The 57,671-nt window shown below is 57.3% G+C and carries 48 protein-coding genes and 1 pseudogene (1 of these 49 only partly in view); 13 read left to right on the top strand and 36 right to left on the bottom strand.

The genetic code is table 11. The features are described 5' to 3' along the window. Positions 1-25: 25 nt before the first annotated feature. Positions 26-1,042, top strand: a complete 1,017-nt coding sequence (locus L0664_RS15205; protein WP_235226747.1) for a LacI family DNA-binding transcriptional regulator — start codon at positions 26-28, stop codon at positions 1,040-1,042. 56 nt (positions 1,043-1,098) lie between these two features. On the opposite strand, the gene aspS is transcribed toward L0664_RS15205, so the two are convergent. Continuing rightward, the gene (aspS, locus tag L0664_RS15200; protein ID WP_235226746.1) at positions 1,099-2,952 is read right to left on the bottom strand and encodes an aspartate--tRNA ligase; all 1,854 of its coding nucleotides are present in this window, start codon (positions 2,950-2,952) and stop codon (positions 1,099-1,101) included. A 99-nt stretch (positions 2,953-3,051) separates the two neighbouring features. Beyond that, entirely contained in the window at positions 3,052-3,666 is a 615-nt protein-coding gene (gene bchJ, locus L0664_RS15195) for a bacteriochlorophyll 4-vinyl reductase (RefSeq protein WP_235226745.1), read from the bottom strand. Between the two features lie 374 nt (positions 3,667-4,040). On the opposite strand from bchJ, the gene carB reads away from it, so the two are divergent. From carB to L0664_RS15180, 3 genes are all read left to right on the top strand, one after another. Beyond that, positions 4,041-7,466 (top strand): carbamoyl-phosphate synthase large subunit, encoded by a 3,426-nt coding sequence (gene carB, locus L0664_RS15190; RefSeq protein WP_235226744.1) that lies wholly within the window; start codon positions 4,041-4,043, stop codon positions 7,464-7,466. A gap of 10 nt (positions 7,467-7,476) precedes the next feature. Beyond that, positions 7,477-7,920: a potassium channel family protein gene (locus tag L0664_RS15185; RefSeq protein WP_235226743.1), complete on the top strand. Its 444-nt coding sequence runs from the start codon at positions 7,477-7,479 to the stop codon at positions 7,918-7,920. A 518-nt stretch (positions 7,921-8,438) separates the two neighbouring features. Then, a complete protein-coding gene (locus L0664_RS15180; RefSeq protein ID WP_235226742.1) occupies positions 8,439-9,557 on the top strand; it encodes a beta-ketoacyl-ACP synthase III in 1,119 nt (372 codons plus the stop codon). A gap of 90 nt (positions 9,558-9,647) precedes the next feature. Here L0664_RS15180 and arsH read toward each other — a convergent pair whose 3' ends face one another. Both arsH and L0664_RS15170 read right to left on the bottom strand, forming a co-directional pair. Further along, a complete protein-coding gene (gene arsH, locus L0664_RS15175) occupies positions 9,648-10,367 on the bottom strand; it encodes an arsenical resistance protein ArsH (RefSeq protein ID WP_418888036.1) in 720 nt (239 codons plus the stop codon). Further along, positions 10,357-10,806 carry a phage regulatory CII family protein gene (locus tag L0664_RS15170; RefSeq protein WP_235226741.1) on the bottom strand — a complete coding sequence of 150 codons (450 nt, stop codon included), beginning with the start codon at positions 10,804-10,806 and terminating at the stop codon, positions 10,357-10,359. The genes arsH and L0664_RS15170 overlap by 11 nt, the downstream gene beginning before the upstream one ends. 317 nt (positions 10,807-11,123) lie before the next feature. On the opposite strand from L0664_RS15170, the gene L0664_RS15165 reads away from it, so the two are divergent. Beyond that, on the top strand, positions 11,124-11,720 hold the full coding sequence (locus tag L0664_RS15165) for a thymidine kinase (protein ID WP_235226740.1): 597 nt from the start codon (positions 11,124-11,126) through the stop codon (positions 11,718-11,720). Further along, positions 11,704-12,126 carry a hypothetical protein gene (locus L0664_RS15160; protein ID WP_235226739.1) on the top strand — a complete coding sequence of 141 codons (423 nt, stop codon included), beginning with the start codon at positions 11,704-11,706 and terminating at the stop codon, positions 12,124-12,126. The genes L0664_RS15165 and L0664_RS15160 overlap by 17 nt, the downstream gene beginning before the upstream one ends. On the opposite strand, the gene L0664_RS15155 is transcribed toward L0664_RS15160, so the two are convergent. The 5 genes from L0664_RS15155 to L0664_RS15135 all read right to left on the bottom strand — a co-directional run bounded on the left by L0664_RS15155 (position 12,123) and on the right by L0664_RS15135 (position 15,603). Next, positions 12,123-13,070: a 2-hydroxyacid dehydrogenase gene (locus L0664_RS15155; RefSeq protein ID WP_235226738.1), complete on the bottom strand. Its 948-nt coding sequence runs from the start codon at positions 13,068-13,070 to the stop codon at positions 12,123-12,125. The genes L0664_RS15160 and L0664_RS15155 overlap by 4 nt on opposite strands. Next, the gene (locus L0664_RS15150) at positions 13,064-13,399 is read right to left on the bottom strand and encodes a tRNA-binding protein (protein WP_235226737.1); all 336 of its coding nucleotides are present in this window, start codon (positions 13,397-13,399) and stop codon (positions 13,064-13,066) included. The genes L0664_RS15155 and L0664_RS15150 overlap by 7 nt, the downstream gene beginning before the upstream one ends. Further along, on the bottom strand, positions 13,396-14,208 hold the full coding sequence (gene proC / locus L0664_RS15145) for a pyrroline-5-carboxylate reductase (protein ID WP_235226736.1): 813 nt from the start codon (positions 14,206-14,208) through the stop codon (positions 13,396-13,398). Before proC ends, L0664_RS15150 begins: the two co-directional genes overlap by 4 nt. 72 nt (positions 14,209-14,280) lie before the next feature. After that, positions 14,281-14,784, bottom strand: a complete 504-nt coding sequence (locus tag L0664_RS15140) for a type III secretion system chaperone family protein (RefSeq protein WP_235226735.1) — start codon at positions 14,782-14,784, stop codon at positions 14,281-14,283. Positions 14,785-15,090: 306 nt separating this feature from the next. Next, the gene (locus L0664_RS15135) at positions 15,091-15,603 is read right to left on the bottom strand and encodes a hypothetical protein (protein ID WP_235226734.1); all 513 of its coding nucleotides are present in this window, start codon (positions 15,601-15,603) and stop codon (positions 15,091-15,093) included. Positions 15,604-15,965: 362 nt separating this feature from the next. Here L0664_RS15135 and L0664_RS15130 point away from each other — a divergent pair. Continuing rightward, positions 15,966-16,100: pseudogene (locus tag L0664_RS15130) on the top strand (M42 family peptidase); the annotation flags it as partial. A gap of 27 nt (positions 16,101-16,127) precedes the next feature. Here L0664_RS15130 and L0664_RS15125 read toward each other — a convergent pair. Further along, a complete protein-coding gene (locus L0664_RS15125) occupies positions 16,128-17,150 on the bottom strand; it encodes a YcjF family protein (RefSeq protein WP_235226733.1) in 1,023 nt (340 codons plus the stop codon). Next, the gene (locus L0664_RS15120) at positions 17,147-18,562 is read right to left on the bottom strand and encodes a YcjX family GTP-binding protein (RefSeq protein ID WP_235226732.1); all 1,416 of its coding nucleotides are present in this window, start codon (positions 18,560-18,562) and stop codon (positions 17,147-17,149) included. Before L0664_RS15120 ends, L0664_RS15125 begins: the two co-directional genes overlap by 4 nt. Before the next feature lie 99 nt (positions 18,563-18,661). Between L0664_RS15120 and truA the strand changes: the two genes are divergently transcribed. Beyond that, entirely contained in the window at positions 18,662-19,432 is a 771-nt protein-coding gene (gene truA / locus L0664_RS15115) for a tRNA pseudouridine(38-40) synthase TruA (protein WP_235226731.1), read from the top strand. Here truA and L0664_RS15110 read toward each other — a convergent pair. The 3 genes from L0664_RS15110 to L0664_RS15100 all read right to left on the bottom strand — a co-directional run bounded on the left by L0664_RS15110 (position 19,429) and on the right by L0664_RS15100 (position 22,673). Further along, the gene (locus L0664_RS15110) at positions 19,429-19,923 is read right to left on the bottom strand and encodes a DUF3726 domain-containing protein (protein ID WP_235226730.1); all 495 of its coding nucleotides are present in this window, start codon (positions 19,921-19,923) and stop codon (positions 19,429-19,431) included. The genes truA and L0664_RS15110 overlap by 4 nt on opposite strands. Next, entirely contained in the window at positions 19,920-21,566 is a 1,647-nt protein-coding gene (locus L0664_RS15105) for a hypothetical protein (protein ID WP_235226729.1), read from the bottom strand. The genes L0664_RS15110 and L0664_RS15105 overlap by 4 nt, the downstream gene beginning before the upstream one ends. A gap of 129 nt (positions 21,567-21,695) precedes the next feature. Next, on the bottom strand, positions 21,696-22,673 hold the full coding sequence (locus tag L0664_RS15100) for a membrane dipeptidase (protein WP_235226728.1): 978 nt from the start codon (positions 22,671-22,673) through the stop codon (positions 21,696-21,698). Positions 22,674-22,820: 147 nt separating this feature from the next. On the opposite strand from L0664_RS15100, the gene L0664_RS15095 reads away from it, so the two are divergent. Together L0664_RS15095 and L0664_RS15090 are read left to right on the top strand one after the other, a co-directional pair. Next, on the top strand, positions 22,821-24,602 hold the full coding sequence (locus L0664_RS15095; protein ID WP_235226727.1) for an autotransporter assembly complex protein TamA: 1,782 nt from the start codon (positions 22,821-22,823) through the stop codon (positions 24,600-24,602). After that, positions 24,602-28,354 carry a translocation/assembly module TamB domain-containing protein gene (locus L0664_RS15090; protein ID WP_235226726.1) on the top strand — a complete coding sequence of 1,251 codons (3,753 nt, stop codon included), beginning with the start codon at positions 24,602-24,604 and terminating at the stop codon, positions 28,352-28,354. The genes L0664_RS15095 and L0664_RS15090 overlap by 1 nt, the downstream gene beginning before the upstream one ends. On the opposite strand, the gene L0664_RS15085 is transcribed toward L0664_RS15090, so the two are convergent. The 13 genes from L0664_RS15085 to L0664_RS15025 form a co-directional block, all read right to left on the bottom strand. After that, a complete protein-coding gene (locus tag L0664_RS15085; protein WP_235226725.1) occupies positions 28,351-29,334 on the bottom strand; it encodes an oligopeptide/dipeptide ABC transporter ATP-binding protein in 984 nt (327 codons plus the stop codon). The genes L0664_RS15090 and L0664_RS15085 overlap by 4 nt on opposite strands. Next, positions 29,327-30,295 (bottom strand): oligopeptide/dipeptide ABC transporter ATP-binding protein, encoded by a 969-nt coding sequence (locus L0664_RS15080; protein ID WP_235226724.1) that lies wholly within the window; start codon positions 30,293-30,295, stop codon positions 29,327-29,329. Before L0664_RS15080 ends, L0664_RS15085 begins: the two co-directional genes overlap by 8 nt. Continuing rightward, entirely contained in the window at positions 30,295-31,218 is a 924-nt protein-coding gene (locus L0664_RS15075; RefSeq protein ID WP_235226723.1) for an ABC transporter permease subunit, read from the bottom strand. Before L0664_RS15075 ends, L0664_RS15080 begins: the two co-directional genes overlap by 1 nt. 9 nt (positions 31,219-31,227) lie before the next feature. Next, positions 31,228-32,151 (bottom strand): oligopeptide ABC transporter permease OppB, encoded by a 924-nt coding sequence (gene oppB, locus L0664_RS15070; RefSeq protein WP_235226722.1) that lies wholly within the window; start codon positions 32,149-32,151, stop codon positions 31,228-31,230. 63 nt (positions 32,152-32,214) lie between these two features. Continuing rightward, positions 32,215-33,855: a peptide ABC transporter substrate-binding protein gene (locus L0664_RS15065; RefSeq protein WP_235226721.1), complete on the bottom strand. Its 1,641-nt coding sequence runs from the start codon at positions 33,853-33,855 to the stop codon at positions 32,215-32,217. 190 nt (positions 33,856-34,045) lie between these two features. Continuing rightward, positions 34,046-34,654, bottom strand: a complete 609-nt coding sequence (gene ureG, locus L0664_RS15060; RefSeq protein ID WP_235226720.1) for an urease accessory protein UreG — start codon at positions 34,652-34,654, stop codon at positions 34,046-34,048. Further along, positions 34,651-35,289: an urease accessory protein UreF gene (locus L0664_RS15055; RefSeq protein ID WP_336247111.1), complete on the bottom strand. Its 639-nt coding sequence runs from the start codon at positions 35,287-35,289 to the stop codon at positions 34,651-34,653. Before L0664_RS15055 ends, ureG begins: the two co-directional genes overlap by 4 nt. Next, the gene (locus L0664_RS15050) at positions 35,273-35,719 is read right to left on the bottom strand and encodes an urease accessory protein UreE (RefSeq protein ID WP_235226719.1); all 447 of its coding nucleotides are present in this window, start codon (positions 35,717-35,719) and stop codon (positions 35,273-35,275) included. The genes L0664_RS15055 and L0664_RS15050 overlap by 17 nt, the downstream gene beginning before the upstream one ends. Beyond that, a complete protein-coding gene (gene ureC / locus L0664_RS15045; RefSeq protein ID WP_235226718.1) occupies positions 35,719-37,428 on the bottom strand; it encodes an urease subunit alpha in 1,710 nt (569 codons plus the stop codon). Before ureC ends, L0664_RS15050 begins: the two co-directional genes overlap by 1 nt. Before the next feature lie 11 nt (positions 37,429-37,439). Further along, positions 37,440-37,889 carry an SRPBCC family protein gene (locus L0664_RS15040; RefSeq protein WP_235226717.1) on the bottom strand — a complete coding sequence of 150 codons (450 nt, stop codon included), beginning with the start codon at positions 37,887-37,889 and terminating at the stop codon, positions 37,440-37,442. After that, positions 37,890-38,195, bottom strand: a complete 306-nt coding sequence (locus L0664_RS15035; RefSeq protein WP_235226716.1) for an urease subunit beta — start codon at positions 38,193-38,195, stop codon at positions 37,890-37,892. A gap of 9 nt (positions 38,196-38,204) precedes the next feature. After that, positions 38,205-38,507 carry an urease subunit gamma gene (locus L0664_RS15030; protein WP_235226715.1) on the bottom strand — a complete coding sequence of 101 codons (303 nt, stop codon included), beginning with the start codon at positions 38,505-38,507 and terminating at the stop codon, positions 38,205-38,207. Position 38,508: 1 nt separating this feature from the next. Continuing rightward, positions 38,509-39,306 carry an urease accessory protein UreD gene (locus L0664_RS15025; RefSeq protein ID WP_235226714.1) on the bottom strand — a complete coding sequence of 266 codons (798 nt, stop codon included), beginning with the start codon at positions 39,304-39,306 and terminating at the stop codon, positions 38,509-38,511. Between the two features lie 313 nt (positions 39,307-39,619). Between L0664_RS15025 and L0664_RS15020 the strand changes: the two genes are divergently transcribed. From L0664_RS15020 to L0664_RS15010, 3 genes are all read left to right on the top strand, one after another. Beyond that, positions 39,620-40,309, top strand: a complete 690-nt coding sequence (locus tag L0664_RS15020; protein WP_235226713.1) for an ImuA family protein — start codon at positions 39,620-39,622, stop codon at positions 40,307-40,309. After that, positions 40,278-41,744, top strand: a complete 1,467-nt coding sequence (locus L0664_RS15015; protein ID WP_235226954.1) for a DNA polymerase Y family protein — start codon at positions 40,278-40,280, stop codon at positions 41,742-41,744. The genes L0664_RS15020 and L0664_RS15015 overlap by 32 nt, the downstream gene beginning before the upstream one ends. A gap of 75 nt (positions 41,745-41,819) precedes the next feature. Then, positions 41,820-45,122 carry an error-prone DNA polymerase gene (locus L0664_RS15010; RefSeq protein WP_235226712.1) on the top strand — a complete coding sequence of 1,101 codons (3,303 nt, stop codon included), beginning with the start codon at positions 41,820-41,822 and terminating at the stop codon, positions 45,120-45,122. Here L0664_RS15010 and L0664_RS15005 read toward each other — a convergent pair. From L0664_RS15005 to L0664_RS14965, 9 genes are all read right to left on the bottom strand, one after another. Beyond that, positions 45,119-46,117 (bottom strand): LacI family DNA-binding transcriptional regulator, encoded by a 999-nt coding sequence (locus L0664_RS15005; RefSeq protein WP_235226711.1) that lies wholly within the window; start codon positions 46,115-46,117, stop codon positions 45,119-45,121. The genes L0664_RS15010 and L0664_RS15005 overlap by 4 nt on opposite strands. Before the next feature lie 21 nt (positions 46,118-46,138). Further along, a complete protein-coding gene (locus L0664_RS15000) occupies positions 46,139-46,357 on the bottom strand; it encodes a hypothetical protein (RefSeq protein WP_235226710.1) in 219 nt (72 codons plus the stop codon). After that, a complete protein-coding gene (locus L0664_RS14995) occupies positions 46,358-47,131 on the bottom strand; it encodes an ATP-binding cassette domain-containing protein (protein WP_235226709.1) in 774 nt (257 codons plus the stop codon). A gap of 3 nt (positions 47,132-47,134) precedes the next feature. After that, complete coding sequence (locus tag L0664_RS14990; RefSeq protein ID WP_235226708.1) at positions 47,135-48,208, bottom strand: ABC transporter permease; 1,074 nt, start codon at positions 48,206-48,208, stop codon at positions 47,135-47,137. A 78-nt stretch (positions 48,209-48,286) separates the two neighbouring features. Further along, positions 48,287-49,228, bottom strand: a complete 942-nt coding sequence (locus L0664_RS14985; protein ID WP_235226707.1) for a substrate-binding domain-containing protein — start codon at positions 49,226-49,228, stop codon at positions 48,287-48,289. A gap of 85 nt (positions 49,229-49,313) precedes the next feature. After that, positions 49,314-50,105 (bottom strand): TIM barrel protein, encoded by a 792-nt coding sequence (locus L0664_RS14980; protein WP_235226706.1) that lies wholly within the window; start codon positions 50,103-50,105, stop codon positions 49,314-49,316. A 334-nt stretch (positions 50,106-50,439) separates the two neighbouring features. After that, positions 50,440-51,756, bottom strand: coding sequence for an HlyD family type I secretion periplasmic adaptor subunit (locus L0664_RS14975; protein ID WP_235226705.1), 1,317 nt, complete (start codon positions 51,754-51,756; stop codon positions 50,440-50,442). Next, positions 51,749-53,464 carry a type I secretion system permease/ATPase gene (locus L0664_RS14970; RefSeq protein WP_235226704.1) on the bottom strand — a complete coding sequence of 572 codons (1,716 nt, stop codon included), beginning with the start codon at positions 53,462-53,464 and terminating at the stop codon, positions 51,749-51,751. The genes L0664_RS14975 and L0664_RS14970 overlap by 8 nt, the downstream gene beginning before the upstream one ends. Before the next feature lie 67 nt (positions 53,465-53,531). After that, positions 53,532-57,671: the final stretch of a tandem-95 repeat protein gene (locus tag L0664_RS14965; RefSeq protein ID WP_235226703.1), read on the bottom strand. 21,570 nt of this gene lie beyond the right edge of the window; the window shows 4,140 of its 25,710 coding nt (coding positions 21,571-25,710); its start codon lies off the right edge, out of view — the gene reads right to left on this strand; it ends in the stop codon at positions 53,532-53,534.

Below are 57,671 nucleotides of genomic sequence, written 5' to 3'. Positions count from 1 at the left end.
AGCTTTACCAAGGTGCCGCCAATCCATGACCACGTCCTTTTCGATCCCCACGCTTGATGACGTTGCCCGCGCCGCAGGTGTGTCGACGGCCACGGTTTCGCGGTGTTTGAACGCGGAACAGAAGGTGTCAAAAGACACGCGCGACAGGGTTATGGAAGCGGTTGATGCACTGGGTTACACCCCGAATTTCAACGCCCGCGCCATGGCCGCCAAACGCACCTACACCATCGGCGCCATCATCCCGACGATGGAAAACGCGATCTTTGCACGCGGGCTTCAGGCGTTTCAGGAAACCCTGCACGGGCTGGGCTATAACTTGTTGGTGTCCAGCAGCGCCTACCGCCCCGAACTAGAGGCAGAACAGATCCGCGGCCTTGTTGCGCGCGGGGCCGACGGGTTGTTGCTGATCGGGTATGAACGCGAACAATCCGTCTACGATTATCTAGGAAAACGCGGCATTCCGACAATGCTGGCGTGGTCCTATTTGCCCGACAGACCCCATGCCTCTGTGGGGTTTGATAACCGCGCATCAATGCGGGTGCTGGCGGATCGGGTGATTTCAATGGGGCACCGCCGCGTCGCCGTGATCTCGGGGATTGTCGATGGCAATGACCGCGCCGAAGGGCGGCTGAACGGCATCAAAGACAGCTGGGTTGCCAACGGGTTCGATCTGGCCGACCTGCCCGTTATCGAAACCCCCTATGAAATTGAAAACGGCGCGACGGCGTTCGAAACCCTGATGAACGGCACGCAAAAGCCCAGCGTCATCATGTGCGGAAACGACGTTCTGGCCGCGGGCGCCATGACGCGCGCCAAAGAACTCGGCTACGACATTCCAAACGATGTATCCGTGACGGGGTTCGACGACATCGAACTGGCCAAACATCTGCACCCATCCCTGACGACGGTGCATGTCCCGCATCGCGAAATGGGCCGAACAGCGGCGCGTGAATTGGTCAACCTGATCGACGGAAGCTCAACCACCGTTCACCGCCAGCTCAACGTGTCGATCATCATGCGCAATTCTCTGGCGCAGGTCTGAACCGAAAACGGGCGAGGAATTACCCCCGCCCGCATCCACAACTTTATACGCCGGACTTAGTCCTCGGGCGGCAACGCGCGCAGGTGCAATTCGCGCATCTGTTCGTTTTGCGGCAGCGACGGCGCGCCCATCATGACGTCTTCGGCGCGCTGGTTCATCGGGAACATGATCACGTCGCGCAGGTTGTCCGCATCCGCCAGCAGCATAACAATCCGGTCCACACCGGCGGCACAGCCACCGTGGGGCGGCGCGCCGTATTGGAACGCGTTGACCATCCCGCCGAACCGCTTTTCGACTTCGTCTTTGCCATAACCTGCAATCTCGAACGCCTTGAACATGATTTCAGGGCGGTGATTACGGATCGCGCCGGACACCAGCTCATACCCGTTGCACGCTAGGTCATATTGATAGCCCAGCACGTCCTCCGGGTCGCCGTCCAATGCGGCCATCCCACCCTGTGGCATGGAAAACGGGTTGTGCTCAAAATCGATCTTGCCGGTTTCTTCGTCGCGCTCATAGATCGGGAAATCCACGATCCAGGCGAACGCGAACCGGTTCAGATCCGTCAGGCCAAGCTCTTTGCCGATCACATCACGCGCCTTGCCCGCCACGCTTTCAAACGCCTTTGGCTTACCGCCAAGGAAAAACGCCGCATCGCCGACCTCAAGGCCAAGTTGGACGCGGATCGCCTCGGTGCGCTCGGGTCCGATGTTTTTCGCCAAGGGGCCAGCGGCCTCATTGCCCAGCGTGATTTCACCGGATTTGATCAGCGCGTTGACCTCTTTGACGGTGATGCCACGTTCCTGCGCAATAGAATCCGCCGACTGCTTGCGCCAGAAGATATAGCCCATGCCGGGCAGCCCTTCTTTTTGCGCAAAGGCATTCATACGGTCGCAGAATTTACGCGACCCGCCAGATGGCGCAGGAATGGCGCGCACTTCTGTGCCCGCAGTTTCCAACAGCTTGGCAAAGATCGCAAAGCCGGACCCTGCGAAATGGTCAGACACGACCTGCATTTTGATCGGGTTGCGCAGGTCTGGCTTGTCGCTGCCATACCAAAGCGCTGCATCACGGTAGCTGATCTGTTCCCACGTCTGGTCCACGGCACGGCCTTTGCCGAATTCCTCAAAGATACCCGTGATCACCGGCTGGATCGTGTCGAACACGTCCTGCTGCTCAACAAACGACATCTCAAGGTCGAGCTGGTAAAAATCGGTGGGGGATCGGTCCGCGCGCGGGTCTTCGTCGCGAAAACACGGGGCGATCTGGAAATATTTGTCATAGCCCGACACCATGATCAGCTGTTTGAACTGCTGGGGCGCCTGCGGCAGCGCGTAAAACTTACCGGGGTGCAAACGCGACGGCACCAAAAAGTCGCGCGCGCCTTCGGGGCTGGATGCCGTAATAATTGGCGTCTGGAATTCACGGAACCCCTTGTCCCACATCCGTTTGCGCATAGAGGCCACAACATCGCTGCGCAGTTTCATGTTGTCTTGCATCTTTTCGCGGCGCAGATCGAGGTAGCGGTACTTCAGGCGCGTGTCTTCGGGGTATTCCTGATCGCCAAACACAGGCAGCGGCAGTTCCGCCGCAGAGCCGAGAACCTCGATATCGCGAATAAACACCTCAACCTCGCCCGTGGGCAGGTTCGGGTTCACAAGGCTTTCGTCGCGCGCCAACACATTGCCATCAATGCGGATACACCATTCAGACCGCACCTTTTCCAGCTCTGCGAAAACAGGGCTGTCACTGTCTGCAATCACCTGCGTCACGCCGTAATGGTCGCGCAAATCAATGAACAGCACGCCGCCGTGGTCACGGACGCGATGAACCCAGCCCGACAGACGGACATTTTCGCCAACATTGGCTGAGGTCAAATCGGCGCAAGTGTGGCTGCGATAGGCGTGCATGGTATCGTCCTTTGAAACGGTGTCCTTGGTCGCGCCGATACACCGTGCCAGCCCTCGAAAGTCAAGCGATTAAGGCCAAGGGATCACGCGCCGCGCTCCCTAGTGCGGGGCCATCACGAATTCAAACGTACAGGCATCCGCCCCGCTGGCCTGACAGGCGACTTCTTTGCACACCAGACGCGGATGGATCAGCGTGCGGAACATCTCTTCGAACAGGCTCGCGTGGAACTGGCACACCGCGCCGTTGGCAACTTCACCAAACACGACAGGATTGCTGTGCAGCACAAAGCGGGATTCGCTTTCAACGATGAAATCGCCGCCGCCTGCAAAGGTCCAGGCGTTTTGCCGTGCGGTTTTCGCCAACAGCCAAGCCCCGGTCGCACGCGGCATTTTGGCCAGCATCGCCTGGGCGCGCACCGTGATCTGGGTTTCAATGATCCGCTGCGCGGCAGCTTTGCCCGCGATCTCACTGATTTCTGCCGCATCTTCAGGCCACAGTTTGCGCACCGTCTGGTGCAACCGCGCCGCTTTGTCTTCGCGCACAGGTTCGGTCACGCTGGGCATTCTGAACAACTGCGCCTCTTTCAACGCCAGTTCAAGATTGTCCACCCCCATCACGTCGTTCACCGCGTTCGCCATTTCCAACACCACTGCCGGTGCCATAAACCCCGGTTTATTGGGGCGGCGCAGCGCGATTTTTGAATGTGCAACCATGGACGTCGCCTTGTGAAAAGGGCCGGCGCCATCAAAGGGCCGACATACCGATGGGGCGAAAATACAGGTTCGGGGTGCAACACTGCAAACTTAAAGCGACAAATATTGTGTCAACTAAAGTTTACACTTTAGCATTTTACGCCAATAAACTAGGCAAAACTGTCAACATTTTGTGAGACTGCCGCCGGACCCGCATAGAAATGCGCCATCGCAGCGGCGCCGATTTCGCCTGTCCGCGCCATCATGTCAATGCAAACTTGCCCTGCCCGGTTTTGAAAAATCGAAAATCGCCCCGTTCGGGCGACGTTCCCCCCTTGCACCTGTCCACGCCATCCCTATAACGCAGGACAATTTGCACATAGGGGGGCACTGCCATGCCAAAGCGTACCGACATCCAGTCGATTATGATCATCGGCGCGGGCCCTATTGTGATCGGGCAAGCCTGCGAATTTGACTACTCGGGTGCCCAAGCCTGTAAGGCCTTGCGCGAAGAAGGCTACCGCGTCGTGCTGGTCAATTCGAACCCCGCCACGATCATGACCGACCCCAACATGGCGGACGCGACCTATATCGAACCCATTACCCCCGCCGTGGTCGCCAAAATCATCCTCAAGGAACGCCCCGATGCGCTGCTGCCCACAATGGGCGGGCAGACCGGCCTGAACACCGCGCTGTCGGTGGATGAAATGACGATTTCCCAGCTGTTCACAGGCGCGGACCTTGATGCGGTACTCGCCGAATTTGGCGCAGATGCCGCCGACAAATCCATCCTCGAGGTCGCGAACGTCGAAATGATCGGCGCCAAACGCGAAGCCATCGAAATGGCCGAAGACCGTCAGCTGTTCCGCGAAGCCATGGATCGCCTTGGCATCGAAAACCCCAAAGCGACAATCGTCACAGCGCCCACCAAAGACAAAGACGCCCCCCGCGTCACCGACAAATTCGACATTCCCGCAGGCCTCGCCATCGCGTTCGACGCGCTCGAGGAAATCGGCCTGCCCGCCATCATCCGCCCCGCCTTTACCATGGGCGGCACAGGCGGCGGCGTGGCGTACAACCGCGCCGAATACGAACATTTCTGCCGCACCGGCATGGAAGCATCCCCCGTTGCGCAAATCCTCGTCGACCAGTCGCTCCTCGGGTGGAAAGAATACGAGATGGAGGTCGTGCGCGACACCGCCGACAACGCCATCATCGTCTGTTCCATCGAAAACGTGGACCCCATGGGCGTGCACACGGGCGATTCAATCACCGTCGCTCCTGCCCTGACGTTGACCGACAAAGAATACCAACTGATGCGCACCCATTCTATCAATGTGCTGCGTGAAATCGGCGTCGAAACAGGTGGGTCCAATGTGCAGTGGGCGGTGAACCCCGCCGATGGGCGCATGGTCGTGATCGAAATGAACCCGCGTGTGTCGCGTTCCTCCGCGCTGGCATCCAAGGCGACGGGTTTCCCGATTGCCAAGATCGCCGCGAAACTCGCCGTGGGCTTTACGCTGGATGAACTCGACAACGACATCACAGGCGTCACGCCCGCATCGTTCGAACCCAGCATCGACTACGTCGTCACCAAAATCCCGCGCTTCGCGTTTGAAAAATTCCCCGGCAGCGAACCCTACCTGACAACGGCGATGAAATCCGTCGGCGAAGCCATGGCCATCGGCCGCACCTTCCATGAATCCATGCAAAAAGCGCTCGCGTCGATGGAAACGGGCCTGACGGGTTTTGACGACATCATAATCGAAGGCGCGCCAGACGTGGCCGCCATCACCAAAGCCTTGGCCAAACAAACGCCGGATCGCATCAGGGTGATCGCCCAGGCCATGCGCCACGGGTTGTCCAATGATGACATTCAGGCCGTCACGTCGTTCGATCCTTGGTTCCTCGCCCGTATCCGCGAAATCATCGATGCAGAGGCCGTCGTCAAAAAGGACGGCCTGCCGATGGATGAACACGGCCTGCGCGACCTCAAGATGCTCGGCTTTTCGGATGCGCGCCTTGCGATCCTGACAGGGCGCGACGAAGACGCAATTCGCCGCGCACGTATCAACCTCGGCGTCACCGCGTCCTTCAAACGGATCGACACCTGCGCCGCAGAATTCGAAGCCCAGACACCGTATATGTATTCCACCTACGAAGCCCCGATGATGGGCGACGTAGAATGCGAAGCCCGCCCTTCGGATCGCAAAAAGGTCGTGATCCTTGGCGGTGGCCCAAACCGCATCGGCCAAGGTATCGAATTTGATTACTGCTGCTGCCATGCCTGCTACGCGCTAACCGATCAGGGCTATGAAACGATCATGGTTAACTGCAATCCTGAAACAGTTTCAACGGATTACGACACCTCGGATCGTTTGTATTTCGAACCGCTGACGTTTGAATCCGTCATGGAAATCCTGCGCGTTGAACAGGAAAACGGCACCCTGCACGGTGTGATTGTCCAGTTCGGCGGCCAGACCCCGCTGAAAATCGCACAGGCGCTGGCCGACGAAGGCATCCCGATCCTCGGCACGTCGCCCGACAGCATTGACTGGGCCGAAGACCGCGAACGCTTTCAGGCCCTCGTCAATGACCTTGGCCTGCTTCAGCCAAAAAACGGCATCGCAAGCACCGACGAAGAGGCCATGAACATCGCCGCAGACATCGGCTTCCCCCTCGTGATCCGCCCGTCTTACGTGCTGGGTGGCCGCGCCATGGAAATCGTGCGCGATATGGGCCAGCTGGAACGCTATATCTCCACCGCCGTGGTGGTCTCGGGTGACAGCCCCGTCCTGCTCGACAGCTACCTGTCCGGCGCGATTGAGGTCGATGTCGATTGCCTTTCTGATGGCACGCAAACCCACGTCGCGGGCATCATGCAGCACATCGAAGAAGCGGGCGTTCACTCCGGCGACAGCGCCTGTTCCCTGCCGCCCCACACCCTGTCCGATGACATCATCGAAGAAATCAAACGCCAGACCCACGCGCTTGCCATTGCTCTCAAGGTGATCGGCCTGATGAACATCCAGTTCGCGGTCAAAGACGGCGACGTTTACCTGATTGAGGTCAATCCCCGCGCCAGCCGCACCGTGCCGTTTGTTGCCAAAGCCACCGACTCAGCTGTCGCCTCCATCGCTGCGCGCCTCATGGCCGGTGAACCTCTGTCAAACTTCCCGCACCGCGCACCCTATGCCGCCGCAGAAGATCCGATGGACGTCATGCCGCTGGGCGATGCGTTTACCTTGGCAGATCCGAAAACACCGTGGTTCTCTGTGAAAGAGGCCGTGCTGCCGTTCAACCGCTTCCCCGGCGTGGACACGATCCTCGGCCCTGAAATGCGCTCAACCGGCGAAGTCATGGGCTGGGCCCGTTCGTTCGATCGCGCCTTCCTGAAGGCACAGATGGGCGCAGGCGTTGATCTGCCCACATCGGGCCGCGTGTTCATGTCCATCAAAGACAGCGACAAAGGCCCGCAACTGGTTGAGGCCGCACAGATCATCATCGACCTCGGCATGACCATCTGCGCCACCCGTGGCACCGGCAGCTGGCTCGCCGACAAAGGCATCGCGACCGAAATCGTGAATAAGGTTTACGAGGGCGGACGCACCGTCGCCGACCTTCTCAAGGATGGTGAAATTGCACTGGTGTTTAACAGCACCGAAGGCACCGCCGCCGTCGAAGACAGCCGTTCCATCCGCGCCATCGCCCTAGCCGACCGCATCCCGTATTACACGACGCTGTCAGGCTCCCACGCGGCAGCGCTGGCGATGAAGGCAAAGGTCGAAGGCGACGTGAAGGTGCGGGCGTTGCAGGGGTAGGACCGGACTGATGCTGAATGTTGAGGCCAAGTTTTCAGTTGCGATGAATCTGGCGCTTCTTGCCGTCACCTATTTCTATGTGAACGAGCTTGATGGTCTCGCCGGTGCGGTAATTGTGCTCGCCTCGTTCGCCGCCTCAATGAGCGTTTTCCTCGAACACCTTCAGGGTCGCAGTTCCACCCGAACAGCATCGCAGCTGATTTTAGCAAACGCAGCTATCTACGTGCTCATTGCGTCGCTTGTGAACCTCACAATCGGTATCGATGACGACGGATCAAAGGTTCAAACGCTGGGCGACAGCGCATATTTCACGTTGGTGACGTTCACGACATTGGGATACGGAGACTTGCAACCAACCGAACCGCTGCGTCTGGTCTCAGCCATTCAAGCGTTGCTGGGTTATATTTATTTGGGTTTGTTTGTCGTTCTCACACAGCGCTGGATGCAGGGCTGACACAAGATTAGACGATCGCCCTCACAAAGAGGGCGATTGCGACGATCCCTGGCGCGGCAGCCAAGAGAGACGTAAAAGGATGGGAACGGACGTGCCTCATAACTTTGGTCATTCTAAATTCTCCCTTCAGATTACCTAAAACTAACCATTTTAGTCAGAAAAGTCAAGAAATACTGGACTTTTACTATCGCGCGACGCCGTTACGTTCAAGTTAAGCCATCACGGTTTCTTACCGATTGAAACATTCAATTCCGCTCTGAAACAGAACACTTAGGAACACCGATCATAGCGATTTCCAGAGGCCACGGCCACCGCTGTGCAACCCACCGCCTGGTACTGGTCCACCACAACACCATCCCGGGCGCGACACCCCCAAATCCGAACCGCGCCGCCCCTGCGATGTGGCCCATTTTACCATACCAGACCCATACCAAACCCATACCCGACCCATACGCCCCGTCACTCTTGCAATTCAGTGCGCTTTGCGTCCCAATACCCGCCAAAACTGGGGGACTAAAATGTACAGCGCAGCCATCACCGGAACGGGGGTTTTTACGCCCGAACATGTCATCACAAACGACGAACTGGTGGCCGCGTTCAACGCCCATGCGGATCTGTTCAATGCACAAAACGCCGATGCCATCGCCGCTGGCACAATAGACGCAAAACCACAGTCCAGCAGTGATTTCATCCTTGCCGCGTCGGGGATTGAACGCCGCTATGTTCTTGATAAATCAGGCGTTCTGGACCCGACCCGCATGTATCCATCCCTGCCAGCGCGCGGCGATGATGAACCGAGCTTTATGGCGGAAATGGCCGTTGATGCCGCATTGCAGGCCATGACGCAGGCCGGGCGGTCGTCGGCCGATATCGACGCCGTCATCTGTGCTGCGTCAAACCACGAACGCGCCTATCCGGCCATCGCCGTGGAAATCCAGAATCTGTTAGATATCAACGGGTTCGCCTTTGATATGAACGTCGCGTGTTCCAGCGCGACCTTCGGCATCCAGACCGCCACGGACATGATCAAATCCGGCAGCATCACCAGCGCCCTCGTGGTGTGCCCGGAAATCTGCTCGGCCCACCTCGAATGGCGCGACCGCGATTGTCATTTCATCTTTGGCGACGTCGCAACTGCCGTGCTGATCGAACGGGATGAAGGCCTGACAGGGCCCCATTTCAAAATCAAATCCACCCGTCTGGCAACGCAGTTTTCCAACAATATCCGCAACAATAACGGGTACTTGCGCCGCACCAAAGACCAGATGGAAGACCGGCGCGACATGCAATTCATGCAAAACGGCCGCAAGGTGTTCAAAGAAGTCTTGCCCTTGGTGTCCAAACACATCGCGGCCCACATGGGCGACGAAGGCGTGCACTCGGATGACCTCAAACGCCTCTGGCTGCATCAGGCAAACAAGACCATGAACGACTATATCGGCAAAAAGGTTCTGGGCCACGAACCGGACGCGGGCGAACAGCCAAACATCCTGCAAGACTACGCAAACACGTCATCAGCGGGATCAATCATCGCGTTTTCGAAATATTCAGATGATCTTAATCCAGGTGATGTAGGATTGATCTGTTCGTTCGGGGCGGGCTATTCCGTCGGCTCTGTTATTTTGGAACGGGCATAAGGCATTGAAATGAAAGCACTATTAGCACTTACAACATTCACCATCCTGACGGCCTGCGGAATCCCGTTTATTCCGTTTGTTTAGAATGACTTAGCGGTTCACTCGCTTGTGGACGTCTTCAAGCGTTTCGACCCGTTCGGAATAGCGATCGACAAGCATATCTTTACGCCCGCGGGTCATCACTGTGAAACGGGCCAGCTCTTCCATCACGTCCACGATCCGGTTATACAGCGATGATGGTTTCATCCGCCCGTCGTCAAACTCTTTCCACGCCATGGGAACGGACGACTGATTGGGGATCGTCACCATCCGCATCCAGCGCCCAAGAATACGCATCTGGTTGACGGCATTGAACGACTGCGACCCGCCAGACACCTGCATCACGGCCAGCGTTTTGCCTTGTGTCGGACGTACCCCGCCGATGGGCGACAAGGGTATCCAATCGATCTGGGTTTTCATAATGCCCGTCATGGCACCGTGGCGTTCGGGGCTGGACCAGACCATGCCTTCGGACCACATCACAAGGTCACGCAGCTCGGCAACTTTGGGGTGATCGGCGGGCGCATCATCGGGCAACGGCAAACCGCTCGGGTCGAAAAACTTTGTCTCACAGCCCAAGGCACGCAACACCCGCGCGCCTTCCTCAGCCGTCGCGCGCGAATAACTGGTGTCGCGCAACGATCCATACAACAGCAAAATGCGCGGCGGATGATCCGGCTCATCCGGCCCGACCAGCGCAGAAAAATCAAGCGGTTTCAACGCCCCACCGACAAGGTGGGGCATATCGGATGTGTCTATATCAGGCTTCATCTTCAAGGTGCAGCTTCATGTCGATCAGAACCTTTTGCAGCTCAACGGTTTCACGCAACAGCCGCTTGGCCTCATTGTTGGTGATCACGCCGTCCTCGATGGATTGCTGATACTCGCCCATCAACATCGCGAACCGCTGACTAAGGGCGATCACATCGGAGTTGATTCCACCGTCCGAATTCTTCGGCGTGCTCGTCTGATCAAGAGTGCTTCCGTGTAGTTCCGCCAAGGCCGACGTCACATGCGGATAGCTCGCCGCGGCCTCAAGCTGTGCGACAGCATCAACCGGCATGAAGCGATCCGAATGTTCTTCGGAGTCAGAATAATAACGCCCCAGCGTCGCCTTGGATTTGCCCGTAAGTTCGCACGCGGGTTCAATCCCCACGTCCTTCACAAGCGCCTCAGTGTGTTTCTTCAAATAGCTGCCGATGCCCGCCATATCTTCGTCCCCTAAAGTGGTGGTGAGGGGAATGACCCCAATCTTTTCCCATGAACCACCCCATCCATACCTGACAGTTATAGCGAGAGCGTGAGGTTTGAAAGACCATATCACGAAAGACATCGGCGTCCCCAACGCCGTAGGGTCAAGGGGAACGGACCCCATCCAAGGTCAGATGGTCCGCTGTCTGAATTCCTGCCCCCTTGGCCCGCTGTTTCGGAAGGGCATTGTTTGCGTCCGCCACTCACGGCCGAAACGTCAAAATGCCGCCGCTGAGGTCTTGCAACACCCTCGGCGGCGGTTCATTTTGCACACATATGGCAAAGCTTTATTTCAACTATTCCACGATGAACGCCGGCAAATCGACGGTGCTGTTGCAGGCGGCGCACAACTACGCCGAACGCGGCATGGCGACCTATTTGTTGACCGCGCAATTTGACAACCGCGCAGGCGAAGGCCGCATCGCAAGCCGCATCGGAATTGGCGAAGCCGCTGACACGTTTTCCTTAAACGACGATCTATTCCGCAAGATCAAGGCGCGCTTGGCCACGGGCCCCTGTGCGTGTGTGTTCATCGACGAGGCACAGTTCCTAAGCTCTGATCAAGTGTGGCAATTGGCCCGTGCGGTCGATGACCTTGGCGTGCCTGTGATGGCCTATGGATTGCGCGTTGATTTCAGGGGGGAGCTGTTCCCCGGGTCGGCAACATTACTCGCGCTCGCAGATGAAATGCGCGAGGTCCGCACGATTTGTCATTGCGGCAAAAAGGCCACCATGGTCGTGCGCCAAGACGCTGAAGGCCGCGCGCTGACAGGTGGTAATCAAGTCCAAATCGGCGGCAATGAAACCTACGTCAGCCTATGCCGCCGTCATTGGCGCGCCGCGATGGAAGACGGCGATGCCACGCTGGTCTAAGGTTTTACTGGCCCTTGTGGCCGTTCCGACAGCCGCCTTTTTGGGCTTCCTCGCCCTAATCCACTGGGGTTTTATCGACATTGGCCTGAATTTTTCAAACGTCAGTTCAGATGCCCATTGGGAGGCGCGTGCCGAATTCCTGCAAAGCCTTGAGGGCACCGAATGCTTGACCGCTGATACAATCCGCGCAGCCGCACAGGTGCGCGACTTTGTGACATGGGATTTGGAGCGCGACCTGTCGTGGTGCCACCGCCCCACAGGCCTGACAGATTGGATCGGCGTCAAAATCATGCCCGGCCAATTCATGTCGACCGTTGATGAGAACGCCGAATATTTCGGGTTCGATCGCCGCGGGTGCGCCGTGCCGTGGGAGTCTGCCAGCGGAACAGGAACAACCTGCCCTTAGTTCACCTTTTGCGGCGGCACATCCCCGTTTGCCCAAGCGATGATATTATCAAGCGCCATTTGCCCCATCGCCTGACGGGTTTCCGCCGTGGCAGACCCAAGGTGGGGCAGTAAAACGCAGTTGTCCAACCCAATCAGGCGCTGCGGCACGTGGGGTTCATTTTCATAAACGTCCAAACCGGCACCTGCGATCTGACCCGCCTCAAGCGCATCGATCAAGGCGGTTTCATCCACGACCTCACCGCGTGAAATGTTGATGAAAATGCCTGAAGGCTTCATCGCCGCTAATGCAGCCGTATCAATCAATTTGGTGGTCCCTGCCCCGCCCGGTGTGGCCACAATGACAAAATCAGCGGCGGCCATGACCTCGTGCAATCCTGCCAGTTGCGTGGCGGGCACCTGCGTGACTTTGGGGGATCGATTGTGGAACAGGACGTCCATGCCAAACCCGTAATGGCACCGCGCGGCAATCGCCTGCCCTATGCGGCCCATGCCGACCACCCCCAAGGTTTTGCCTGTCACATGGGTGCCAAGCAGCCCTTTGACATCAAAACCGCCCCACGCGCCAGACCGCACCATGCGTTCCCCCTCGCCTGCGCGCCGCGCTGTGGCCAACAGCAACGTCAGGGCAATATCTGCCGTCGCGTCGGTCAGAACATCCGGCGTGTTTGATACCGCGACACCCGCCTTGGCCGCGGCGTCTACGTCGATGTGGTTATAGCCCACGCCAAAATTTCCGATCATCTTACAACGGATGTCACCAATGAACGCCGCAGCGCCAAAAGCATCGCCAAGCGTGGGCAAGATCGCGTCATATGTCGCAAGTGCGGCAGCGGCCTCGGTCACCGACATCTCTTCGCCCTCATGCAGGGTGACGTCAAAGGCGGCGCGCGCCTGATCCAGAACAGGGGCTGCAATGGGGCGGGTGATCAGTAGTTTCAACATAAACGTTCTCCGAGGGGGACTTCTTTGTCTGGGGCGATCAGCACAACACCTGTCGCATCATAGGCACCAAGCACCAGCACCTCGGACATGAATTTGCCGATCTGGCGGGGCGGAAAATTGACCACTCCCATGATCTGCCGCCCGATCAGCGCGTCCGGCGTGTAGTGATCCGTGATCTGGGCGGATGTTTTCCTCTCGCCGATCTCGGGCCCGAAATCGACCCACATCTTGATCGCGGGCTTGCGCGCCTCCGGGTAGGGTTCAGCGCGGATGACACGACCAACACGAATGTCGACTTTCATGAAATCATCAAAGGTAATGTCGCTCATTTTCCCAACTCTCGTGATCTGTCGGCGGCGGCTTTTACAGCGCGTTTCAGGAGCGCCGGAAATCCATCGCCCTCATTCATCAACACCTCAAGCGCGGCTTGCGTTGTTCCGTTTGGCGACGTCACGTTGATGCGCAATTGCGCGGGGTCTTCGGGCGCGTCTTCGGCCAATTGCCCGGCGCCGCCCACCGTGGCCTTGGCCAATTTCATTGCCAAATCGGCGGGTAATCCTTCGGCCACGCCTGCTGCCGCAAGCGTTTCAATCAAATGGAACACATAGGCGGGGCCAGACCCAGATACGGCAGTGACCGCATCCATTTGGCCTTCGTCATCAAGGCGAACGACCTGCCCCACGGCCTTAAGCAAGGTCTGCGCCATGTCCAGATGTGCGTGCGTTGCATGGGCATTACCGACAATCGCCGTGATCCCGCGTCCGATGGCGGCGGGCGTATTTGGCATCGCGCGAATGACCGGGCTTTGCGCGCCCAACGCGGTTTCAAATGACGTGATAGGCGTGCCTGCGGCGACAGACAAAAACACGGTATCGCCATTGCCCAGCGCCTTCATGCTTGGCAATGCGTCCCCCATCATTTGGGGTTTCACCGCAACCAAAGCGACCGCAGGCGCATCGGGCAAGCCCGCGTTCACATGTACGCCCGTAGACAGCAACCAGTCGGATGGGTGCGGATCAAGAACCCAGATGGTCGCCGCAGGCAATCCGCCGTCCAGCCAACCGGCAAGCATCGCCGACCCCATTTTACCGCAGCCCAGCAAGACCATGCCGCGTGCCTCGATTTCTGTCATAGACATGAAAAACCCTCGATCTTTGCGCCAACGTTAGGGCGCAAGGATCAAGGGTTCAAGCCGTAGTCGCAGTGTGGATCAGGCGCGCCCGTAGGCTTCCGTGATCGCGACCTGCAAGGCGTCTTCTGGCGTGCGTTCGGCCCATGTGACCAGCTGAAATGCGGGATAAAAACGTTCCGCGCTTAACACTGCGGCGTTGATCATTGTGTCAATCTGTTCGGGGCTAGCGACCTGTTCACCGGCCAAAACCAGACCGTAGCGATAGACCATCAGCTTTTGTTCGGCCCAATATGTGAACGCACCAGCCCAGCACATATCGTTCGTGCGGTTCAGGCATTCATATAGGGCGGCCATGCGATCTTCGGGCGGTTCCATTTCAAATGTGCAGATCAAACGCAGGGTTTGATCGTACGCAGACCACGCAAGCGTAATCGCGTAGGTGCGCCACTGCCCTTCGATCTGGAAGGCAATCTGATCATCGTGGATACGATCAAAGGCCCAGTCGTGGTGTTCTGCGATATGTTCGACGAGGTCGATCGGATGTAGATCGTCGCCGGAGTCAAAGTGTTCGGTGAGTGCCATGGGCGTGAACCCTCCTGTCCAATCAGCGTCGCCGTGGCAGAGGCGAAATCTGGTGTCCTGCTCAAGGGAGCGGGTACATTGCCGCGCTCCTTACTAGATATGGTGGGGGTTTGACCCCCTCTGTGTAAAGCACTTTCTTGGGGATAAGGGGTTTGCAGGGGCAAAAAGCGGGGGATAACCGCAAAATTTCAGTCCGTTGTTAACCTTTGGTCAGCCTGCATGCCTAAGTCGGGGGGCTAATCGACAAGTAAGCACAACGATGAATGTCCCGTTAATTACATCGGCATAACATCTACGAAATTTAATCTACCGATAAGGCGTAGAAGCGAGCTGAGTTAATACAGCCCGAAATGCAGAATCCCATCCGCCATCTCCAACATCCACAACTTGGCCTATCAACATAACAAATAAACTGAAGCCTGCCATCACGAATGAACACTTCATCCGATAGTTCGATGACTTTCGTTTCTTTCCATTTAGTTTGATGTGTTGATCATTGTATTTCGACAATTCGATTAATATCTCATCCTCAGATTTATCTTCTTCAATATCTTCCTCCAAGATAGAAGATGAGCCACCAGGTGCGTGGAATAGTTGAGGAAGAGCGGACATTACCGCCAAGCACGCGGCACAAGCCAAACCAGCAGCAGCCAGAAAAAACATTCCTTTTGTGTCCCCTTCATTCGGGACGGCCAATAATAAAGCGGCAACAGCAACATACATTCCAGCAAGCCTCATGGCTCTCTGATCAGCGGCGATAGCCGCAGTAAATTGCCAATGAAGCGAAAGCTCTGACAAACGATATGCTTCCTTAATCAATCTGCTACGATTTTGTGACATCGAATCTCTCTCTTTTTTTTGAGGATATAGTTATGGTAAAGAGACCCCAACCAATTCGTCGTGGAGATGCTGAGATGCCATCCGAGACGGAAAAACCTAAGCCAAGTAAGTGAGTAACCTACCAAATGGCCCGACGCCCAGAACCCATAGAAAAAGACATAAATGATGCGCCGCGACCAATTCCGTCGCCGCAGCCACCAAAACCGAGCAGTAGTTGATGGCACGCCCACCAGACCCAATCGACAGGCGACCGGGGCCGATAACTGAGAGTCCAAAGCCTAGACCAGCACCAAACCCTTGGCCGAAACCAACCAAGCCGCCGCGTTAACCGCACGATTCTGGCGGCCGCGGGTGCGCGGGCCGTCGGGATCGTTGTCGGCACGCGCTATATTCACACGGTGACTGAGATGATCCACAAAACCGATCTGCAGGCCGCATTGGACATTCTGGTCACGTATCTGGCGGATCAGACGTAAGCCTATCGGACGCCACCGACGCTTTGATCAGCCCTGCGAGGATTTGCCCCCCAGCCCGCCGAACAACCCTGTCAGGCTTCGTTTGACAAGCGATGTGACGGACGGTTTGCTTTCAACGGTGAAAGGCAGCGGGCGGCAAACCTCCATTGCGGCAACACCAACGCGCGCGGTGAGTGCACCGTTGATGATGCCTTCGCCAAAGCGGCGCGATACTTTGGACAGCACCCCACCACCCGCAACCGACCCGATCAGATCATCGCCCACAGCAACCGCGCCCGTCGCCACAAGATGCGACAAAACCTGCCGCGTCAGCCGCCAAGACCCGAGAGTGCCAGACCGCCCACCGTAAATTTCAGCTATGCGGCGGATCATCCGCATGTTCGCGGTCAACGCCGTAAACACATCCGCAAGGGCCAGTGGCACGATGGCCGTCACAGTGGCGACCTGACGGGCTGCGGCCTCAACCTCGAGCCGTGCGCGGGCGTCTAGCGGGGTGAGCATTGTGGTTTCTGCCAGTCCTAGCAAAGCATCGGCATCAAGAACGTCACCTTGGCGGTCGCTAAATTCGCGACGTCCCCAGCTGGTATCATCGCGGTTGCGATAAAGTGCGCTGATTTGGGAGGTGACGGCGCGCGCGGCCCTAAGATTTCCGTCCGCCAAGGCATCCGCGGCGCCAGACTGGATGCGATCAACACGGCGCAAACGGCCAAACGCGGCGAGTTCTCGCAGAGTGATCAACATCAAAACCGCGCAAAACAGCCCCGTCAGACCAACGGCGACCCAGCCAAGGATCGGGGCGCGTTCAAGCAGGCCCATTACGAAATCCCACGCCGCCACACCAACGAAAAAGCTGACAAGCGACACCAAAAGCCCCCAGAACCAGCGGGCCAGCCGGTTGGGGCGCGCCGCCGCAAGGGTCGCGACCCGTTGCATTGCCGCAGGTGTGGGCACAGGGCCAAGTTCTGGCACAGGGGGCGCGTTTGCGGGCGTCAGATCATCAGCGCCGTCAAGATCAAACATCACAGGGCCGGTTTTGGGTGGCTTGGTCATAACTTGTCCCCCAACAAAAACTGCGCGACTTTATCAAGCCGTATGTGCGGCGGTCCGTCGCCGGGTTTCAGCGTTAACGGTGCGGGCGCAAAGCTCATGATTTCGTAATCTGCATCCAGCCAGTTCTCCGCACCAGTCCGCGCGGGCCCCAACAAATGCGCTGGGTCAGTTGGCAGTGCACCGGGATAGAACGCGGCCTGTTTATCTGTGCCCAAAAGCTGCCCCCGCACAACGCCCAAAGCCGCGCCATTGTGATTACGTGTGTCTTCGACCGTCGTGCGCAACGCGGCTATCGACATGGCCTGCGTTGTAGCACCAGAAAATTCTGCGCGGTCTTTGGCATCGCGCAGCAGACTTTGTGTGATCGCTGTCAGTTGCGGGTGTTGTTCATGATGCAAATGGTCCGCCTTCGTGGCCGCAAACAACACTTTATCGATACGTCGCCCTTGGAACAGACGGCTTAGGAATGCGTTGCGACCGGGGCGGAATGCCCCAAGAATATCGGCCATGGCACGGCGCATGTCCTCAACCGCGCGCGGTCCCGAATGGATCGCGCCAAGGACATCGACCAGCACAATCTGGCGATCGATCTTTGAAAAATGGTCGCGAAAGAACGGGCGCACGACATTGCGTTTATAGCTTTCAAAGCGGCGTTCAAATTCGCGCCATAGCGATTTGCGGGCGGGCCGATCCACAAGCGGCAAAGGCGAAAAGGACAGCACGGGCGATCCTTCCAGATCACCGGGCAACAGGAACCGCCCTGGCGTGCAGTCGGAAAATCCGGCCTCGCGGGCGGCGTTGAGATGGATGGTAAACGCGGCAGCCAAGGCTTGGGCTTGTGGTTCTTCAAATTCGGCAGACGGATCACATTCGGCCAAGGCCTGCGCAAACTCAGCCGCCTTCGGGCGGGCATCCATACGTGCCAGAACTTGCGCCGACCATGTCGCAAAGTCGGTATCAAGCAGCGACAAATCCAACAACCATTCACCCGGATAATCGACAATATCCACATGTACTGTGCGCGGGCCTTGAAACGATCCCAACAGGCCGGACGGTTGCACCTTGAGCGACAGGCGGAGTTCTGAAATGCGCTGTGTGCCTTGGGGCCAATGGGGCGATTTGTCCGTCAGCGCGCCAAGGTGGTCTTCAAACGCGAAACGCGGGACGGTGTCATCGGGTTGGGGTTGCAGATACGCAGTCTGGATTGCGCCCGACGCGGCGGCGCGAAATTGCGGCATGCGACCACGGTCCAGCAGGTTGGCAACAAGCGACGTGATGAACACCGTCTTGCCCGCACGGCTGAGCCCCGTCACACCGAGCCGGATCACAGGATCAGAAAACGGCGCGGTAATCGTATCTGTGACGGCTTCGACCCCGCGCGTGATCCCGTCTGCAAGGGTTGTGATCACCACGGCCCAATACCTTTCATTCTTATATTCCATCAAGATAGGGACGCGACGCGGTGATGTGTAGGGATTGATTTTGCCGATCCAGCCGCCTAAGCCGCTGATATGCCCCGCTATGCCCTCAAAATTGAATACGACGGTAAACCGTTCAGCGGCTGGCAGCGCCAGAAAGACGTACCGTCCGTGCAAGCCGCGATTGAGGCCGCTTTAGCAAAACTTGAACGGCGCGACCATTCTATTGCTGCCGCAGGGCGCACCGACGCCGGTGTGCACGGTTTGGGGCAAGTGGCCCATTGCGACATGGACAAAACGTGGAATCCGTTCCGCCTGTCTGAGGCGTTGAATTTTCACCTTAAACCTGCACCGGTGGCGGTGGTGGCCTGTGCGCAAGTCGCTGACGACTGGCACGCGCGGTTTTCAGCGCTTGAACGCCGCTATCTGTTTCGATTGGTGGTACGCCGTGCGCCTCTGGTTCTTGAGGCTGGAAAAGTATGGCAAATCAGCCAGATGCTGGACGGTGATGCGATGCAGGCAGGCGCGGACAGATTGTTAGGGCGGCATGATTTCACGACATTCCGATCATCCATCTGTCAGGCTGATAGCCCGTTGCGGACATTGGATGAACTGCGCGTTGAGACCGTTGATCGGGCCGATGGCGCGCAAGAATTCCGGTTTCACGTCCGCGCGCGATCCTTTCTGCACAACCAAGTGCGCAGTTTTGTCGGCACGTTAGAACGGGTCGGCGCAGGCGCATGGTCACCCGACGACGTGACAACAGCGCTTGAGGCCAGGGACCGTGCAGCGTGTGGGCCCGTGTGCCCGCCGCAAGGTTTGTATTTGGCACATGTCGGGTATCCGACCGATCCGTTTGCCTAATCGTTATCGGTAAGCCCCGCCCCTGCCCCCGCCGCACGGGACGCATCAGTTTCCGGCACGAGGAGTTTTGCAGCCATTTCGGAAAGGTGTTTCGCGAGGTCCGGCTGCACGCTGCGGCGGCCTTGTTTCATGCTCATGTCCGGCGAACTGTCTTCGAATTTCTCAAAAACCGCGCCCGTTGCAGTGGCATTCCAGATCAGCCGTTTTTGCCAACATCTTTGCGCAGCGGCGACGTAAGCTTGGATCAAACCTGCGTCGGCCCCTACGGTTTGGGGGGCGTCACCAGCCATGACGAAATCGAGTGCCGTCTGGATTGCAATTGCATCTGGCCGCGCACCCGAACACGGGCAACGCGTAAGGCTTTCGAGATCCAAGTACTGCGTTGCGGTGGCCAAATCCTCGGCATAGCCGAGCGGCAAACCACCGCCGCGGGCAGCTTTGAAGACAAGGGTTTCAACCTCGTTTGATGACATGGTTTTGGGATCGTTCATGCCGCAAAGGTGGGCAGCCACCAATCATCTGCATTGTCCAATTCATCACGCAACGGCGCACCCTGACACAGGGTGATGCGCGTCCAGCGGTCTGATTTGGGGTCAAACTTCGCCGCCCCGAAGAACGAAAGCTTACACCGCAGCATATCAATCGGCAGACAGTCCTGACCAATCAAGTTGTCCCGAATTTCGGAATATGGCGCTGCGATCAGGGATTGAACACGGCGCACGGCTGCGCGGTGATGCGGGTTGGCTGCAAGAAATGCCGCAACGGTGCCGGTTTTTGGCAAATCCGCCGCCAAATCTGCAACGCGGCGGGCGATATCAAGGGGGCTTTCAAGCTCCGCACCCGGTTCGGCATGGCGCAACCCAAGGCGCGGTTCGGCCTTGGCTTCGGACACATACCAAAATTGATGGCAGGCCTTGGGATCGGCGTAGTCACACAACGCCCATGCCCAATCCCGCGCCAAAGCGTCCCCAAGCTCCACGCATGTCATGGCGGGGTTCAGGGTAGCGGTTTGATCTGTCGCCATTGCGTCAGCCAGATCATCAACAAGTGCGCCAAAGGGTTCGATCATCAAGGCCGCAAGGCATTCTTGCGTATCAATCCCGCAGGTTTCTGCAGCCGACCAAAGCTGATCCAACGGATAGCCACCTGACATTAATTCAGGGGTCATGATCGCGGTAAGCCCGGGCCATTCTTGCCGGATCTGGTCGATCCGGCCTTGCCCGATTTTATCCGGCACATTCCATTCCGCGATATGTTGCGCCGCGCGCGACATCAGATTGTACAGGTGTTCGATCTGATCCACCCTTAGAAACTCGACCGCCCGTACCCGCGCAAGGGCCGTTTCGCGGGCCGTGATCCACGCGTTCAGCAACAAAGGGTGGGACACCAGAAACGGGGCCATTCCCAGACCCGTCGAATTTCCAATTCCAAGGTGGCGTTTGAGGTGCGGATCAAGGAGTGCTTGGCCGACGTGTTCAACAAGGTCGTGGGTAAATCCGCGGATCAACCAAACGGTCAGCATTTCAGCCATAAACGGCCCGCCGAGGCCAGGGCGATCTGCAAAAACATCACGATCCGCGATCCCGAACTTTCCGTTACCGTAGACCGCCGTGGTGCGCATCAGATATCCGGTTTGCTGCACCAGATCGGCGTCCGGTTGGCGGCCCGCCCGCAGCGCATCCACGGCATGTGCAAACAAGCGCACGGATTTGTTGGCACGGCTGAGAACAAGATCACTCTCTGTGTATCGCGATGCTTCCTGGTGGGGTGCGGTGGCCACAATTCGTGCAATTTCTTGCGTATCGGGCACCCCGTCGTAAAGAACATAGGCACTGTCCCAGGCGGTCGCGATCACTCGGTCTGTGCGTTGATCAGGGGGCAAATCTGTCGACACCGCGACAAGGGAATAAACATGCCCCCCCAAGGTGATCGAATAGACCGCATGCCCAAATCCGTTTTCACACATGTTCCAAACAGGCCGCGTGACCTGCGAATTTTCGCCCGCCAATCTGCGAAGCAACACGCGCAAGAACGACAAACGCGTGGGAAACGACGCCCCCATGCGCCGCAATCGCATCACGTCTGACGGCGCGCGCAGGGGCATCATTGCCGGAGCTGATTGATCATCCAACATGGTGCCACCTTGCCAGAGACCATCACACCCGCAAAGTATAAAACCACCAAACAAGGGCCCAAAACCGACGGTTCAAACAGGTGCCCGCTAAAATATCGCGGGTGGCGCAGCCACGCCTTTGGGTTACGTTTAAACAGGTCCAAAATTTTCCGAATAAAAGCGGTGCCAGTTGTCGCCCATAATCCCGTCGACTTCGGTTGCGGACAAACCCACGGCAGACAATCCTTCACGAATATTACCAAAATCGCGGTTGTCATTGAACCAGCTTGGCATGTCAGGAAAACCCGGCGCATCGGCGGACCCTTCGCCGTAATCAATGGCCTTTGACCAACGCCCAACGCGCATCCATTCGACGACACTGTCGGGTTGATCTTGGCACAGGTCTGTCCCAATCCCGAGGTTCTCTGCGCCGTACCGCGATGCTGCCTCTGCCACCATTTCGCAGAAATCTGCCAATGTGCACTGAGTGCCGTCCTTCAGATGGTGCGGATACACCGAAAAACCCATCATCCCGCCCCGCGCGGCCAGTGCTGACAGCACATCATGCCCGAAATTGCGCCGTGCCGGATGCCACCAACTTGGGTTGGCATGGGTGATCGCGATGGGCCGCGCTGACGCATCTATGGCCTCGAGCGTGGATCGATCGCCCGAATGGCTCATATCGACAACCAGCCCCACGCGGTTCATTTCAGCGACCGCCTGCTTGCCAAATCGCGTCAGGCCGGTGTCGTCGTCCTCATAACACCCCGTCGCAAGCAAGGATTGGTTGTTATAGGTCAATTGCATGAACCGCACGCCAAGTTGATGCACGATTTCAATCAATCCGATGTCGTCTTCGATTGGGCTAGGGTTCTGAAACCCAAAGAAAATCGCGGTGCGCCCCGTGGCGCGTGCCGTTTCAACATCCGCAGCCGTTGTCCCCCGCATGATCAAGTCCGGGAACTGTTCGAACCGGCGGTTCCACGCCTCAAGTTCAAGCACCATTTCGCGAAAGTTTTCGTGATAGGTGATCGTCACATGGACGGCGTCCACGCCACCAGCGCGCATCTGGCGAAAGATGGTTTCAGACCAGTTGGCGTACTGCAAATTATCGATCAAATATGTCATAGCGGCACCCTGCCCGTCTGCGTGCGAAAACGCCAGCGTCGGTGTGCGAAAAAGTGATCGGCAACAGAGCGCTGATGGCCCCTTTCGCGTTTCGCCCGCGCCGTCACTGCGATAGAGTGGGCGAAACACAAATCAGGTACGAGTGACATGCGCAGATTGGGAACGGCACTGGCGCTGAGCGCATTGATTTTTCCGCTCGGGTTGACGGCACAAAACGTGCAGTTGAACGCGCCTGATGCCTCCGAAAGTTTACGCACGGCCCTGACGGCAGCATCACTTACATTATCTTTGGCCGAAGACGGGGCAGATGCGCCGCAAGACTACGTTGCCGCCGCACGTGCAGATTACAGTCGCTTGCTGACGGGGCTATATTCCGAGGGCTTTTACGGCGGTACGATTTCAATATTGGTGGACGGCGTAGAAGCATCGCGCCTGGACCCATTGGTGCCGCGCGGGTCGGTCAATTCTGTCGTTCTATCGGTCACACCGGGCCCAAGGTTCACCTTTGGGCGCGCCGAAATCGAACCGTTGGCCCGTGGCACGGCCCTGCCCGAGGCATTTGCGACAGGGCAAACGGCGCGCTCTGGTGTGGTTGGGGATGCAAGTGCTGCTGCGGTGGATGCATGGCGCAACGAAGGCCGCCCCTTGGCCGCACCTGCTGGTCAATCCATCACCGCGCGTCATCCCGACGAAGCGCTGGATGTGTCCGTGATTATCGATCCGGGCCCTGAGCTGAAATTCGGCACAGTGTCCGTTGAGGGCAATGAAGCCGTGCGCACGAACCGTGTTCTCGCCATCGCGGGAATTCCCAGTGGCCAATTTGACCCCGCAATGATTGATCGCGCCGAGGACAATTTGCGACGCACTGGGGCGTTCACGTCTGCCACTGTGATTGAGGGCGATGCGGCAGACGGTGACACACTGCCAGTTACCTTGTCGGTGGTTGAACAAACGCCCCGCCGCGTCGGCATTGGCGCTGAATTTTCATCCGTGTCCGGCCTGACGTTGTCGGGCTTTTGGATGCACCGCAATCTTTTGGGTGGCGCAGAGCGGTTGCGCGTTGAAGGCGAAGTAACAGGCCTGTCGGGCGGCACAGGCGGAATTGACTACACCCTCGGCGTGTCGTTTTTGCGCCCCGCAACCTTTCGACAGGACGTCGATTTTTATACCGAAGCCACGATTTCGCAGCTTGATGAACCGTCTTTCTTTGAACGCGATGTCAGTGTTGAGGTTGGCATCATCCGGCGCCTGCGCGACGATGTGATCCTTGAATACGGCGTTGGCTTTGCAACAGGTGAGGCGACGGACGCGCTCGGAACGCGGACGTACAGCCTGTTCAGCCTACCCATTGCGGGCACAATTGATCGGCGTGACGATGCGTTCGATGCAACCAGTGGGTACTACGCTAACCTTTCCATCGCACCATTTGTCGGGCTTAGCGATACAGGCAGTGGTGCGCGGGTCGTCGGTGACGCCCGTGTCTATCGCAGCTTTGGTGAGGACGACCGCGTGACGTTGGCGGCGCGCGGGCAAATAGGGTCGGTTATCGGGGCGGATGCGTCTGAGGTTCCGTCGAGCTACTTGTTCTTTTCCGGCGGCGGCGGAACCGTTCGCGGACAAGCCTATCAATCGCTGGCCGTGGATTTGGGCGGTGGCAATGAAATTGGCGGCACGGCGTTCTTTGCCACCCAACTAGAGGCGCGCGTGGACATCAACGATACATTCGGCGTCGTTGGTTTCTATGATGCCGGTTTTGTCGGATCTGACAGCGTGCCGTTTTCTGACGGCGAATGGCATTCCGGTGCCGGCATCGGTGTGCGCTACAACACAGGCATCGGGCCGATCCGCCTTGACCTTGCGACCCCCGTGAGCGGCGATGACGCTGGTCAATCGCTCGAGGTTTACATCGGCATTGGTCAGGCATTCTGATGCGCTGGTTTTTCACCATTCTTTGCGTGATCTGGGCTGGGACGGCTGTTGCCCAATCAACAGAAGACGACCGCGATTTTATCACCGGCTTGATCGAGGATTCGATCTCGAATGAGGATATGGTCGTTCGTCTGATCAATTTTCAGGGCGCGCTGAGTTCAGAGGCCACGGCGGATGCCATTACAATTGCCGACAGTGACGGCATCTGGTTGCAACTGGATGGGCTTACCATCCAATGGAACCGATCCGCGCTGTTGTCAGGCCGCGTCGAGGTTGATGCCCTGACGGCTGACAGGATTGAACTGATCCGCCTGCCAACGCCCGCCAACGATCCGGCCCTGCCCAGCGCCGAGGCGACGCCATTCACTCTGCCAGAACTGCCGGTCTCCGTTGAAATCAAGGATGTCTCAGCGGATGAAATCGTGTTGACCGAGGCCTTGCTGGGTGAACCGATCACAGCGCGATTTGAAGGGGCGGTTTCGCTGATCGACGGGGCGGCGAACACCAATATCCTTCTTGAACGGACGGATCAGAAACAGGGACGGTTCGACATTGATGCGTCCTACACAGAAGTGTCGCGGCAACTGGCGTTGTTCCTGTTGGCCGAAGAAGGCCAAAATGGAATCGCCGCGCGTCTTCTGAACCTGCCAGATCGTCCCGCCGTGCGGTTAGAGGTGTCTGGCGACGCACCACTGGACGATTTCATGGGTGATATCGCGTTGGCAACGGATGACATTGATCGGATCACAGGCACCGTTCGGTTGTCGCGGCCATCGGGCACCATCGATCAGGCTTTCGCGCTTGATCTAACGGGTGATCTGCGCCCCATGCTGGCGTCACAATATGATACGTTTTTTGGTGAAAACACTGTCCTCAAGGTAGAAGGCACGTCTTTTGGTCTCGGTGGGCTGCGTTTGTCCAACCTGATCGTTGGCGCTGATCAATTGGTGTTGCGCGGGTCTGCCGCGTTTGACGCACAAGGCTGGCCCGAGGCGATTGATCTGCGCGGGCAGCTTGGATCCGGTGGCGCAAACCGTGTGCTGCTGCCCATCGGCGGCACCCCGACCGAAGTCAGCGGGATGTCACTGAATGTCCAATATGATGCGGCGGACGGGGATGCGTGGACAGGGGCATTTGACGTAACATCGCTTGGCCGCGACGGTCTGTCGATGGACGCCGTCGCAATTTCGGGGGGCGGTATCATCGTTCCCGGCGCTGGCGGGTCGCAGGGCCGCTTTTCCGCTGATCTGAATTACGCCGCACGGGGTTTGGGGTTGGATGATCCGGCGCTGTCACAGGCCATCGGGCGCAACATCGAAGGGACAATCGGGTTCGGGCGCGTCGAAGAAGAACCTTTTATCGTTCGCGACTTTACGCTCAATGGTGCTGGCCTGATGGCCCAGGGCAATGCGGTTATTCAAGGGCCTGATGGCCGTTTTCAAACCACCGCCGAACTGACCATTGATGCAGAGGACTTCACGCGGTTTGCTGCGTTGACGGGGCTTGATCTGACGGGATCGGGCCTTGTGCGGATGCGCGGAGAGCTACAGCCGTTCGATGGTATTTTTGATGTCTTCTTGGCCGCCCGCACAACTGACCTCGCGCTTGGCATCGCTCAGATTGATCCTGTTTTGGCGGGCGACGCCGTGGTGTCCCTGCGCGTTGATCGCGATACAACGGGAACACGGCTTCGGCGGGTGCGGCTTGCCAGCGGTGCAGTGATCGCAGAAGGCAGCGGACAAATCGTCGGCCAAACCGCGCAGGCCACATTCAACGCAGAGCTCAATAACCTCAACATTCTGGCGCCGTCATTGTCTGGCCCCGCTATTCTGAATGCTGATGTCGAAACCGACCCGCAAGGCAACGTAACGCTCACCACCGAGCTCAGCGCTCCGAATGCCACAGCAACCGTGCAGGGTGTCGCATCCCCGCTGGAGGGCGGATACGTTTTGCGCGGGGACGGCGCGATCAACATCGATGAATTGCGCGCCTACAGCGATTTGGTCGGGCAGCAGATTGGCGGTGGCGTGTCGGTCGATCTGGACGGCACGTTCACGACGACAACCGGTGTGATGGATGCCGATGTCACAGCCCGCACCCGCGATTTGCAGGCAGGGGGCGTTGCGATCAATCGTATTCTGGCAGGTCTGGGCCGCATGAGCGCCAACGTCAGCCTTTCGCAAGCAGGCCGCCTGCGCCTTGATGCACTGGATGTCGTGTTTCCAAATCTGACGGCATCCGGCGCGGTGGCAACATCCGGCAATGACACAACCGCAAACCTGTCGGTGCGTTTGCGCGATGTGGCGCTCCTCGTTTCTGATTTTTCGGGGCCGTTGGTTGCAGATGTTTCAGCACGTCAGGACGCCGCGGGTTGGCAGGTCTCGGGCGAGGCTAACGGCCCTGTTCAGACCGTCGCGCGCGCCACAGGCCGCGTGTCCAATTCGGGGGAACTGGACATGTCGGTCACAGGCTCTGTTCCCCTTGCGCTTGCAAATCTTTACATCGCGCCGCGCCAGGTGCGCGGGCTGGCAAACTTCGATTTATCCGTTCAAGGGCCACCGGCACTGAACTCGATACGGGGACCGATCCGTATCAGCGATGCGCGTTTGTCCGCGCCGACACTTCAACAATCGCTTGAGGATATAAGCGGCACCATCACAATGGCAGGTGGTACCGCACGGATTGATGTCGCGGCGGCCAGTACGGCAGGTGGCAATCTGACCCTGTCGGGGCCCGTGGATTTAAATCCGCCCTTTCGCGGTGATCTGACTGTGGCGATCAACGATATCGTGCTGCGCGATCCTACGTTGTATCGCGCGGCGGCACGGGGGCAGGTCGTCGTGTCCGGTCCTCTTGCGGGTGGGGCGTCCATCACTGGAAACATTGATCTGCGGGACGTCGAAGTGCAGGTGCCATCTACGGGCGTCAGCGCTTTGGGCAGCCTGCCTGCCGTCACCCATCTTGGCATTCCGACCCGTGTGGCTGAAACACTTGCACGGGCAGACGTGGGTATATCACCAAGTGCATCGGGTGAAGCAGCGGCCGCGGGGCCCGCCTACCCGATTGATTTAAATGTGCGCGCACCGTCGCGTATTTTCGTACGTGGCCGCGGCCTTGATGCTGAACTTGGCGGGCAACTGCGCCTGACGGGAACCACAAACGACATTGTCCCGATCGGGCGATTTGACCTTGTGCGCGGCCGCCTGAGCATTCTTGGACAACGCTTTGATCTGGACGAAGGATATGCCCAGCTTCAGGGTGATTTCATTCCGTTCTTGCGCCTTGTCGCAACATCCGAAACCCGCACTGGGACGGTTGTCAGCATCATTGTCGAAGGCCCTGCCGATGATATTGAAGTCCGTTTTGAATCCTCACCCGAATTGCCACAAGACGAGGTCCTTGCGCAGCTTTTGTTCGGGCGCGATCTGTCATCCATCAGCCCCTTGCAGGCCGTTCAATTGGCGTCCGCTGTCGCGACGCTTGCGGGGTCCGGCGATGGTGGGGTGGTGAACCGGCTGCGCGAAGGCCTTGATCTGGATGATCTGGATTTTGTAACGGATGACGACGGAAATGCCGCCGTGCGCGCGGGCAAGTACATTTCAGACAGGGTCTACACCGACATTACCGTCGGCACGAGCGGCACGTCAGAAATCAACCTTAACATTGATATTGATCGCAACTTTACCGCCCGTGGGTCGGTGGCGTCAGACGGTGAAACCAGCGTCGGTATTTTCTTTGAGCGCGACTACTAGCCATGAAACGGACAGGCGGCCATCTGTTCGGACGCGCTGATTTCCATTGCCGGACGGTTGCCCGCGCACACGTCTTGTACTTTTGGGCAGCGCGTACGGAACACACAACCTGACGGCGGGGCCAACGGGCTTGGCAAATCCCCATCCAGAACGGGGCGCGTGCGGGCGCGTTCGGCCTTGGGATCAGGGATTGGTACAGACGCAATCAGCGCTTGGGTGTAGGGATGGGTTGGCATGGCGGTAACGGCCTTGGCTGGGCCAATTTCCATTGGGCGGCCCAAATACATCACGACGATCCGGTCAGAGATATGTTTGACCACCGACAGATCATGCGCGATGAAAATCATCGACAGCCCCATGTCCTTTTGGATGTCTTTCAGCAGGTTCACCACTTGGGCCTGCACCGACACGTCCAGCGCAGAAACAGGTTCATCGCAGATCATCAATTTTGGTTTCAGGATCAAGGCGCGGGCAATGCCGATACGCTGACACTGGCCACCGGAAAATTCATGCGGGTAACGGTTGATCAGGTTGGGCAGCAACCCGACCCGTTCCATCAATTCCCCAACGCGGGCTTTCACCTGTTTGCGCGGGGTGTGTGGTTCATGGGTCACCAGTGGTTCGGCGATGATATCGCCCACCGTCATGCGCGGGTTCAGCGCGGCGAGAGGATCTTGAAACACCATTTGAACGTCGCGGCGGTGTTTGCGGCGTTCTTGCGCACCCATTTTCATCAGGCTTTGGCCCTTATACAGGATATCGCCGGACGTCACTGGAATGGTCCCGATGATCGCGCGGGCCAGCGTGGATTTGCCAGATCCAGATTCCCCGACAAGGCCCAGCGTTTCGCCCGGTTGCAAATCAAAACTGAGCTTTGACACCGCGTGTAATTTCAACGGGGGCGTCCACGGCCATGCGTTTTGTAGTTTCACATCAAAGACAACAGACAGGTCGCGCACGGACAGGATGGGGTCAGACATTGGCCACCTCCGCACGGTCAGCGTGGCAGGCGCGTTTGCGACCCCCGTCAAATTGCAATGCCGGTTTCACGACAGCGCATTGATCTTTTACGATGTCGCACCGCGGCATGAACGGGCACCCTTTGGGCAGGTTTGACATATCGGGCGGCTCACCTGCGATGGTCAGTAATTCATCATCATCGCGGTCAATGCGTGGAACGGCGCGCAACAAACCTTTGGTGTAGGGGTGGCTGGGGTGTTCGAACAGGCCTTCGGTGTCGCCCTGTTCCATAATCTGGCCGCCGTACATGACCAAGGTTTTGTCACACGATCCCGCGACAATACCAAGGTCGTGGGTGATCAGGATCATAGCTGTGCCGAATTCATCGCGGATAGCGGCCAGAAGTTCCATAATTTGCGCCTGAACAGTGACATCAAGCGCGGTGGTCGGTTCGTCCGCAATCAAAAGACGCGGGCGGCAGAGCAGCGCCATGGCTATCATGATCCGCTGGCGCATACCGCCGGAAAATTCGTGCGGATACATGGTGATACGCGCCTTGGCGTCGGGAATACGTACGGCGTCCAACATATGCGCCGCCTCGGCCACGGCGGCCCTTTTGGACATGCCTTTGTGCAGTTGCAACACCTCGGCCATTTGATCCGACACCCGTAGGTAGGGATTCAGCGACGTCATCGGATCCTGAAAAATCATGGCAATCTGCTGCGCGCGCATCTTGTTGAGCTGTTTGGGCGAAAGCCCCAGCATGTCAGTGCCATCAAAGGCCACTTTCCCGGTTGAGGCCCCGTTCTTGGCCAACAGTCCCATGATCGCAAACGCCGTCTGGCTTTTGCCTGACCCGCTTTCGCCAACGATCGCCAGCGTTTCCTTTTCGTCCACACTGAACGACATGCCATTTACTGCGTTCACAGGGCCATCATTGGTGCGAAACGTCACCGTAAGATCAGATACATCCAGCAGCATTATCGGTCCTTTGGATCAAGCGAATCGCGCAGCCCGTCCCCCACAAAAAAGAACGCAAACAGCGTCACGAGGAAAAAAGCGAGCGGGTAAAGCAACATCCAAAGCGTGCCGTTTGACATCTGGTTTGCGCCAGCATTGATCAGTGCACCAAGGGATGTGTTGGGTTCCTGAACGCCTAGGCCAAGGTAGCTGATGAAGCTTTCAAAGATGATCATTTGAGGCACCAGAAGGGTTGCGTAAACAATGACAATCCCAAGCAGATTAGGAATGATGTGACGCAGAACGATGGTGAATGGCGACACGCCGGTCGCCACCGCGGCCTCAACGAATTCCTTGTTCTTGATGGTCAGCGTTTGGCCCCGCGCAATGCGTGACATATCCAACCACGAAATCAGGCCGATACCGATAAACAGCATCAGAATAGACCGCCCGAAAATGACCAACATCAGGATCAGCACGAACATGAACGGGATCGACATCAAGATATCGACAATGCGCATCATGGTCCCGTCCGTGCGCCCCCCGACATAGCCGGCGGTCGCCCCGTACAGCGTACCAACAATCACGGCGACCAGCGAACCCACGATGCCAACCAGCAACGAAATTCCTGTGCCTTGCACGGTGCGCGCAAACAGATCGCGCCCGTCGATGTCGGTGCCGAAATAGTGACCGGAGGAGAAGGACGGAACCCCCTGATACGCGTTCGCCCCCATGAGGGAAAAATCGACGAAATCCGCTTCGTATTTGGCGAAGTAGCTGCCGAACACCGCAAATAATGTAATAGCGATCAGCACAAACAAACCCGCAACTGCGGCCTTGTTGCGAAAAAACCTGCGGCGCGCGTCTTCCCAAAGGGATCGGCCACGCACGTCGGCCAGCGCAGCCGTGTCGTTCAGCAGTTTGGCATCAGATTGTGAAATCATGGCAGCCCCCTAGTATCTGATCTTCGGGTCGACCCATGCGTAGAGAACGTCGACCAGAAGATTGAAGAGAATGGTCAGCGCACCGACCAGAATAGTGATGCCCATGATGACAGCGTAGTCACGGTTGAAGGCTGAGTTCACAAAGAACTGTCCGATACCGCCCGTTGAAAACGCAACGTCGATCACAACCGAACCGGTGATCATTCCTACGACCGCTGGCCCAAGGTAGGATATCACGGGCAACAACGCGGGTTTCAGCGCATGGCGCATCACAACACGGCGCATGGGCAGTCCCTTGGCCAGTGCCGTGCGAATGAAATTGGAATTCATCACCTCAAGCATGGAAGACCGCATGATGCGGGCAATTGACGCCATATAGGACGTCGACAGCGCGATAACGGGCAGGATGACGTGATTCCATTGACCGCCATTCCAACCGCCCCCCGGCAACCATCCGAGCCACAGGGTGAAGATCAAGACAAGCACAGGCGCCATCACAAAATTCGGCAAAGCCTGCGCGCCGATGGTGATGCCAACGGCAAGGTAGTCGAGCCATGTGTTCTGGCGCAGCGCAGCAACAATGCCCAGCGACACCCCCACCACCAAGGCGACCAGTGCAGACCACGCCCCATAGGTCAGCGTTACTGGAAACCCTTGGGCGATCACATCGTTGACCGTGCGGTCACGGTATTGAAACGACGGGCCAAAATCGAACCTAAAGACCACGTTGTAGACGTAGTCATACATCTGTTTCCAATAAGGTTGATCAAGCCCGTAGCGCGCATTGATGTTGTCCATCACCGCCGCAGGAAGCGGGCGTTCGTTCGTGAAAGGGCCACCCGGGGCGGCGAACATCAAAACGAACGAGAAAATAATAAGGATGAGCAAGGTCGGCACGGCGACCGCCAAGCGTTTTGCAATAAAGGTATACATCAGATTGTCCTAATAAAGGCCCTGCGCCACACGGACATGGCGCAGGGTTTACGTCGCGTGCGGTTACTCGGACGCGCTGATGTAGAGGTCTTTTGAATACCAGTTCTGCAACAGGTTTTCTGTCGGCCAATTTTCAAGATTTGGCGCTTTCATCCGCACAGACGCGTAGTGATAAATGGGGAGGAAATAGGCGTTGTCAGATGCGATCTGCTCCGCCTGTTGATAAAGCGGCATTGGGTCGTCAGCCGTCTTGGCCCCTTGCAACAGCGCATCAATCTCTGCGTCAGAGAAACGGCCATCGTTATATGGCGACTGTGTCGTCATCAGGTCGGTATAGGTGGATGGTTCATTGTAATCCGCACACCAAGCCGAACGCGCCACTTCGTAGTTCTGCTCACCTCGGGTGTTCAGGAAGGTTGCCCATTCTTGGTTGGCCAGCGTGGATTCGACGCCTAACGTCTGCTTCCACATCTGGCCGATTGCCACGGCCACGGATTGGTGGCTGTCGGATGTGTTGTACATGATTTCAAGGCTCAGCGGGTTGTCCGGCCCGTAGCCTGCCTCTGTCATCAGCTCAACCGCCATAGCGTTGCGTTCTGCCTGGGTCATGGAGGCTGCTTCAATTTCGGGCTGTTCCCAGCCGCTGATCGCCCAGTGCGTAAATGTCCAAGCCGCCTTTTGGCCACCCGCCATGACATTGGCTACGATCACATCGCGGTTGACCGCAAGGCTAAGCGCGCGACGCACGTTCGCGTCTTTCAGCGCCTCAGGGCCGCTGTCGGATTGGTTGAATTGGTAGTAATAGGAACACGAGTTCGGAAAGCTCAACGCTTCGCCGGGGTATTCTGCGTTCAGGCGCGGGAACTGGCCCGCCGGAACATCCATCACAAAGTCGATTTCACCCGCAAGGTAGCGCGTCAGCGCCGCGTTGCTGTCATTGATGATCAGCGCTGTGACTTCTTCCATGATGGTACTGTCGTTGTCCCAATACATCGCGTTACGTGCCCGCACGAGCTTTTCTTGAGGAACATATTCGGTCAGCACATAGGCGCCATTGGACACGATGTTTTCAGGTTTCGTCCACTCGGAACCGTGTTCTTCGATCGTGGCTGCATGCAACGGGAACGTCGTTGGGAAGGTCGTCATTTGTGGAAAATAGGGACGCGGCGCATCTATCGTGTACACGACAGTCATATCATCCGGCGCTGAAATGCCCAGCGCATCGACAGGCATATCGCCAGCAATGACAGCGGCCGCATTCGCAACGCCCATGACTTCAATATACCATGAATATTCAGACGCGGTTTCGGGGTTTGCAGCACGTTGAAGCCCGTAAACGAAATCAGCGGCAACAACCGGATCACCGTTGGACCACTTGGCATTATCGCGCAGCGTGAACGTATAGGTCAGCCCGTCATCGGACACTTCATACCCAGTCGCAACGCCCGGTTCGACTTCGCCAGATGCGTTTTCGATCATCAGGCCTTCGAACAGGTCACGGGCCACGGATGCGCCCTCAACGTCTTCGACCAAAGACGGGTCAATTGACGGAAAATCATCAAGAATCGAGTAGGTGAACGACTGATCTGTCGCCAAAGTTACGCCTGTTTCAGGGTGTGTTGCATGGGCGTCAGCCATCACCATACCGCCAGTCGCAATCAGCAAAGCGGCTGCCGAGGTAAGAAGTTTTGTTCTATATGTCATGTATTTACTCCCAATGTTGGACGACCCGGCATCCAAGCAACAGGTCGTCATTTCCAGGATCAAGTGAGTAGTCACAAGAATACGTCGATCCTTGAGGGAGTCACTTTAGAACGCAAGGGTTGTGTCCACCTGACCCGACGACAACAGTCCGGCACCCGGTCACACGGCACGTTTTGGGGCGGAATGCCGCCTATAGACCGCCGATCTGACCGGCAAGGGCCGCGACCTCGGCCGTGCCTTCCCCGTTTCGCAGTGAACAAAAAACAAAAGGGCGGCCCGCGCGCATTTTTGTGGCGTCACGATCCATGACCGAAAGGTCTGCACCAACATGCGGGGCAAGATCAGTTTTGTTGATCACCAGCACATCGGACTTGGTGATCGCGGGGCCGCCTTTGCGCGGTATTTCCTCGCCTGCGGCCACGTCGATCACATAAAGGGTTATGTCGGCCAGCTCTGGCGAAAATGTCGCCGAAAGGTTGTCGCCGCCGGATTCAATCAAAACAACGTCCAGATCAGGATGGCGGCTTTGCATTTCTGCGACGGCCGCGAGATTGATAGACGCATCTTCGCGAATGGCAGTGTGTGGGCAGCCGCCTGTTTCAACACCGATAATGCGATCTGACGGTAAAACTTGCATCCGCACCAACGCTTCTGCGTCTTCTTGGGTGTAGATATCATTAGTAATGACACCAACAGACATGGTTTGTGACCATAGCTTTGCCAGTTCAGCTGTCAGGGTCGTTTTGCCCGCGCCCACAGGGCCGCCGATGCCAATGCGAAGGGGTCCGTTATTGCTCATGTGCGAAAGACTCGTGTTGTTAGGGTTTCATGGCGCATGGCCGCAATATCGCTGAGGAATGCTGTGCTGGTCAGGGTCGCCAGATCACCCGCCTTTGCGATTTCGGCAATCTGTGAACACAAAGGGGCGAACGTCGCAATTATCTGGTGCCCTTCTGTTTGCCCGATCGGGATTAAACGAACGCCGACGGATACAAGACTGCTGACAAGCGCCTGTAAATACATAGAAATCGTCAGGTGGAGTGGTAGGTCAGCCAAACATGCAGCACGCCCGACGGCCACAGGATAGGTTAACCCACGCAGGTCATAGCCGGTCAGGGACGTGGTGATTTTGCAAAACGCATCCCCTTGCAAATCGGCCTCCATGACGCGCTCTTTTGAGGCCATAAAGGCACGGGCGTAGGCGTCAATCTGCACCGCATCACCGTGGTATGCCGCCGCAAGAAACACCGCATCGTTGTGACCCGATCCTTGGCGCAGGACAGTTTCGATCCAGTCAGACAATGTTGCCGCATCTACGATCCGCCCGTCTGCAATCGCTTGTTCCAGACCGTGGGAATAGGCAAACGCACCGATGGGGAAACTGGGTGAAAACCACTGCGCGAGGGTCAGAACCGGATCAGTGCGCATGGCCATGTGTCCGCCCGTGCCCATAGGCGCCGCCCTCGGGGGTGAAGGGCCAATGAACCTCTTCGATGCCCGCGCCAAGCTTTTCCAGCATGCCTTTCATGACGTGGTTGCGTTGGATCAAAACGTGATCCGGTGCCATCTGGCAAGGCGTGTGGCGGTTACCGATATGCCAGACCAAACGCACCAGATCGCCCGTGATTTTATAAAGGTCTTCGTCTGCCGCAATACATTCAATCACCCGCCCATCGGTCAGTTCAAACGCATCGCCGTTTTCGACAGATGTGGTGTGTTCCAGATCAACCAACAGCGTTTCGCCGTGGGCTGTTTTGATCACTTTGCGGCGCAAAAACCGTTCATCATAGGTCAGCACGCACAAATCAAAATTGCCCGACCAATGGCCCGCACGCCGAATGTTATGACAGGAATAATCCACCATCAGAACATGAAGTACCGCTGCGCCATGGGCAGGGTTTCCGCGGGTTGGCAGGTTAGCAATTCACCGTCTGCGCGGACCTCATAGGTTTCTGGATTCACGTCAACAGAAGGGAGCGCATTGTTAAGGATCAGGTCTGCCTTGGAAATGTTTCGTGTGTTGCTGACGGCGATTGTCTTCTTGGCAAGGCCAAGGGTTGCGCGCAATCCCGCATCCTGTGCGGCCCCGGATACAAAACTGACCGAGGTCTGCGCCAATGCCCCACCCAGCGCGCCAAACATAGGTCGCGTGTAAACAGGTTGGGGCGTCGGGATAGATGCATTCGGATCCCCCATTTGCGCCACAACAATCGTGCCGGCCATCAACACCATTTCGGGTTTTACGCCAAAGAACGCGGTGTCCCAAAGCACCAGATCGGCACGTTTGCCTTCTTCGATTGATCCGATGTGCTGGCTGATGCCGTGCGCAATCGCCGGATTGATCGTGTATTTCGCAATATAGCGCCGCACGCGAAAGTTATCGTTCTCGCCGGTTTCTTCAGCGAGCCGTCCGCGTTGTTTTTTCATCTTGTCAGCGGTCTGCCATGTGCGGATCAGGACCTCTCCGATGCGGCCCATCGCTTGGGAATCTGACGCGATGATCGAAAACGCGCCCATGTCGTGCAGGATGTCTTCGGCGGCGATGGTTTCGCGGCGGATGCGGGATTCAGCGAACGCCACGTCTTCTGGGATCGATTTGTCGAGGTGGTGACACACCATCAACATATCCAGATGTTCTTCGAGAGTGTTGACCGTGAACGGCCGCGTCGGGTTCGTCGAACTGGGCAAGACATTGGCATCGCCACAGATCTTGATGATGTCGGGTGCGTGACCACCCCCCGCGCCTTCGGTGTGGAACGCGTGGATCGTGCGCCCTTTGATCGCGGCAACGGTATTTTCGACAAAGCCACTTTCGTTCAGCGTATCCGTGTGGATCATCACCTGCACGTCCATATCATCGGCCACGGACAGGCAGCAATCGATGGCGCCCGGTGTGGTGCCCCAATCCTCGTGCAATTTCAGGCTACACGCCCCCGCGTTCACCATTTCAACCAAGGCGGCTGGTTGGGACGCATTGCCCTTGCCCGACAAACCGATGTTCATTGGAATACCGTCAAACGATTGCAGCATTCGCCCAATATGCCATGGCCCCGGTGTGCAGGTCGTCGCCAAGGTGCCGTGCGCGGGGCCAGTACCACCACCAAAACAGGTGGTGACGCCAGAATGGAGGGAGTCCTCCATCTGTTGTGGGCAAATGAAATGGATGTGGCTGTCCATGCCACCTGCTGTCAGGATGCGCCCCTCGCCGGCGATGGCCTCGGTGCCCGGACCAATGATGATATCAACGCCGCTTTGCGTATCGGGGTTGCCGGCTTTGCCGATCTTGTGGATCAGCCCGTCCTTCAGGCCCACATCGGCCTTATAGATGCCCGTGTGATCAACGATCAGCGCGTTGGTGATGACGGTATCCACCGCACCTTGCGCACGCGTGGCTTGGGATTGCCCCATGCCGTCGCGGATGACCTTACCACCACCGAATTTTACTTCTTCGCCGTAGGTCGTCAGATCGCGTTCGACCTCGATAATCAGGTCAGTGTCGGCAAGGCGCACCTTATCGCCCGTGGTCGGGCCGAACATGGCGGCATAGTCGCTGCGTGAGATTTTGGTAGCCATGAAACCCTCGCTTAGGTGGCGTCGCTCAGGCCCAGAAGGGCGAGGCGCGGTTTGTGTCGTTTGGAGTAAACAAATTTCGCCCACAGGCGATAAAGCGGGGTCAGGACCCCCGCATCTATTTCGATATGATCGTGTAGTTGCGCGCCATTGCCATGGGGCTGAACCGTCAATCGATGGTCCCAGCGTTTAATCCCTGCCCCGCGTTCACGGCTTTGGAAAACACGGGCGGTATCATCGCAGAACTCAACCTCCATGTGATAATCTTGCGGTGGTAGTTTCCCGAACAAGCGGACCTGAACGTCAAACACCTGTCCTGTTTCGCAGCGCCCCTCGGTCGGCATACCTGTGAAGGTCACAATGCCATCCATCACATCGGCAAAGGCGGCAAAATCTGTTGCCACGTCCCAGACCGCATCAGGGCTGGCGTCGTATTGGTGATAAAGATCAACCGTTGCAGTCACTTACAATTCTCCCATCACGGCTTGGTTGAAGCCGAACACACGGCGCGCGCCACCATAAGGGATCAGGTTCACTTCGCGCCGCTGGCCCGGTTCGAACCGCACAGCGGTTCCCGCAGCAATATCCAACCGCATACCGCGCACGGCATCACGATCAAAATCAAGCGCGCTGTTGGCCTCAGCGAAGTGGTAGTGCGATCCGATTTGCACAGGTCTATCGCCCGTGTTCGCAACAATAATTGTAACGGCCTCGACGTACGCATTCAGGGTCACGGTGCCGGGTGCGGTTATGATTTCTCCGGGGATCATGGCGGCTCCTTAACGAATGGGGTTATGAACGGTGACAAGTTTTGTGCCGTCCGGAAAGGTCGCCTCGACCTGCACATCGTGGATCATTTCGGCAATGCCATCCATGCATTGATCACGTGTGATGACCTGCGCGCCGGCCTCCATCATATCGGCGACGGAGCGACCATCGCGCGCGCCTTCCACAACGGCATCCGTGATCAGCGCGATGGCTTCGGGGTGGTTTAGTTTCACCCCGCGTGCCAGCCGTTTACGGGCCACTTCGGCGGCCATCGAAATCAGGAGTTTGTCTTTTTCACGGGGGGTCAGTTGCATGTCAGATCATCCAAGCCTTGGGAAGGGAAGCCGCGCTGAGGGTTTCGAGCACGGGGATAAGAACGGCGCGCAGCAAAAAACTATCGACTGCGAGGCAGCGAATATGAAGCACATCATCGCCAATCAGGCTGGCACCGGCAGTGTCAGGCAGTGCGGCGCGCACGGGTTCAAGATGGGCCGCAGCATCCGGTGCAATGTAGATAATCGATGCCATCGCCAAAGCACCATTCGCCGCCGCAGATTTGGCCAATTGGGCGACCACATCGCCGGACAACGTCATTGCATCACAAAACAGCGGGACACCGTCGCGGTAGATTTCAACGCGGTCACTGAATTGGACATCGTGCAAGGCTTCGCCCATCGCCGCACGCCCGAACACCACGGGTTCGACAAACAAGAGCCGGGCGTCAGCCGCAAGATCAGCCCGCAAAGTGCGGCGATATCGGCTGCGATCAAATAAGATCGTTTCTTGCGGCAACCAGTTGAGGCGCGCTTGCGCACCTACCGTTAATGTTGTCGTTAAATGCCCCGTTTCAGTGGCTTGCGCACCGTAGGCTCTTTCGGCGGCTTGGGTTGTAACGGTCAACTTTGTGTCTGCGCTGGCTTCGAACGTCAGATTAAACTGATCGCCCCCTGTAATGCCGCCCGCCGTGTTGACCAGAACCGCATGCAGCCCGTCGTCACCACTGCGCGGAAACACCAGCTTGGCCGATCCCGCCTGATGCAGATCACGGATCACAGAACCACGCGGACCGATCTTGGTTGCCAAACGCGCAACACCACGCGCGCGCGGTTGCACGGCGGTGTTGGTTTTCTCGGCAATATCAGTCAGCAGGGTGATGGCAGGCTCCGCGATAAAATCAGCACCACGTTAGCCACCCTTGCAGCACGGCCACCAGAGTTTGCCCACCAAGTTGCTTCGAAAAAATGCCTTCTGCCCAATAAATGGGCAAAGCACCGATAATCCGTTGATGAGCGGTGTGACGTGGCCCGTCCCGATTTCATAACAGGATCAACGCGGCGACTGCCCATCCCACATACAGACTGTTTGACCAAGCCGCCATCCCAATGTAGAACAAAGTGTGAACATTTTGGGAATCGGTGCGTCGTGTATGCGGTCATTACGTCTTCAGGAAAGTCCGGCAGGGCAAGCGGATGGTCGGGCAAACCAGCCCGATGTGGCGATACCTACGTTGTCGGAAATTTTCCCCGAAAGCGTGCAGGATGCAGCCGCTGTGGGCTATATGTTGTCACGCTTGCCCAAGACCGATGCGCCTGTTTTGTGGGTGCAGGACCGTCTATCGCGCCGCGAATCCGGCAGGCCGTATCTCGCGGGGATCGGCACACAACGGCCCATCATTATGGTCGATCTATCCCGCGCAACAGACGTTTTATGGGCGATGGAAGACGGATTGCGCTGCCGCGCCTTGGGTGCTGTCATTGGCGAAATCTGGGGCGATCCGCCTGTGTTGGATTTCACGGCGACAAAACGTCTTGCGATGCGATCCGAAGCAGCGTCAGTCCCTTGCTGGCTGATCAGGCGCGCGGCGGCCACAAATTTAAGTGCGGCACGCGATCGATGGCGCGCAGCCTCGCGCCCCTCAGCAACCAATCCACACGACGCGCAAGCACCCGGATTGCCACGCTGGGGCCTCGATCTGTTCCGCTCGCGTCGTCTGAAACCGGGATCATGGGTGGCCGAATATGACCGCGCGTCGGATCGTCTCTATCACGCTGCCACAACTGAGCATGGAACGCTGGACGTCGGTGATGAACCGTCACGGATCGGCGCCGCCGGATGACGTGCCACTGGTTCTAGCCCGCGAAGGCCATCATGGCCCTGTCGTGCACGCCACCAACCGCACCGCGCGCGCCATGGGCATCAACAAGGGTGCGCGGATCGTGGATATGCGCGCAATCTGCCCGGAACTGCGGGTGGAATACGCCGATATTGCGGGGGACCGGCGCGCGCTCGACAACCTCGTGCTTTGGGCACGGCGCTGGTGCCCATGGACAGTGCGTGACGGCGAAGACGGGTTGATCCTTGATACCACCGGATCGGATCATCTGATGGGCGGTGAAGCCGCGATGCTGATCGAGATGGAAACGCAATTGTCGCTGCTCGGGCTGACTTCTCGTCTTGCAGTGGGGCCCACGTGGGGCGCGGCGTGGGCCTTGGCACGATTTGGACCCGTGCGCTCAATTTGCGGCGGCGATGAAGCGTCATGGAAACTCGGTGCGCTGCCTGTGGATGCGTTGCGCCTGAACGGGGAAACCTTGTTGTTGCTACGCCGGTTGGGGCTGAAAACCATCGGTGCCGTGATGGACGTGCCGCGCCTGTCGCTGACGCGCCGTTTCGTCAAAGCCGCGCTCGACGCAAACCCGCTGATGCGGCTGGATCAGGCCCTTGGAAAAACGCCCGAACCTGTGGCCAGCGTCAACGCCGCGCCGCGGATTCACGTGCAAGCAAAGCTGGCTGAACCGATCTTTGACCCCACATCCTACCTGCCTGACCTCTGTGAAGACCTGTGTGAAAAGCTGGCGCACACGGGGCAAGGGTGCCGACAGCTGCACCTGATAGTGTACAAAACCGATGGCGAAGTCAGCAGCATTACAGTTGCAACCTCCGCCACCACCCGCGACCCGAACCACCTGCACGGGTTGTTTCGCGACAAGGTCGAAAAGATCAATCCTGGCTATGGATTTGATCTGATCACACTGGCCGCGGGCGGAGTTGAGCCGTTGCGGTTGGTGCAAAACAGCCTTGATGGTGGGTCCGATGATGACTTGCATCTGTCACGCTTGGTTGATCGCCTGAGCGCGCGGTTCGGACCACGCGCCGTCACGCGCCCCATCCTGCATCAAAGCCATATTCCCGAACGTGCCGAAGGCCAGATTGCGGCACTGGCGACCATGGACCGCCCCCAAATCGCAACGCCCAAAGAACGCCCCATCCGCCTGTTTGACCACCCCGAAGAAGTCCGCGTTCTGTATGCCGTACCCGAAGGCCCGCCCGCGCAATTCATCTGGCGCAGGCAAACCTACCGCGTGGCGCGCTACGCAGGCCCCGAACGTATTGCGCCCGAATGGTGGAAAGACCGCCCCGGCACGCGCCTGCGCGATTATTTCAAGGTTGAAGACGCGACAGGGCGGCGCATCTGGCTCTACCGTGAAGGGCTGTTTGAGGACGGGCGCGGCGGCGATCCGCGCTGGTTCGTGCACGGGTGTTTCGCGTGAATGTTAAGGGTATCGCGTGGGCAGACACAGGAGCCTCCGGCGGGAGTTTATCTGGCCAGGTGAAGGAGGAACGGTGTGCCTGAAAATGATCATCAGATTCCGCGGCGCACATGCGGGGAAGGATTTGAACGCAACCGCGACACTGTGTTCGTCGAGCTTGGCGTTACGACATGTTTTTCGTTCTTGCGCGGTGCGTCTGATGCCGTTGATCTGGCCGAAACGGCGAACGGCCTTGGTTATCATGCATTGGGATGCGCTGATCTGAACACCATGGCGGGGATCGTGCGGCTGCATACGGCTGCGTTGGCGGCAAAAGTGACGCCTGTGATCGGGTGCAGGTTGGAGCTGGTGGGCGGCGAACAATTTCTTGCCTACCCCCGCGACCGCGCGGCCTACGGACGACTGTGCACCTTATTGTCAAAGGGCAAAATGCACGGGCTGGATGGTGTGTGGCAGGCCAAAGGGGTGTGCGATATCAGTCTGGATGACCTTGCCACCCACAGCGAAGGCGTGCAACTGATCGCCCTTCCGGGCGCAGACCTGCGTCATTTTTCGGCCGGGTTTCCGCGGTTAAGACACGCGTTGCCGACATTAAAACACATCGCCGCCAGTTATATTTACCGCGGGGATGATCGCAGCCGGATCAACCAGTTGGATAGTTTGGCGAAGTCCCACGGGTTATCCATTTTAGCCACCAATGATGTACAATACCACGCGCCTGACCGCCGCCCCTTGCAGGATGTAATGACCTGCATTTTGCACAAAACGACAATCGCAAAGGCGGGTTTCCTGCTTGAGGCGAATGCCGAACGCCACTTGAAATCACCCGCGCAGATGCAGGCGCTGTTTGCCGACTGGCCCCACGCGATCAGGGCAACCCGCGACGTCGCCGATGCCTGCAATTTCGATCTGCGCGAACTGTCCTATGAATATCCGCGCGAAACTGTGCCCAAGGGGCGAACAGCACAAGACTACCTTGAGGAACAAACATGGAAAGGTGCCGCGTGGCGCTATCCGGACGGCGTGCCCGAGGACTTGAAGGCGACGTTGCGCAAGGAACTGGCGCTCATCAAAAAGATGGGTATCCCCCAGTATTTCCTGACGATTCATCAAATCGTGAATTTCGCGCGCTATGACTGCACACCGCGGATTCTCTGCCAAGGGCGGGGGTCTGCGGCCAATTCGGCAGTCTGTTATGTTCTTGGAATCACCGCCGTGGATCCCAACACAAACGAACTGCTGTTCGAACGTTTCATCAGCGAAGAACGCAAAGAACCGCCCGACATCGACGTGGATTTCGAACATGAACGCCGCGAAGAGGTGATCCAGCATATCTATGACAAATACGGACGTGGGCGGGCTGCGCTGTGCGCAACCGTCATCCACTACCGCCCGCGCATGGCGGTGCGCGAAGTCGGCAAGGTCATGGGTCTGTCAGAAGATATCACAACCGCCCTGTCCAAAACCATCTGGGGGTCATGGGGCCGCGAAGTCGGCGCGCGCGAAGCCGCGGAAGCCGGCATTGATTTGTCTGATCCGCTGATGGCGCGCACCATCAAACTAGCCGATCAAATGATCGGGATGCCGCGCCATTTGGGTCAGCATGTGGGCGGGTTTATCCTGACAGAAACGCCGCTGACCCAGACAGTCCCGATTGGGAACGGTGCGATGCCGGACCGCAGTTTCATAGAATGGGACAAGGATGACATTGATGAACTGCGGATATTGAAGGTCGATATCCTCGCACTTGGGATGCTGACGTGCATCCGCAAAGCGTTCGATCTGATTGAGGCCCACTACGGCGAACGGTTCACACTGGCGAATATCGAACAGGGCGACACCGCCACATATGACATGCTGTGCAAAGGCGACAGTCTGGGCGTGTTTCAGGTCGAAAGCCGCGCCCAGATGAACATGTTGCCACGACTGAAGCCGCGTGAATTTTATGATCTGGTTATTCAGGTCGCAATCGTGCGGCCGGGGCCCATTCAGGGCGATATGGTACATCCTTATTTGCGCCGTCGTGGCGGATTGGAACCCGAGGAATACCCCTCCCCCGCAGCGCCCCACGATCCGCTTGAACTGCAAAAGGTCCTTAAGCGCACCAAGGGCGTGCCGATCTTTCAGGAACAGGCGATGAAGGTCGCCATGGTCGCAGCGGAATTTTCGCCGGACGAGGCCAATCAACTGCGCAAAGCCATGGCAACATTCAGGTCGCGCGGCACCATCGGAGAGCTTGAGGAAAAGATGGTCGGGCGGATGATCAAGCGCGGCTATGAACCCGAATTTGCGCTGCGCTGTTTCAACCAGATCAAAGGCTTTGGTGATTACGGATTTCCCGAAAGCCACGCGGCCAGTTTTGCGCATCTTGTCTACGTCTCAAGCTGGATCAAATGCCATTATCCGGATGTGTTTTGCGCCGCCCTGTTGAATTCGCAGCCAATGGGGTTTTACGCCCCCGCCCAGATTGTGCGAGACCTGCGTGAACACGGTAGAATCGTGCGGGCGGCGGATGTGAATTACAGCCATTGGGACAGCACGTTGGAACCCGTCGCGCGCGGTGTGTTTGCCGTGCGCCTTGGCCTGCGCCAGATCGACGGGATGCGTACGCAAATGGCACAACGCATCATGAACGCGCGCACCCAACCGTTCACTGATCTGGAAGACCTCAAAACGCGGGCAAAATTGGACGCAGGCACCATGCGCAAACTGGCGGCTGCCGATGCCATGCGGTCCATGACGTTGGACCGTCGCCAAGCGTTGTGGGATGCACGAGCGTTGCGCGACGCACCTGATCTGCCTTTGTTTGCGGATAAAAAAGACGAAGGCGACGAAGCACGGTTCGAACTGCCGCAAATGCCGATTTGTGAACACGTGGTGTCGGATTACCAAACCACGCGTCTGTCGCTAAAGGCGCACCCGATGTCATTCCTGCGCAAAAGCATGACCAGACAGGGCTACGCCACGACCCGTGACTTAGATGGGATGCGCAACGGGCAACATATCAAGCTCGCTGGAATTGTCTTGATCCGTCAGCGTCCCGGCAGCGCCAAAGGCGTGTGTTTCATCACGCTTGAAGATGAAACAGGTGTCGCCAATCTGGTCGTCTGGCCAACGGTGATGGAGGCGTTTCGCAAAGTCATCATGCGGTCGCGTGTCATTGATGTGCGCGGCGTGGTGCAGCGCAGCGAGGATGTGATCCACGTTGTTGCCAACCATCTGGCAAATCGAAGTGATGCGCTGGATCGTCTGTCACAAGATCCGATGGATGTCCCCCTTGCGCGGGCTGATGAGGTGAAGAAGGCCCTGCCGCATGGATCGCGCGGCAGTCATCCGCGCAATGCCCGCATCATTCCAAAATCACGTGACTTTCACTAGACCAACGGGCGCAATGTGCCCCGTTCGACGACGTGACAGGCAAACAGCCGTGCTTCTGGCGCGCGGGTATCATCTGTCAGCATCGCATCGACCATCTCAACAGAGGCGGCCACGATTTCTTTGATCGGGTTGTGAATGGTCGTCAGATCAACATTTGCCCAGGCCGCCATTTCCATATCATTCAGTCCCAAAAGGCCGATGTCATCCGGCACGTTCAGGCCCCGCGATTGAATAGCCGACAGCGCGCCGATGGTCAAAACGTCATCGCCGCAGAAATATGCCTCTGCGGGTTTGCCAGCAACCAAGCGCAACATCTCTACGCGGCCCGCATCAAAGGAGTATTTTTCCGCAAAGCTTGATGTGACTTTGACCTGCGGATGCAGCGCCATTTCATCGATAAAGCCTTTGTAGCGGTCTTGGGTTGAGGTGGCACGTTCTGGTCCACCCATAAACCCGATGTGCTGATATCCCCGCGCCACCAATGTTTGCGCCGCCAACTGCCCGGCCTGAATATTGTTGATACCAAGTACGTTGACCTTGGGCGTTTCAACATGCCGCCCGAACGAATGAACGACAGGCACACCTGCATCACGAAACCCCTGCGCAAAACTTTCGGGCAATGTGGAGGACGCGACAATCACCGCATCAACCGAATAGGCCCGCAACATCCGTACGGAATTTTCTGGGTCGACCTCATCCGTGAGGTTCACCAACAACGGGCGCAACCCGCGGTCCTGCAGGCCTTTGGTGAACAGATCAAAAACTTCGAGGAAAATAGGGTTGTGAAAATTGTTGGACACAAGCCCGATCAGTTTGGTGCGCCCTGTCGTCAAGGACGACGCAAGGACATTGGGACTATACCCCAGTTCTTTCGCGGCTTTTTCAATTTTGCGGCGGGTGTTTTTGGCGACAGATGCGCCGCCGGTATACGTCCGGGACACTGCTGATCGCGATACACCAGCCCGTTCCGCTACATCCTTTAGGGTCACCGCCACTTTGATCGTTCTCCAGCTGACTTATTGGTCTTGAGCATCCTTCGCGACGGCCGCCCAATCCGCAATATAAAATCTCCAACCCGCTATAGCGCCCATCCCGATAAAGATCATCCCCCAGAATGTTGCGCCCGATGACAGTTCAAACAGCCCCCAAAGAACCGCCAGTGCGACGACGACAACGCGCCGCCACACTGGGAGGAAAAAGGGAACGTCGACGTCAAACAGGCCTTTGCGGGCCACTTATGCGGCGCCTTCGAATTCAGCACCGGTTTTGGCACCTGTGATGTAGGACACAACATCTTCGCCGTTGGTGTCTTCTTTGCGCAGGTTCGCGACCATACGACCACGACGGAACACGATGATCCGATCCACCAGATCAAACACCTGCCGCATATTATGGCTGACAAGGATCAGGCTTTCGCCCTGTTCCTTTAGCGTGCGGATGATGTTTTCAACTTGTGCAGTTTCCTGCACACCCAGCGCGGCTGTCGGTTCGTCCATGATCGTTAGTTTGGACGCAAACGTCGCCGTGCGGGCAATCGCGACACATTGGCGCTGACCGCCAGACATATTGGCGATGCTGTTCTTGATGTTGGGAATTTTCACGCCCGTTTTGACCAGACCCGCCATCGTATCTTCGCGCATGGATTTGTAATCCAGCAGGCGAAACGGACCGAGCCAATCGAACTTGGTTTTTTCACGACCGAGGAACAGATTATCCGGCACGTTCAGGTGATCGGCCAGGGCCAGTGTTTGAAACACAGTTTCAATGCCAGCCTCGCGCGCGTCCAACGGCCCGGCAAAATGCACATCTTCGCCATCAAAAATGACGTCCCCGCGCGTGCGTTGTTCCACGCCGGTAATTTGGCGCACGAACGTCGATTTACCCGCACCGTTGTCGCCCATGATGGCCACGTGTTCGCCGCGTTCCAGCGTAAAGTTCGCGTCGACAAGGGCATGAACACCACCGTAATGTTTGGTCAGGCCTTTGGTTTCCAGAATATAATCACTCATCCGTTAAGCCCTCGCTGCTGCGCGTTTTTGTTGCCACTGGTCAAGCGCGACCGCGCCCACGATGATCATGCCCAGCACCATTTCCTGATAGAACGCACCAAGGCGCAAGAAGGTGAAGCCGGACGTAATGACGCCGATAATCAGCGCACCAATCACTGTTCCGATGATCGACCCGCGGCCACCAAACAGGGAAACACCGCCAATGACGGCCATCGCAATCGCCTCAAGCTCATAGCTCAGTCCCATGCCGGACTGCGCCGTAAGGTTCTTGGACGTCAGGATAACGGCGGCCAATCCGGCCAATGCACCCGCGATCATGTAAACCAGCAGCAAATGGCGCGGGACATTGATGCCCGACATGCGCGCGGCGGCCTCGTTTGATCCGATCGCGTAGGTGTGTTTGCCGTAGACGGTGTAGTTCATGATGAAGTGAAACAGCAACGCGAGACCCAGAAAGATGAACACAGGGTTCATGCCGGACCCGATTACCGCATAAGCATCCGTGGGGAATGACACGGGGTTACCCAGTGACCACCACTGTGCCACGCCGCGTGCAAACAGCATCATACCGAGGGTCGCGATAAATGGCGGAATGCGCGAATACGCGACAAGAAGACCGTTGATTGCGCCCGCCGTCAGACCGACACCTAGGCCGACCAGAACGGGTACAACAACAGGCAAATCAAGCGCCCATTCACCAAAAATCGCCTTTGGGTTCGGGTTGCCGCTGACTTCGGCGACTTGTGCGAAACTCATCGCGATCATGGCCGTGGCACCCACAACCGACCCTGACGACAGGTCAATACCTGCCGTGATGATCACTTGGGTCACACCGATGGCGATGATGCCAATGATTGCGACTTGAATAATAATGATACGAAGACGGGCTTCGTTAAAGATGGAATCGAACCGGTCGCGGCTATCAAACAACAGGGATTGCTGCATGAAGATCGCGCCGAGAACTTCGAAAATGACGATGATCAGGATCAACGCTGCAAAGACATTTAACTCGTTTGGCCATTGTCGCTTTGACTTGTCATAGGACAAGCCACCGGTGCCTTCGCTCGTGTCTGACATCTGTCAGATCCTCCGTAATGTATGGGTATTGAGGGATGTGCAGGGCAGCACATGGCCGCCCTGCACAAAGATTTTGGATTAGTTAACGAAATCGCCAACAGTCGCCGGAGTAACCAACTTGAACGGGATGAAGACCGTGCGGTCTACTTCTTCGCCATTGATCAGCGCGATGGCTGTATCGATGGAACCAGCGCCCTGACCTGCAAGGTCTTGGAATACTGTGACGTCCATTTCGCCAGCCTGCATGGAAAGCAGGGCGTCGGACGTCGCGTCAACACCACCAACGACAACGTCGTCCATGGAAATGCCGGCGGCTTTCATCGCCTGGATCGCACCCAGTGCCATTTCGTCGTTGTTACCGAAAACTGCGTCAAACTCGTCGCCGTTGGAAATCCAGTTTGTCATCAGGTCGTTGGCTTCGTCACGGGACCAGTTCGCTGTCTGCTCATCGATGATTGTGATGAAGTTACACATGTCCATGCCGATAACGTCGTGGAAATCTTTGGTCCGCTGAACAGCCGCCTGGTTGGACAGCTGGCCCATCAAAACGTAAGCCGTCGCACCGCCGGATTTGCCTTCAGCGCGCAGCTGCTGACACATCTGGAATGCGGCCAATGTGCCGGATTCGATTTCGTTGGATGCAACGAACGCCTGACCGTCTGGCAGTGTGTCCATGTTGATTGGCTGACGGTTTACGTAGACCAGTGGCACGCCCGCAGCAGCAGCTGCGTTGGACATGGCTTCGGTTGCGTTTGTGTCAACTGCGTTCACGATGATCGCATCAACGCCGGACGCGATGAAGTTGTTGATCTGGTCAAGCTGCTTTGCAACGTCATCAGTCGCATCTTCGATCTGCAAGGACACACCGTCCAGCATTTCTTCGTGTGCTGTCATGCCGTTACGCATAACTGTCAGGCCGTTGTCGTCAAAACGCGCAACGGAAACACCGATTTGCTGCGCCATAACAGATGTCGTACCCATCAGCGTTACAAGGCCAGCGGCCATAAGGATCTTGTTCATTGGTTTCCTCCCAGAAACGTGCCCGGCGCACAGATTTTTAATGCCGGGATGCCCACTTAGGGGCGATTATTCCATCTCGACTCCGTCATGCCGCAAGCGCCATGATTTCATTTTCGATGAAGTGAATAGACCGCGAAAGAGACGCCTTCGGGTCAATGTCTGCGTGGACGTCCGGCGAAAACGCCTCAAACGACAAGGGGCCAGTATAGCCCCCACGCAACAATTCTGTGATTTGGGCGACGTTGCCCAGACGATCCGCCCCGTCCACCAAGACGCGGTGGTGATCACGAATATCGGCCTCCGGAACGTCACGATCAGTGACGCCGGATATATGCACAAGCTTCGTATGTGCGGGATAAAGCGCGCTTTCACCGGACAAGTGGTGGTGGAATGTATCATGGATCAGGCCAAATTGCGCGCCGAGATCCAGTGTATCAATCAGATCAACAACCTGCGATTTATGGCGCAATGAACTGTGCGCAAATCCAATGGGTTCGATCAAACCCGTAAGCCCGCGCTGTTCAAGCTCTGGGGCCAGCGCAATCATGGCGCGGCGCAATCCATCTGGCGCAACGGCATCGCTGCCCACCTTGGGGATCAACGAAATGGCGCGTGCACCGCAGCCAACTGCAAGATCCATCAGCAAAATGGCGGATTGCAAAACGGCATCGTCAAAGGCGTTGAATGCTTTCACTTCGGCCAATGCAACAACCGGAAGATCGATCATGTCGACCCGCGGCGCTTTCCCGTCAAACAATGGTGCATCCAGATCATTTCGCAGTTCAAGCCCTGTCATACCCAAATCACGGGCCAGATCGCAGGCCTGTTTCATCGTCAAAGACGGAACGGTCATGTGGTTAAGTGCGAAATTTAGCATACCGAGTCCCCCCTTTGTCGAATGTTGAGGTCAGATTAACGCGAATAGATTATATTGCAACCGGTTGCATACATGATCGACATTTTTGCTGTAAGATCGCGTTTAATTGATTTAAAAACAATAATTTACGTGTTCTCCACCAGCTCTGATTCCAGTAAAAACCGTATCAAAACCCGCTGCACGGGCCGCAAAATTCGGATTAGGACGCGACTCATCACTTCGCGTGCCACCAAACGCCACCGCCCCCACAGGTGTTTTATTGGTCGACGAAATACGCGCCGGATAGACAGATCATGGCCTTAGTACCAATCGTGACTAGGCGTTCTATATGGCGTCATTCTTCCCTGAAGGCTTGGTTCAATTGTTCAACCAAGGGCTTCGTCAGATAATTGAGAACAGTTCGTTTTCCTGTTTGCAAAAACGCCTGTACCGGCATGCCCGGCACCAGTTCCAGCCCTGTCAATTTGCCCAGTTCTTCGGGCGGGATGACGACGGATACCCGATAAAACGATAGGCCCGTCGCCTCGTCTGTGACCGAAGTTGGGGAAATATCATTCACACTGCCGGTGAGTTCAGGCGTGGTCCGTTGGTTGAATGCCGGAAAGCGCACTGTCGCTTCTTGTCCTGGGAAAACCTGATCAACGGCGGCGGGGTCGATTTGTAACTCGAATGTCAGGTCATCGTCACGCGGGATGATCTGCAAAATGACAGCACCGGGTGCAACGACCCCTGCGATGGTAGAAAACTGAAGCTCATGAATACGGCCCGTATCCGGCGCGCGAATTTCAACACGCTCCAACTGCTTTTCGGTTGTGAAAATCTGTTGGGACAGCTCTTGGATTTGGGTCGTAGCATCGCGCAGCTCTATCACGACACCTTCGCGAAACTGGCGATCAATCTGGAGCACTTCGAGTTCTGTGTCGCGGATCGAATTTTCAATCCGTGCCAGTTCTGACGTGTGTTCAGAAATCTGGCCCAGCATATCGGCTTGGCCGCGCAAAAGGCCAAGCAATTGATTTTCACGCGACAGCCCCCGTTCGACAAGGGTCTGAGTGGATGCAATTTCCGTTTCCATCAACGCCAGTTGATCCCGTTTGGATTGAATCAGCCCAACGACGCCTTCGGTCTGGTTTCCAAACTGGAGGATTTTTTCGGCCAATTGTTCGCGCCGCCCGTCTTGTAGCTCCAATCGGGATCGGAAAATCTCTTCTTCGCCGGACCGGATGATATCTATGTTCACCAGATCGCGCGGGATCGGAAGCTGCGTCCAGGTGATCTCGGTCCGTCCCTCCTGTTCAGCAATCAAACGGTCACGGCGCACCGACACTTCGGCAAGGCGGGTCTGATAGATATTGAGGTTTGCCGCCAACAATGTCGCATCAAGCCGCATGAGGACTTCGCCCGCGTCTACCATATCACCGTTGGACACGAGGATTTCTTCGATAATCCCCCCATCAAGATGCTGCACCGATTTGGGGCGGCCCGACACTTCGACGCTGCCTTGTGCAATGACTGCGCCGTTGATTTCAGTAAACCAAGCCCAACCCCCTGCCCCTAAGACAAAGGCAATCGTAACCAATGTGCCAATAATCGCAGGCCAGCGATATCCGGTCTTTAGCTCGGGCGCGTCTTCGCTGGGCATATCAACCATCGATCAAATCCTGTGGTGAAGGTTGGCGTGTCGCCTTTTGAAGAACATCCGCTTTGTCGCCAAACTGGGCCACGCGGCCGGCATGCATCACGAGAACCTTGTTCACTGACGCAATTGCACTTGGACGGTGGGCCATGACGATCACCGTTGAATTGGCTTCGCGCAGTGCAATGATCGCTTTGCTCAGCGCTTCGTCACCGCTGGCATCCAGATTGGCGTTTGGTTCATCCAGAACGACATAACGAGGCGTGCGAAACACCGCACGTGCCAACCCGATCCGCTGCAACTGTCCACCCGACAACGGGTGCTGCCCAAACCCAAGCTGTGTGCTGTAGCCATCCGACAAATGCAGAACCATGTCATGCACACCCGCCATCTTGGCAGCCGCGATAACGTCTTCGTCCTCTGCCTCGGGATCAAAGCGGGCGATGTTGTCACGAATAGAACCCGACAAAAGTTCAAGGTGTTGGGGCAGGTATCCAATATGGCGCCCCAACGCGCCCAGATCCCATTGATCCAGTGTCGCACCATCAAGCCGGATTTCCCCAGCCTCAAGCGGCCACGCCCCAACGATCACACGGGCCAGTGTCGATTTGCCGGATGCACTTGGCCCGATGACGCCCAAGGCATCCCCCGGTTCCAACGAAAAACTTACTTGATCAAGGATAGGGGCGCGGTCATTGCGCCGTTCGGTTGCGGGCGGGAATTTTGTAGCGGCGACAACGCTCAGGTGTCCTTCCGGGGCCGGAAGGTTAATGGGGGTTTCAACCGCGGGCACGTTGTCAAACGCGATCTTGAGGCGCGTATGCGCTTCGCGGGCGCGCACGATATTTCGCCACGCCCCGATCACCTGATCAATCGGCGCAAGAGCACGACCAGCAATGATAGACGCCGCAACAATCATGCCTGCGGAAATTTCCTGTTGCAGGGCCAGATAACCGCCCATGCCGAGCAACGCTGACTGCAACAACATCCGGAATGCCTTGGACGCGGCGGTGAACCCTTCGGACCGATCCCCGCCCAGCTGGCCTGTGGCCAAACCGTCAACATGCATGTCGCCCCAGCGTTTGGCGACCGGATCAGCCATACCCAATGTCATGATGGTTTCCGCATTGCGGCGCGATTGTTCGACGAAAAAGGACTCCGACCCATCCATTTGCATGGCCTTGGCCAAGTGGCGCTGGGTCATCCATTGGTTCGTCAGCGCAAGGATAATCACCACGAACGTGCCACCAAGCGCCAAAAATCCGAGCCACGGATGCACGATGAAAACAATAATCAGGTAGAACGGTATCCACGGCAAATCAAAAAAACCAAGGATCGCGGGGCTGGTCAGGAACCCGCGCACAACTGCCAAATCCGATAGGGGCCGCAATGTCGCACCGGATTGATGTAAGCCGGATCGCACCCACAAATCATAAGCCGCGCGACCCATCTTTTGATCAAGACGGTAGGCTGCGCGCGACAAGACACGCACGCGTAGAAAATCGTATATCCCAAGAAAGACATAGGCGAACACCATGATAATCACGAGGCCCTGCAACGTCGCGACCGACCCCGAAGACAACACACGGTCATAAACCTGCAACATGAACATCGGCCCGGTCAGCATCAAAATATTCACGGCCGCACTGAACAGCGCAACGCTTATGAAAGACCGCTTAAGACCGTTCAGGGCTTTTTTATATAGATTGACTTGTCGCGCCACGGTGCCGGGTCCGCCTTATAAACTAAGTGAGGGGCAGACCGATCCGGCCCGCCCCTGAAACTTGATCTTAGTAGAACGAAAACTGGTCCTCGTCCAAGGCCGCAAGACGCGTACCGGCCAAGAAGATCTGGTCACCGTTGCCAAAGTCAAACAAAACGCCACCGTTTTCTTGGCTGGCTGACGAAATCAGGTCCGCAAAGTTTTCGATCCCGTCAACACCAAGGCGGATTTGGTCGCCCTGAATGAAGGATCGTCGCTGTGCTTTGAAGCCAAAGATCGTATCGGCCCCGTCACCCGTTTCGTACAAGAACGTGTCCTGACCATTACCGCCGAAGATAAGGTCATTACCTTCGCCTGCGTCAATGGTATCACGCCCGTTGCCACCGAAGATGAGGTCATCGCCTGCGCCACCGTTGATGCTGTCTGCACCGCGGCCACCAAACAACAGATCGCTGCCCGTCCCGCCAAACAGCGCATCACGGCCACGTCCACCAAACAGCAAGTCCGAACCGGCCCCGCCCGTCAGCAGATCACGCCCACGTCCACCGAACGAGAAGTCGGTACCGTCGCCGCCCTGATCAACATCGCCAAACGGGTTGTCCACAGTGACAGTGACAGTGGCTTGCGCTGTCTGCGTGCCATCACTGACAGTGTAGGTGAACTGGTCTTCGCCCTCGAACCCGAAATCAGCAAGGTAGGACACCTGACCATCCGCAAGAGAAACCTGCGCATTGTCAGACCCTTGAACGCTGACAACCGTTAGGCCGGCATCGTCATTCTCAAGCAGGGCCTCTGTGTCAATGCGAAGCCCGTTTGGAATTGTAACGTCAAAGGCGTCATCGTTGGCCGTGATGGGCCCAGCCGTGCCTTGTTCGATCGTCAGTGTGAAGATGTCTGACACTTGTTCAACACCATCAGACGCCAACAATTCGATGTCGAACGATCCAGCGGCTGCAAACGGTGCAGTGCCCGTGAACGTCTGGCCATCAAATGACAACCACGACGGCAACGCAGACCCATCCGCAAGACGTGCCGCAAAGGACAGCGGTGTCGCATCCGGGTCAACAAAGTTGTCTGTGGGTGCTGCAATAACGAATTCTTGCCCAGTCGTCAGGACATTACCATCATTGTCAGAGCTGATATCGGGCAGTGCAGTCACCAGAACCGGCGCATCCTGTGTGCCGCTGATAACAAGATTGAAATCGTCAGAAATCGTCGCCTCACCGTCCGACACATTCAACCGCAGCCCAAAGATACCAAACAGATCCTGTGGTGGTGTCCCGCTCAGCGTTAGCGTTTGCGCATCGAAATTGATCCAGTCTTGCAACGGCGTGCCGTCAGCCTGCGTCAATTCAAACGACAGTACATCGCCGTCAACATCCTCATAGATATCCTGCTGCAACTGGATGGAGAACGCTGTGTCCTCGGTCGCAAGGCGTTCGGACAACGGAGCAAGCAACACCGGAATGTCGTTCACAGGATCAAACACCAGATCGAACGCACGGGTCGTTGTGAACTGGCCATCGCTCACGGCGACAATCAGGGCAATCGAGCCGTTGAAGTTCAAAGGTGGTGTTCCGCTCAGACGCTGAGTTGCACTATCGAACGCCAGCCAAGCGGGCAGCGCCGTGCCACCGTCGCGCGTGACCGTATAGGTCAAGGCATCACCGTCAGGATCGCTAAACGCGTTTGCCGGAAGGGCAATATCAAAGGCAACGTCTTCGTCACTGTGTAGCGGATCGATAACCGCGATCTCTGGCGCACGATTGGCGACCTCAAGATCGATGATCAGGCTGGCCTGCGACGTGAACATGCCGTCTGTGATTTCGTAGCCAACAATGATCTGGCCACCCAAAGCAGGGTCGCGCGTGATGGTGATTTCGCCATCAACCAGCATGGCATCAAAACCGTCCCCGCCAGTCACGGACGTCACGCTCAGCGCATCACCGTCCACGTCGATGTCATTGGCCAACAGGTCAGCCACCGAAATCGTCGCGCTCAGGTCCGTACCAATATCGATCATGTCGTTACGTGCTTCAGGCGCGTCGTTCACCGCCGTGATGGTCAGGGTGACCGCCTCGACCGTTTCGATCGCGCCGTCAAAGGCAAACAGCTCAAGCGCGATGTCACCGTTGAAGTTCAGCGGTGGTGTGCCCGTGATCGCACGGGTGGCCGCATCAAAGTTGATCCAGCCCGGCAGCGCCGTGTCGCCTGCGCTGCGCAGGCCAAGTACCAGCGCGTCGCCGTCAACATCGCCAAACACCGCCGCATCAAGCGTGATGTCCAGCGCCGTGTCTTCGACACCGTCCAGCGTGACCGCCGCAATCGTCGGCGCGTCGTTCACCGCCGCAATGGTCAGCGTGACCGCCTCGACCGTTTCAATCGCACCGTCAAAGGCGAACAGCTCAAGCGCGATGTCGCCGTTGAAGTTCAGCGGTGGGGTGCCCGTGATCGCGCGGGTGTCCGCATCAAAGTTGATCCAGTCCGGCAGCGCCGTGTCGCCTGCGCTGCGCAGGCCAAGTACCAGCGCGTCGCCGTCAACATCGCCAAACACCGCCGCATCAAGCGTGATGTCCAGCGCCGTGTCTTCGACACCGTCCAGCGTGACCGCCGCAATCGTCGGCGCGTCGTTCACCGCCGCAATGGTCAGCGTGACCGCCTCGACCGTTTCAATCGCACCGTCAAAGGCGAACAGCTCAAGCGCGATGTCACCGTTGAAGTTCAGCGGTGGCGTGCCGCTTAGCGTGAGGGTCGACAGATCGAAGTCCAGCCAGCTTGGCAGGGACGTCGCACCCTCACCGCGCAGACCGACCTGTAATGCATCGCCGTCAACATCCGAGAAGATCGCGGGATCAAACTGCGCGATAAATGCCGTATCTTCGACTCCTTCAAGATCAGTAGCGGCAATGACCGGTGCGTCGTTCACAGACGCCAGCGTCACAACAACAGATGCTGTATCGGCGCGCCCTGTGCTGTCTTCGATTGTGTAATCGAACGTCGCCTGGCCGTTACGATCTGCATCAGGAGTGATGATGATCTGGCCCAACTCGTCAGTCGTAATCGTGGCACCCACGACGTTCTGGAAGCTGGTGATCGTCAGCGCCTCAAGATCGTATTCGATGTCGTTAAACGTAAGCGCGCCCGCAAAGATCGTCATCACCGTGTCTTCGGTTCCGGCCAGCGTGTCGTCACGTGCAATCGGATCGTCGGCCACGGGCAGAATGTCGATCAGGATCGTGCCTGATGACGTCTGAAGCCCCCCATCGCTGAGCGTGTAGGTCAGGCTGTCACCGCTGAAGTCATTGGACTGCGGCGTATACAACCAATTGCCATTTTCCAGTTGAACCGTGTTTGAGACCGACAGAACCGTCAGTTCATCACCGTCCGGATCATAATCGTTCCCGATCAGATCCTCTGCGCTGATCTCAAGTGCTGTGTCTTCAAGGGTCACCAGATTGTCGATGACGGCCTGCGGCAAATCATTTTCCGGCGACAGTGTGATGTTCACAAAGCCCTCTGAGGTTGCACCGCGCGCGTCGGTGACGACATAGCGGAATCCAGCGTTACCGAAGTAGTCTTCGCGCGGGGTGAACGTCGCAATTGTGCCGTCCAGCGTTGCCGTGCCGTTTTCAGGGTCATAAACACTGGTCACGGTAAAGCTGTCGCCTTCGATGTCGGTGTCATTGGCGATGATCTGCGCCATATCAACCGTCATCACCTGATCTTCGATGCCTGCAATGACAGGATCCGAACCAAGGCGCGGACCATCGTTGACCGCCACGAAATCAATAATGACTTCGCCAACGCCAATTTCGCGCCCGTCAGTGATGCGATAGCTGAACGAGATTTCACCGTTTACATCCTGATCAGGCACGAACTGAATTTGCCCACCGGGCAGCATGAAAGTGCGCCCGTCATCAACGCTGGACACGATGCTGACAAAGCTGAACGGGTCACCGTCAGGGTCAAAGTCATTCGCCAGAAGGTCGGCAATGTTGATCGTGATTGGTGTGTCTTCTTGGGAAACCAAGCGGTCCGTCACGGCCACCGGTGTCTGGTTCGTAGACACGACTTCGATTTCAACGCGGCCTGTTGCCTCGCCGTCTGTTCCATCCGTGACGACGTAGTCAAAGCTGGCTGGGCCGTCGTAGTTTGGCACTGGCGTAAAGGTAATTTCGCCGTCTTCAAACGTAACAGTACCATTGGT

Origin of the sequence: Octadecabacter dasysiphoniae (assembly GCF_021532615.1) — a bacterium.
GTDB lineage: Bacteria > Pseudomonadota > Alphaproteobacteria > Rhodobacterales > Rhodobacteraceae > Octadecabacter > Octadecabacter dasysiphoniae.
This window is presented reverse-complemented; position numbering and strand designations above follow the sequence as displayed.

Excerpts from the sequence above, each read along its gene's own strand:
- L0664_RS15165 (WP_235226740.1), top strand. The coding sequence starts at position 11,124 with ATGGCAAAGCTTTATTTCAACTATTCCACGATGAACGCCGGCAAATCG.
- L0664_RS15160 (WP_235226739.1), top strand. The coding sequence starts at position 11,704 with ATGCCACGCTGGTCTAAGGTTTTACTGGCCCTTGTGGCCGTTCCGACA.
- aspS (WP_235226746.1), bottom strand. The coding sequence starts at position 2,952 with ATGCACGCCTATCGCAGCCACACTTGCGCCGATTTGACCTCAGCCAAT.
- L0664_RS15100 (WP_235226728.1), bottom strand. The coding sequence starts at position 22,673 with ATGACATATTTGATCGATAATTTGCAGTACGCCAACTGGTCTGAAACC.
- L0664_RS15150 (WP_235226737.1), bottom strand. The coding sequence starts at position 13,399 with ATGAGCGACATTACCTTTGATGATTTCATGAAAGTCGACATTCGTGTT.
- L0664_RS15180 (WP_235226742.1), top strand. The coding sequence starts at position 8,439 with ATGTACAGCGCAGCCATCACCGGAACGGGGGTTTTTACGCCCGAACAT.
- L0664_RS15055 (WP_336247111.1), bottom strand. The coding sequence starts at position 35,289 with ATGGCCATGCGCACTGATCCGGTTCTGACCCTCGCGCAGTGGTTTTCA.
- arsH (WP_418888036.1), bottom strand. The coding sequence starts at position 10,367 with ATGAAGCCTGATATAGACACATCCGATATGCCCCACCTTGTCGGTGGG.
- bchJ (WP_235226745.1), bottom strand. The coding sequence starts at position 3,666 with ATGGTTGCACATTCAAAAATCGCGCTGCGCCGCCCCAATAAACCGGGG.
- L0664_RS15155 (WP_235226738.1), bottom strand. The coding sequence starts at position 13,070 with ATGTTGAAACTACTGATCACCCGCCCCATTGCAGCCCCTGTTCTGGAT.
- carB (WP_235226744.1), top strand. The coding sequence starts at position 4,041 with ATGCCAAAGCGTACCGACATCCAGTCGATTATGATCATCGGCGCGGGC.
- proC (WP_235226736.1), bottom strand. The coding sequence starts at position 14,208 with ATGTCTATGACAGAAATCGAGGCACGCGGCATGGTCTTGCTGGGCTGC.
- L0664_RS15185 (WP_235226743.1), top strand. The coding sequence starts at position 7,477 with ATGCTGAATGTTGAGGCCAAGTTTTCAGTTGCGATGAATCTGGCGCTT.
- L0664_RS15105 (WP_235226729.1), bottom strand. The coding sequence starts at position 21,566 with ATGTTGGATGATCAATCAGCTCCGGCAATGATGCCCCTGCGCGCGCCG.
- oppB (WP_235226722.1), bottom strand. The coding sequence starts at position 32,151 with ATGTATACCTTTATTGCAAAACGCTTGGCGGTCGCCGTGCCGACCTTG.
- L0664_RS15020 (WP_235226713.1), top strand. The coding sequence starts at position 39,620 with ATGCGGTCATTACGTCTTCAGGAAAGTCCGGCAGGGCAAGCGGATGGT.
- L0664_RS15125 (WP_235226733.1), bottom strand. The coding sequence starts at position 17,150 with ATGACCAAGCCACCCAAAACCGGCCCTGTGATGTTTGATCTTGACGGC.
- L0664_RS15205 (WP_235226747.1), top strand. The coding sequence starts at position 26 with ATGACCACGTCCTTTTCGATCCCCACGCTTGATGACGTTGCCCGCGCC.
- L0664_RS15075 (WP_235226723.1), bottom strand. The coding sequence starts at position 31,218 with ATGATTTCACAATCTGATGCCAAACTGCTGAACGACACGGCTGCGCTG.
- ureC (WP_235226718.1), bottom strand. The coding sequence starts at position 37,428 with ATGGCTACCAAAATCTCACGCAGCGACTATGCCGCCATGTTCGGCCCG.
- L0664_RS15090 (WP_235226726.1), top strand. The coding sequence starts at position 24,602 with ATGCGCTGGTTTTTCACCATTCTTTGCGTGATCTGGGCTGGGACGGCT.
- L0664_RS15015 (WP_235226954.1), top strand. The coding sequence starts at position 40,278 with ATGAACCGTCACGGATCGGCGCCGCCGGATGACGTGCCACTGGTTCTA.
- truA (WP_235226731.1), top strand. The coding sequence starts at position 18,662 with ATGCCCCGCTATGCCCTCAAAATTGAATACGACGGTAAACCGTTCAGC.
- L0664_RS15065 (WP_235226721.1), bottom strand. The coding sequence starts at position 33,855 with ATGACATATAGAACAAAACTTCTTACCTCGGCAGCCGCTTTGCTGATT.
- L0664_RS15035 (WP_235226716.1), bottom strand. The coding sequence starts at position 38,195 with ATGATCCCCGGAGAAATCATAACCGCACCCGGCACCGTGACCCTGAAT.
- L0664_RS15140 (WP_235226735.1), bottom strand. The coding sequence starts at position 14,784 with ATGGCACTCACCGAACACTTTGACTCCGGCGACGATCTACATCCGATC.
- ureG (WP_235226720.1), bottom strand. The coding sequence starts at position 34,654 with ATGAGCAATAACGGACCCCTTCGCATTGGCATCGGCGGCCCTGTGGGC.
- L0664_RS14980 (WP_235226706.1), bottom strand. The coding sequence starts at position 50,105 with ATGCTAAATTTCGCACTTAACCACATGACCGTTCCGTCTTTGACGATG.
- L0664_RS14975 (WP_235226705.1), bottom strand. The coding sequence starts at position 51,756 with ATGGTTGATATGCCCAGCGAAGACGCGCCCGAGCTAAAGACCGGATAT.
- L0664_RS15080 (WP_235226724.1), bottom strand. The coding sequence starts at position 30,295 with ATGCTGCTGGATGTATCTGATCTTACGGTGACGTTTCGCACCAATGAT.
- L0664_RS15050 (WP_235226719.1), bottom strand. The coding sequence starts at position 35,719 with ATGGTGGATTATTCCTGTCATAACATTCGGCGTGCGGGCCATTGGTCG.
- L0664_RS14985 (WP_235226707.1), bottom strand. The coding sequence starts at position 49,228 with ATGAACAAGATCCTTATGGCCGCTGGCCTTGTAACGCTGATGGGTACG.
- L0664_RS14990 (WP_235226708.1), bottom strand. The coding sequence starts at position 48,208 with ATGTCAGACACGAGCGAAGGCACCGGTGGCTTGTCCTATGACAAGTCA.
- L0664_RS15030 (WP_235226715.1), bottom strand. The coding sequence starts at position 38,507 with ATGCAACTGACCCCCCGTGAAAAAGACAAACTCCTGATTTCGATGGCC.
- L0664_RS15110 (WP_235226730.1), bottom strand. The coding sequence starts at position 19,923 with ATGAACGATCCCAAAACCATGTCATCAAACGAGGTTGAAACCCTTGTC.
- L0664_RS15095 (WP_235226727.1), top strand. The coding sequence starts at position 22,821 with ATGCGCAGATTGGGAACGGCACTGGCGCTGAGCGCATTGATTTTTCCG.
- L0664_RS14995 (WP_235226709.1), bottom strand. The coding sequence starts at position 47,131 with ATGAGTGATTATATTCTGGAAACCAAAGGCCTGACCAAACATTACGGT.
- L0664_RS15085 (WP_235226725.1), bottom strand. The coding sequence starts at position 29,334 with ATGTCTGACCCCATCCTGTCCGTGCGCGACCTGTCTGTTGTCTTTGAT.
- L0664_RS15170 (WP_235226741.1), bottom strand. The coding sequence starts at position 10,806 with ATGGCGGGCATCGGCAGCTATTTGAAGAAACACACTGAGGCGCTTGTG.